Source organism: Acinetobacter sp. WCHAc060025 (assembly GCF_004209355.1).
GTDB lineage: Bacteria > Pseudomonadota > Gammaproteobacteria > Pseudomonadales > Moraxellaceae > Acinetobacter > Acinetobacter wuhouensis.
The window spans coordinates 1-57,671 of the sequence record NZ_SGSX01000002.1 but is presented as its reverse complement, the minus strand read 5'-3'; the positions used below and the strand labels follow the sequence as shown (position 1 = coordinate 57,671).

Genomic DNA, 57,671 nt, shown 5'->3' with positions numbered 1-57,671 from the left:
TTTAGAAGATGCGATTAAAGATTGTCACCTTGTTTTTGGTACGAGTGCGCGTAGTCGTACTATTCCTTGGCCATTGCTTGAAGCACGCCCTGCTGCACAAAAAACGATGCAAGCCGTGATTCAAGAACAACAGGAAACAGCGATTGTCTTTGGACGTGAAGACCGTGGACTGACCAATGAAGAACTGGCATTGGCAAATTATCATGTCACCATTCCTGTCAATAGCGATTATGGCGTTTTGAATGTTGCACAGGCAATTCAAGTCATTTGCTATGAAATGCGTATGGCAACACTAGAATTAGCAGATAAACAAGTCGATACCGAAGCTGTGATGCATGTGACTGATGCTGATGATATGCACTGGGACGAGCCTTTGGTGACCCATGAGCAAATGGAGCAATTCTACCCACATTTTGAAAAAATGTTGGCTGAAATCGAATTTATGGATCCAAAAAATCCAAGATTATTGCCTTTGCGCTTGCGTCGACTTTTTGGACGTATACAATTAGATAAGATGGAATATCATTTATTAAGAGGCGTGTTTAGCCGAGTACAAGCCTTGAATAATGGTACATGGAAAAAGTCAAAAACTGAGGATCAAAACTAATGCTAAAACAGCTTAAAGAAGACATCCAAGCTGTATTTGCGCGTGATCCTGCTGCGCGCAATACCTTTGAAGTACTGACCACCTATCCTGGCATTCATGCACTGATGATGCATAGAGTCGCACACGAACTATGGGTAAAGGATTGTAAAACTTCAGCACGAATCTTGTCTTCTTTCAGTCGTTTTACTACGGGTATTGAAATCCATCCTGGTGCGAAAATCGGTAAACGTTTTTTTATCGACCATGGCATGGGCGTTGTGATTGGTGAAACCGCCGAAATTGGCGATGATGTGACCTTATACCATGGTGTGACTTTAGGTGGCACAACGTGGAATACCGGAAAGCGACATCCAACATTGGCTGATGGTGTTGTCGTTGGCGCGGGTGCAAAGATTCTTGGTCCTTTTATCGTGGGTAAAAATGCCAAAGTCGGTTCAAATGCGGTCGTGACCAAAGCTGTCCCAGAAGGTGCAACAGCTGTTGGTAACCCTGCCCGCTTTATCATTAAAGATAAAGATAGCAAGCCAAGTGCTGTACAAGAAGCACCGTGTCCAGAAAAAGCGATTGACAGTTTAAATCCAAATCCTGAATTTCAGGCTTATGCTGCAACGCAAGAACAAACTGATCCAATGCTCGAAGGCATGCGTGTATTACTTAATCGCCTAGAGCAAAATGAAAAGCGCATGAATGATTTATGTCATCGTTTATCACAGCTTGATCCTAGTTTTCATGTACAACAAAACTTAGAACAACCATTAAGTGATGAAGAAATCAAAATCATTGATGATGTTCGTCGTGAATGTGAAGCGCAAAAGCAACAATCTAAGACCTAAAAGCACAGTTTTTATGGTATGAAGTTATTGCTAAATAACTTCATACTTTTCAACATATAATTATTTTTCTGATCAAAATAAAAAACAATAAAAATCTGAGTATTTTTTCAAATCTGAGTTATCAATTTTCAATCTTTATGTATTATTTTTAATAACATAATGCTTTTAAAGTTGCATGTTCCAGTCCGTTTTCATAGACTGATGCACATGTAAATTTTTTAATATAAATTTAATGGAAGATCCTCATGACGATTAAGCCTTTGGCATACGCATTACTTGCAACTTCTGTACTGACAGCGTGTTCAACAACTCCAACGAAGCATGAAAATAAAATTGCTGCAAATGAACCTTTTATTTACACTGAGCCAGAAATTTCACCACCATTCTACGCACTGAATCCATTTGATTATACTAAGCCACCAGTATTTGAATTAGAATTAAAAAAAGCAGCAGCAGCCCCTGTAAACAAACTTGAAGTAACTGACCCTGCTAACCCAACTAAAAAGCTTATTTTAGATACTAACAAACTGATCATTCCAACTGTAAATAATACTCAGCGCACCATGAAGTATGCTGTGCTTGCAGGTGAAAATGAAATCGACATCACTGCAATTGATGACTTCTTACAAATGGTTGAAGGTAAAGCGCGCCATTACCCACCCCAATTTTCTGATCGCAAAGAAAAAAGTGGTTTTGTATCAAAATTAAAAGAAGTATCTACACAGCTTGACCAATTAGCAGCTGCACCAAATGCATCATTTGATGTTCTTATTCGTGCATTTAAAGCGAGTATTCTAGGTCGTAACTTGGATTTGGGTTCATCATATACCACCAAATCTCTTGATTACGCACAACGTATTCTCAAAATCAATAAAGAAGATCCAGAAGCTAACTTATGGTTTGGCTTCTCTTTATCTGAAGGTGGTGGTCAAAAAGAAGCACTACCATATTTAGATAAAGCAATGAAAGCGGGTGTCCAAGAAGCTTATTTATCTTCTGTGAATAATTATTTAGGTATGGAACAGAAGAAAAATGCAGTGCAAATGCTAAAAAATTATAAAGTAAAATACCCAGAAGAAGCTTCTGTTGTCGATCGCTTGATTCCTGAAGTTGAAAAACAAGGACGCTATAATGTATGGCAAACACTGAAGAATCCAGCTCTCGCGAAGTAATAAGTTAAAATGGCAATTTAGAATTTAAAAAATAGACTGATCATTCAGTCTATTTTTTTTGATTTCAAATTGAATTTAAACAAAATTGTCGTATTATTCAGAAATAGCTTGAACCAGTTAATGATTATGCAAAACTCTAAAAAAAATATTTTGCTCTATGCTTTAGCCTTCAGCCCCCTGTTTTTTTCAGGCTGTCAGGTCGTTAGCGTAAAAAACCAAAAAGTGAATGTCACCATAGCCAATGAACGTGACAGTATTTTAACTCGTTCTAAAATGAGTGAAGCCAGTTTAAATGTCCTTTCAATGACAGGACGTGAAGCCAAGTCTTGTGCTGAAGAACCCGAAAAATGTGTTGCTGATTTAGAAAAAATCCCGCAAATTCAGGATGAGCAACTCCTTTCTACAATTAGTGAAATCTATTTAACCAAAGCGATTTCATTAGGTGACTCATCCAACTGTAAAATTAGTCTATTTGCAAAGCATCAGTCTGAAGAAAAACAAAAAATTAATCAGCAAAATTACGATCAATGTTTAGATCAACAAATGGCGATGCTAGACAAAAGTATCCGTTATAGTTATGCCTATTTATTTAATACTGAACGTCAACCACAAGATCGTATTTTCAATAATAGACAAGTTCAAATCCGAGATTTTTACAATCAGTCTTTGGCAAAAATGATTACCACCTATTCATTACGCCATAAAAATCAAAAAGTTTCGAAACAGATTCAAATTGGTGAAAGTCGCTATAGCATCAACTTTGATGGTTATCCGCAACTGGCTCAGTTAGATATTGAAAATTTACTCTCAAGTTATAATCTCAACTTTTCAGGTTTACGCTCTATCAACCGTCGAGATGGTTTCGGTGCTGAGTTTGTTGCCATTCTACCTGAAACTAAAAAATCCGAAGAAAATAAATATATTGTTGATCCTGAACATTATGCTTATAAAGGTGGTGTGAATCCAAATATCCACCAACCACGCTATTTATCTGTCAGCATTGCAGCTCAACCGCAATCCTCTGAAAGTATACAAAGCATCTTACATGACCCAAATTTTCAGTTGAAAGTTTATGACCCGTATAGTATTGAAAAAGTCAAAGTCGGTGGTAAAGAATATCCTCTTGCTGCTAATTTCTCTGCCCCCTACGGTTTGTGGTTGGCTGAAAATAATCTAGGGATCGCAGCTTATCTCAGCTTAATCGACCGCGATCAGCGTTTAACCATGCCACATTTATACATGCTTGAACCTTATAACCCAAATAAAAAAGTAATAGTATTGGTTCATGGTTTGGCGAGTAGCCCTGAAGCGTGGATTCGTTTAACCAATGATATTATGGGCGATAATGTACTGCGCGAAAACTATCAAGTTTGGCAAGTATTCTATTCAACCAATATGCCGATTTTAGAAAGCCGTTTCCAAATCAATGCCATTATCAATCAAACTTTTAAAACTATTGATCCAAATTCCTCTTCTGCAAAAGACTCTGTTTTGATTGGACATAGTATGGGTGGAATTATTGCACGGCTATTGGTCAGCGATTCTGATTTAACTCAACCTGCATTAAAGATGTTAAATAATCGTAAATACGATAAGTTTAAAAATGATCATATTTTCCAAGCACGTTTACAGATGAAACCTGTACCAAACTTTGACCGTGCTATTTTTATTTCAGCACCACATCGTGGCACAGCATTTGCGGATCGTTGGTTTACCCTAGCTGCTCGTCGGATTATTAAGCTTCCAGGTGCGTTCTTAGGAGCTTTAGCAGATTCGATAGATGACCGTGATTTGAATGCGAAAAACTTCTTAAAAGATGTTGGGCATGGTTTGATTCAAAATGGACCAAGTGATCTGAGCCATAATTCTAAATTCACCCTATTAACCAAAGATGTAATGCCAAAAAAAGGCATGATTTATCATTCAATTATGGGGAATGTTACAGATAGCTCTGATCCAAATGTCATGACGGATGGCATCGTGCCATATACCAGTTCACATTTAGATGGTGCCGTTTCTGAAAAAGTACTGAAAGGTGGACATTCTATTCAAGAAACACCTGAAGCCGTACTCGAACTTCGCCGTATTTTAAGATTACATTTAACGGAACATGGTTTGTATAAACCTTAAATTGTAGTTTGTTAAAAAAGCCAGCTTACTCACAGCTGGCTTTTTTATAAATCTTAAACCATCAAATGTCGTGCTTATATTTTAATAGGCTATACTTTTTTGGGCGTAACATTGATCACCAAGAAAATGCCTGCCAATACGATGAGTGTTGAAACAATCATCCGAAGACTTATACTTTCCCCGACAAATAATGAACCGCCTAAAATTGCCAAACACGGAACACTGAGTTGCACGGTACTTGCTGTAATACTGTCAATTTTACGGACAATCGCATACCACAGGACATACGCTCCACTAGATGCCAAGCCACCAGAAAGCATTGCAAACATGACACCATGTATATCTAGGTTGATATTTTCAATAAAAAATAACCCCATCACAATCACGATCGGTACTGCAAGTACAAAGTTTGTAAAGGTACTCGCCAAAGGGTTGGTGATCTGTTTTCCACTAATGCTATAGCAAGCCCAAGCAATGCCAGAAACAATCATCAGCAATGCAGAATTAAAAGGTGGCGCTTTTGAATTTGGTAATAGTAAAATCACAATCCCAGCCAAAGCAAGAATCAGCCCCAAGAGGCGTTTAAAATTAAGTTTTTCGCCATGAAAAACGCCGTATAACACCATACTCAGCTGTACGATACCAAATAAAAGTAATGCGCCTGTACCCGCTTCGATATGTATATATGCCAATGAAAATGCAAGTACATAAACAGCAAGGAAAAATGCTTGCTTGATGTTCCATTTCAGAGGAACTCTTTCTTTAGAAAGCAGAAATAAAAACAATAACGTGACTGCACCACTCGTTACCCGAACCACACTAAATGACACAGGATCAATTGAAGTATTGACTAAAGCGAGACGGCATAGGACTGAATTTGCAGCAAAAGCCAACATGGCAATACACAAGCGTAACAGCATAGTTGAGCATCCATTTTCAACAATGTAGACCTATGTATATAAAAAAATTACTTATTAAGCTATAGGTAATTTTTTATTAAAACTATCAACATCTCTGATATAGCATTAACTTCATTGCGTTCACCTACACATTTAACAATGCCATTGCGTAATGCTTAAAGATAAAACGACTATAAATAATCATCCTTGAGCTAAATTAAGTCCTTATTCTGTAGGATTAAATAAGGCGATCACATCAGCTTCCGTCATTTTCTTGGTTTCATTGTCGAAACTGTAAAATTGTGGTTTATTGTCGATATAAATCTCTAGATTAAGCTTTAAGTCTTCAGGTGAATCATTCAAAGCAAAAGCATTAATATTGCAATAGCTTTGGTCTTTAGTTCGCCAAAAAAGATTTGTTCCACAAACATTACAAAAGCCGCGTTCCCCCCATTCAGAAGAGTTATAGACCGTTAAATGCACTTGCTGATCAAAGACCAAACTACCTTGCTCTGTATCAATCGTCATAATCACACCACTGGTTTGTCGACGACAAATTGAACAATGGCACACATGTACGTCATGATTTTTTAGCATTACTGAGAAAGTGGTTGCACCACAAACACACTGTCCTTTCATAACTTCATCCTTATCCATTGATTCATTTATATAAAATACTATGTGTGTTATATCTAATTCTAGTTAAATCATACATTTTTTAATCAAGCTTAATTAAAATCGTGAATTTATAATTGTAATTTGAAATAATTAGTTTTAAATTATTAAATACAACAACTTAAATATAATATATGGATAAATATGCGTTATAAAATTATTGATGTTTATAAACTTCAAGATATTCAACGGTATATCGCTAAATGTTTAAAAACGCAATCACCTCAATTCATTGTAATTGAAAGCCATCGTACGCTATGTAAAGAACTCGATATCATTGATGTAGACTTAGAAAAGTCCTTAGCAACATGGGCAACAGGTGAAAAAATAGCTTTAAAAATCATTCATAAATCAGATCATATCGAAAAATTCTACAACATTGATCATTAAATTTTTCTTAGACAAAATAATTGACTGCTCAATTCAAAATTCGTTAAAAAATTTGACACTATCTATTCAAAGCCTTTATTTTATCAATTAAGTTCCTTTTTAGAACTTTAATTAAATTAGAACTTAAAACCTAAGGATAAAAGTATGAAACACCTTAAAGAAATGACTGGACTCGAGTTTTTACAAGCAATGGTAGATGGACATATCCCTAGAGCTTCAATCTCTGAAACCATTCCTATGGATTTAGATGAGATATCTCATGGTCACGCCAGCTTTAAAGTCAAAGCGGATAGCCGTCATTTGAATCCTTTGGGTGGCGTGCATGGTGGTTTCGCTGCGACAGCGCTTGATTCTGCAACGGGCTGTGCTGTACATACCACACTTGAAGCAGGTGTTGGTTATGGCACCATCGATTTGAATGTAAAAATGTGTCGCCCTGTGCCTAAAGACAAAGAATTACTGGCAATTGGTTCAGTAATTAATTTAAGTAAAAACCTTGCAATTTCAGAAGGTAAATTGGTTGATGAAGATGGAAAACTTTATGCGCATGCAACTGCAACCTGTATGATTATTCGTCCATAATTTCGAGTCAGATCAACGTGCTATTCAATTGAATGGCACTTACTCTGCTGATGAGTTAGCACTGGCATTCAGTTGAATTTGCACTTCATAAAAAAGACCACACTATTTTCATAATGCGGTCTATATAACTTACTTAGTGAATGATTATTTTAATAATCATCTATTTCTGACCATTTTGTTACTTTATCAAATAACACTTTGCCAGCACCAGTTGCTTTATACTGGGCAGTTTGATCATTAATCGCTGTAAGCACAATAGAATTGGCACTATTGTTCAAATCCTGAATATTTAATGTCCCAGCATATGGATAACCTACAAGCTCTTCATCCTCATCCATTTTAGCGAAGAATGGAGTTGCCATACTATCAAATGCAACCTTGTAATCACCACCTTCATTACCTGTTGAAGAAAGTTTACCACTGACTTGAAGTTTGGCAGTCGTTGCATCTTGTGGTGACCAGACAAATTTATAGTCTGTTAGATTATAATTTACAGGGATTAATTTATTACTCGAAGATAGCTCCTGAGTAACTACGCTTAACCCAGTTGAAGTGAATGTTACCGCAGTTGCTGACTCGCTGATCACCAATTTACCATTTACTTTGTCACTTTCACCATTAGAATATTTAATGACTAAATCTTTCGCTTCTACATTATCATCCGTAACATCGATAACACCAGAAGCTGCTCCGTCTTCATCAAATAATCCTACACAATCTTTAAATGTAATTACATTGTTTGAAATAGTATAAGAACCTGACTTACATTTAGCTCCTTTCTTTGCTTCATCTGAACCGTAAACTAATGCATCAGCTACACCAGAACCAGTAGCCTCTCCAAACGCAATACTTGTCATTGTATGCACTAAATCTAAACTTTCAAAACTGTTTGTTGTGCCTGTGCCTGTGCCTGTGCCTGTGCCTGTGCCTGTGCCTGTACCTGTGCCTGTGCCTGTGCCTGTGCCTGTGCCTGTGCCTGTGCCTGTGCCTGTGCCTGAAGTAGTATCATCACTATCGCCTCCACATGCACTGAGTAGTAGTGAACTAGCTATAGCAATTCCCAAAATAATTTTTTTCATATTATTCCCCAACAATTTTTCGTTTATTGTTCTATTAAATTATGTTTTTTCAAAGAATATTTCTATACCCCAAATGAGGTATAAAATAACAAAATTTACGAATATAAAAGCCGTAGTATGCTAGGGTGTGTTGACATTCGTTGCTTAAAATAAAAGCGAGATAGTAAAATTAAATCACCAAACCTAATTCACTACTCGCTATGCCTCGTACAATGCTGAATGATCAACACTGGTCTAAGTTAAAATCTATTTTGCGTAATTTTAATATTTATCCCAAACCAAATTTAAGAAATTTTATAGAAGCTATTCTTTTAGAATCAGAACAGGTTGTCCTTGGCGTGACTTACCTGAAGAATTTGGTAAATCCCATTCAATATTTCAAAAGTATAATCGCTAGTCTACCAAAGATAAGATAATGAAAATATTTAAATTATTAGCTAGCGATGCGGATATTGAGTGGCTGTTCATTGATGTGAGTAGCATCGCTACGCAAGATGTAAGAGCACACCAACATTCTGCTGAAATAAAAAATCAAGACATTTCCAAAAGCATTGCTGGAAATAGCTCTAAAATACATTTAGCAGTAGATGTTCATGGTAATCCTATTGAGTTTATAATCTCTGTTGGAACAACTCATGATGTCAAAGTTACTCCAAGATTAGTTAAAAAGTTAGACCTAACTGAAACGGAAATACGCTGTGTTGATAAAGGTTACGACTGCGAAACATTAAGAGATCAGATTCAAAAAGCAAAGACTAAAACAAATACAAAGTTAAATAATGATCATATGGATTGGTATTTATATAAAATCAGACACTTATTTGAAAATGCCTTTTGCCGTTTGAAGCATTTTCGAGGAATTGCTACACGATTTGATAAACTTAAACGAAATTTTAAAAGTGCTGTTGCTTTAGCATGTATCTATATTTAGTTACCATTATGAAATGTCAACAGCCCCTAATTATTAACTGCTAATTTTACCATTAATTCTATAAATTCCTATAATTTACGCCAATCTCAACTTTTAATTATGGTTTCAAGCTGTATAGGAGGATTCCCTAATTTCATATTTAGAATAACTGAAAGAGTATGTGAAAGAATCTTACGAACAATTTGATGTGTTAAATGCCACAGATCTTTTGCCCTTACTTTTTAAATGTTGAATCGGTCAGTCAACTGACCGATAACAGTTTCAATTTTCCTTCGAGCATTCATCAATATTCTGATTGATTCTTTTGGTCTTAGATCAACCATATTTCGTCTATAAGGTGTTTGTAAGTCTAAATATTGATGCCTAAAATATTGTTTTAATTCAGGTCTTATATATCCCTTATCCGCTCCCAATAAACCATAAATGTTTTGTGTAATTTCAGGTGCAACATCTCTTTCATCACAATTTGCTGGAGCAAAAGTATAGTTCGTAATCATCCCTGATAAATTAATCACGATATGCCCTTTAAACCCATAATATTTTTCCTGTTTTGCCGCACAATAACTAAAGCCTGCTGATGCTTTAAAGTTTCTATGCTTTTTTGCTCTCGCATAACGACAGACAGGAATCGGTAAACCATCCATAAAATGAATATTATCAGCACCAAAACGAGAACTTAGTTTTGCTGTAATTTGTTGATTAATATTCCATAAATTTGCACAATGCTTGCAGAAATTAGGATATGAACCTAACTGAGGAAACCACTCAATCCAATTATGCTTGAAATACATCCAGATATTTTTATCTGAATCTAGGCTGAGAAACTCTCCAACAATTTGCATGGTGATAATTTCAATATCACTTAAAGCAGGTGGGAAACCTCTGGTTCTTAAGGGTTTTGTGACAATGAGGAGATATACTTCCTCTATGATTAAGTAAATAGAAATGATAAATTCGTGAATGGACATAACTTAGTTTGTTTTCTTGGTCGAAAATTAAATTGGGTTATGTCCTTTATATTTCAATGAGTTAAAAAGTTGAGATTCGCGTACCAACGATTAAAATGCTTTTTGATAGAAATACTCATAAATATCATTTAAATCTGAATCACGCCCTTTCTTGACATTTCCCAAAAGTACATCGCTCCGCGCCAAAGTTCCATAGTAAACATCACTTTCCAAATTACTGGCAATCTGACCAATCACTTTATAAGATTCAAGTTTCTTTGTTTCAAAGTTATATCTTATAAAGAATATTTTTGTCGGATTTTTTGGCGGTGACTCAGTAGACCGTTCGCGCACCACGAAAGAAAAACCTTTATTATCCATACCGTGGATTTGCCCCATAATATCAAAATATGACAAACCTGTTAAATTCAATACATCTTTATTTTTTATGTATCTGTTTTCATAAGTATTGGTGTCGAATACTACAAAATTTGAGTTTTCAGCAAAATCTGTATTTAAACCATTTCCAGCATGAGCCGCGGTACAAAATAATATAACCATACTACCATCAGGTTTTAACTCGCCATTTTGGCAACTATTCCAATAATTATTAGAATCCAGTAAAAGTCGATTACCCTTTGGAGTCATAATGTAATAATTATCTGAACCAGTACCACCTGAGACAGGTAAGTTATTAATTACTTCGCTTGAAGAAGCAGATTTAAATAGTAAGCTTTTACCTGTATTATCGACAGATAATAAATTATAACCACTCTTCAAAGTTGCGAACAAATTATTTTTTTTGGTCAATACATCATATTTTTTAACTTCGTTTCTATCACTATACTGAATTAGTGAGAATATACTTTGACCATCACCACTCATTTTATTAAAATGATTACGGACATCCATCGTATTACTAGGATCTGGATCAAATAAACTACCCGTTATTCTATTGTAAATTAAAAAGTTTGACCCCAATACAGATTTAGATGGATCAACATTATAATACCCACCATATAATACAATTAAGTTGCCATCGTTACTTAACATATCACTCTGAGCATTCCAATAAAAACTAGTTGAAGGAAGGGGGATTTCTGAAATTTTTGTACTTTCTAATTCATAGATCAATGGTAAATTTCTTGCACCTGAAACTGATCCTCCAGTTGTATCGATATACCCCACAATAATATCTTTTTCTGCATTTGATATAATTGAGTTATTTCCAGTTCCAATATATTTAATTCGCTGGCCTTTATAGAACACAGGCAACGTAGTTTCACTCTTCATAGCCTGCAATGTTTTATCAGATATTATTGGATTCTTTGGTGTTTCTGAATTTGTCGGTGTTACTGGATCCGTTGGCGTATTCGCAGAACCTGAATCATCGCCTCCTCCGCCACACCCACTTAACATTACAAAGGTGAACAGCGGTATTATCATTTTTCGATACGTTTTCATTTTTATTGACCTTATAGATATAATTACCCATAAAGTATTCCCATTCTATTATTTTCAGTCCATTCCCTATTTAGGGAATAAAATCATTGCTCCTGTAAAAAACGTGGTATATTTAATAATAATTTCACCAGTTCTGACTGTCTATTTGTCGAAGTTTTTTTATAAATGGCTTGAAGTTGCTTACGTACAGTATCTAAATTTACCCCATGCTTCTGGGCAATTTTTTTTGGTAAAAAACCATCCAGAAGTAATAAAGCTACTTTTGCTTCGGCCTGTGTCAAATTGAAAGAAACGTGTAACAAATGCAGGTCAATTTCAGATGGATGATTTGGGTCATACAAGGTCAACATTACAGTTGGGCGTATTCCAAACATTTTCATTTCAGCTTCAGAAATCAGTAATGTTGAAAATATATAAAGCGATGAACCTTCTTTTTCAGATATTTTTATACAACCGTCATCCAAATTTGTATTCTTTAATAATCTTTCTTTTTTGAATAATAATTCCAGATAACTCAAACTTTCTTTAAACTTTGTATAATAAGGCTCTGGTAAAAAAATATTTGAATTTTCAATTTTCAATATTTTATTTTTTTCTAAAATATTTTTTGCTGCATGATTGGTATGTATAACAACACCCGATAAATTCAGCAAAATAATCGGTTGAGAAAGTTTATCAATTAATTCAAATCCAATAAGTGATTTTGAAGAATATTCATATAAATTTCTCTGCAATAAAACCACTCGTTTTAAATGCACAAATAAACGATCTAAAAAACTCAGTTCCGTTTCTGTTAAAATACCTCTTTTTTTTGATGTATTTATCCCCATTAATACACATAACTTATCATCCAATAAAAATTCCTTGATAGCAGTGAATCTCATATCGATGGGTAATAAAATATCCTGATATAAAGCTGAATTTTCAACCATTTCATCTGTTATTGTATGATGACACTGATACCAGCCTTTTCTGCCAGGTGCAAAAAAACCTTTTAAGCGTGGATCTTCATTCAATGGGTGTCTGAGATATTGTAACTCGCTGACCGTTAATTCTTCTTCAGAAAGCATTCCTGAGCAATTACTGAATGAATATACATCTCGTTCGAGATCAATTGCCAAAATATGAATTGAGGATGAACCCAAAATTGCATTGATTCTTTTTACAAACGGTTGCCAGCCATTCGAATCCAATGGTATTTTATAAATCAAATCCATCAGTTCATCATAAAACTCATCATAATTATTCATTATATCTATATGATTAAAAGCAATCTTACAAATATAGCAAATTAAAATATTTAAATTTAAAAAATAATTCAATAAAAAACAGGAATAAAACCACATATAACGATTGATAAAATATAAAACACCACATTCAATTTGATTGAATAATCATGAAACAATTATATTTAAATCAAAAAATAATCCAAGTGCAATTGAATAGTAAAACAATCGTACAGCTCAAAGTCTTAAAAAAGCGGGTCCTCTTGAGCATATAAAACCCGCATTCCACTTTAGTCGCCAAACATGCTCCATTTGACTGTTTTATCAAACAAAACTTTGCCATTCATATTGGCTTTATACTGCGCATTCTGAGCATCAATGGTGGTGATTGTAACCGTATTATCACTGGTTTTCAGATCATAAATATTCAAACTGCCTGCATAAGGATAGCCTACAATATTTTCATCGGCGTCAATTTTTAAATAAAATGGCGTACTGTAACTGTCATAGGCTACATTAAAATCCCCACTTTCCCCACCTATAGATACAATTTTACCTGCCACCTGAAGCCGGACATTGGTTGCATCCTGCTTCGACCAGCTGAATTTATAATCACTCAGGGTATAATTTACATTCCTCAGTTTTTTCGCAGAATCCATTTCCTGTGTTGTTACAGTCATGGATGTCGAACTCAGATTTGCTCCTGTTGAATTTTCTTCTATATTTAATAAACCATTTACAAGCTGACCCGTACCATCGGGAAATTTGAGTGTCAGATCTTTAAAGTTATAACCCTTTGTAATATCAATAGAACCTGAAACCGATGCCTTGCCGTCTGCTTCAAATATACCCACACAATTATTCAGGCTGATGATATTTTCCGTTTTAGCATAAGAACCAGAGCTACAGGATGCCCCATCGACCAGTTCATCGGTACCTTCCAGTAATGTATCGAATAAACCACCAAATAGAGCTTCTCTTAATACAATTCCGCTAAAGTGGTCTATCAATACGATAGAAGTCTGATCTGTGCCTGTGCCTGTGCCTGTGCCTGTGCCTGTGCCTGTGCCTGTGCCTGTGCCTGTTTGAGTATTGTCATCGTGACTGCTTCCACAAGCAGTAAATAGCAAAGTACTGCATAAAATCAGGCTTAAGTGTTTTACTTTCATTTTATATCACCAGCATTTTTTGTGCTTCCAGACTAAAAAATGAGTGAAAAAAAATCCATTCCCCATACGAGGAATGGATTTTAAAAATTTTGCGATTTTAACTGTCAATTTTATCAAATTTGCGATCTTTCAAACTTAAATTACCACGTAAAATATCAGACAACATACGCCAATCAGAAATAAAGCTATACAGCGGTTGTTTAAAACTTGCAGGTTTATTCTTTTCAAAAACAAAATGCCCAACCCACGCACATGCATAACCTGAAACTAAACCATACACAAAATATTTTGCTTTACGCTGACGAATCGCCTTAGTAAAAAAGTAAATTCCAACACTACTTCCTGCTGCATGCAGACGACGACTCATGATACTGCGATGTTCAGTTAAATAAAAACGATAGAATTCAGAATAATTTTTGATTGGCATTTGAATTTTAGGGCTTTGTACCAAATCCGATTTTGGTTCTACATGTGCATTCATTGGGGTTTTTCCTGTTTTATTTTTAATCAGCTTAGATTATTTTAAGATACTTTTAAAGCCTAAGGAAATAATCCATCTGTAATTTACATCGCTTTTAGACGAACAATTTTAAAGAAATGATTTTAAACAAACGACTCTAAACAAACAATATCACAGCTATTTCACTTCCCGTTTTGCGCTACAATACATACTTATATATCAACATGCTGTTTAATCGTTGAATCAGCAAGAAAAATAGGATTTTCACATGCTCGAAGTTGAATTGAAGTTTCAGATTGCAGAAGCCCGTCGCAGTGCGTTACTTAAAGCATTAGACCCTAAAAAATCTGAAATTATTCAACTACAAGCGAAATATTATGACACACCTGATCGCCTGCTCTCACAACAAGGGGCTGCCCTGCGTCAACGCTTAGAGGGAACGCATTGGGTACAGACCTTAAAAGCAGCGACCAAAAGCCATTTACAACGCTTTGAAGACAATACTAATCTGGGCGAACTTGCAAAAGCACCAGATTTAAATCTTGATATTTATCAAGATAAACCCGAAGCATTGGCAATTTTAAAAAATGCATTGGGTGATCAATTTGATCACTTGCAACTTCAGTTTGAAACCGATATTCAACGCACTATGCGCGTCATCACCTTTGAAGATGCAGAAATTGAAATTAGCTTAGATATAGGTGAAGTGCGTACTGAAACTGCAACGCAACAAATTCATGAAGTTGAATTTGAGTTAAAAAGTGGTTCGATTCAATCACTACTGACTTTCAGCTTTGAATGGGTGAAGAAATATCAATTGTGGCTTGATGTTCGTAGTAAAGCTGAGTTTGGCAATTTATTGGTGCAAGAGAAAAAAGTCAGCCCTGCTAAACAAGCCAAAGAGATTATTTTCAATAAAAAAGACAGTGCTGATAAAAACTTACGACTATTGGTAGCCAGCCAATTACAACATTTATTACCCAATATTGCGGCCATTTCAGCTCAAGTAGCTGAGCCTGAACATATTCAGCAAGCCCAGATCGCATTACATCACTTACATCTTAGCCTATCGCTCTTTAAAGATTGGACAGACAGTAAAACTGAAAAATGGTCACATCAATTGTCTGCCTTTGAAAGTCATTTTAAAAACCTACAACATTTTGAGCATATGCAACGCACTTTAGGGGCTTTATTGCAAAATCCAAAAACTGCGGAAAGTTTGGATAAAGATATTTTATATGCCAATGAAAAGCTAAATAACCTAGTTAAATCAACGCAAAATGTGCAACATTATTTGGAATTATTAATCTTTAGCTTGGGACAATCTGAAAAAGCACCATTACATGATTTAAAACGGTATGCGCAAAATACCCTGCAAAATCAATATAAACAGCTTCAAGAAAGTTTAAATGATGCCGATCTTTCGGATCTAGAAAGCCTTGAAGCCTTGGCACAACATTTAAATGAATTAAAATTTAGTTTCCCGATTTTAACTAATATTTATGATGTGAAGAATTTGCAAAAATATGGCAAATCCCTGAATGATGCTCAACAAGCTTGTGAACAATATCAAGTGCTTGCCTCTTCTGCTTCGTATTTACAACAAACGGATTTGGAAGCCAGTGACTGGTTTGCACTGGGTTGGCTGACAGCGAAACAAGAAGTCTATGCAGAAAAACTCCTTGAAGCGACAGAGCAATTCCTTGTGAGTCGTAAATTCTTAAAATAATCATGAAAGATGGGAATGATTTAAGCATTAAATCATTCCTTTACAATACTTTGTATCCTTTATGCTAAGTTCAATGTCGCTTGCACGGCTGAATTGTAATCATTCATAAAAAAATGCAATAAAAACTAAATTTTAAGATTAAACTCATTAAAAGAATACATAAATGGAATTCAAGCCATGTTTGAAATGGAGTTAAAATTTCAGGTTCCTGAAGATAAAAAAGACGCTTTGCTTAAAGCCTTTCAACGAAAAAGTTGCATGGTGAAAGCCTTAAACGCAAAGTATTATGATACGGCACAATTCGATTTATCCACACATTCTATTTCACTTCGGCAACGGCTTGAAAATGAGCAATGGTTTCAAACACTTAAACTTCCAACAGAACAACATTTGAAACGTGTAGAGTTTGAAGAAAGTTTAGGGATGAATGAAACAGCATTACAACTCGACAACTATTTAAAATCTAAGCATATTCCTAAATATATAAAATCCATTTTCACACAAACTGATCACCCTTTAGCTATTCAATTCCAAACACAAATTGAACGTAAATTCACCTTATTTAATTTTCAAAATAGTGACATTGAAGTCAGTTATGACTTTGGAAAAATTATTGCACATCAAAATATACTCGATATTAATGAATTAGAATTTGAGCTTAAACAAGGGACGGTGCAAGATCTAATTTCCTTTATTTTACCGCGTATTAAACGCTATGGGCTGTGGTTAGATACTCGGACTAAAGCGCAAAGAGGTACTCTCTTGGCACAAGATATTCAAGAAAATCCTGTGCAATTTCAAACACCACTTTTTCTTAGTGCAAAAGACAGTCGAGAAAAGGCTTTACAGAAGATTTTTAATCATTGTTTACAGCATTTATTACCAAACAGTAGCGCTATCGCTTCGGGTCATTTCAACTCTAAGCATGTGCATCAAGCGCGTGTTGCGATTCGTCGCCTACGTAGCGCTTTAAAAACATTTTCAAATTGGTCACTTCGTATTGATCCAACATGGCAAACTCAATTGGCGGAACTATTTCGACAACTCGGTACGACACGCGATCTTGACGTAATCCGTGAAGAGCTACTTCCGCAACTTGAAGCAGTGGATGCACCTAAATTTAAACTTGCTGAATCTGAAGCGCCTGATCGTCAAAGCCTCACTCAACTCTTTCGCGCCTCTAACTTTAACTATCTTATATTGTCTTTGATTCAGTTTATTTATCAAGATACGACTGAAAATAGCGATGCATCTATACATAAAGCAGCTTTGAAAAAGATCAATAAATTACATCAGAAAATTCAAACGGATGCTGAAAACTATTTAAAACTCGATATCGAAGCACGACATAAAACCCGTAAAAATTTAAAACGCTTGCGTTATAGTATTGAATTTATAACTTCTTTATGTGATGAAAAGGATGTGAAGCAATATATTAAAGCGATCAAACCTGCACAAGAAAGTTTAGGGCTATATAATGACTTGATTGTGGCAGAAGAAATACTTAAAAAATTAGTAAAAACAGATGCTAAAGTTTGGTTTGCACTTGGATGGATTGCTGCTGAGAAGAACCGTTTATTGATTCAATCGCAACAGGATTTGCTAAATTTTGCCAAAGTAAACGCATTGAAATCATAAATGCTGTGACAATGAGTGTCAGAAATGCGTATTCATCATTCTATCGATAAATACGCATTTTAGATGAATCAATTAAAGTTCAATTTGTTGAACAATAATACTTGTTTCGCCACAACTAAATTTAATATTGAATGCGCCAAAACGTAGTCCATAAACTCGCTGATCATCATGCTGATAGGCAGGTCGCGGATCTAAGCCCAAGACTTGTTCCAACTCATCGACATATTTTTGCTGAATCTGTTTATTTTTCAATAAGGCTTGTTTGGAAAATTCAGCCTCTTCTGACCAAATCACCTGTTTCCTGACCGGTTCAGCCTGTGCATAGCCACTTTGTGCATCGACAATTGCATCTGAATAGTGAATATAGGGCTTAATATCTAGAATCGGTGTGCCATCAAGTAGATCACTTCCTGTTAAATAAACACGGATAGAACTCCCCTCTTTTCTGGCTTCTTTCAGTTGTACTACAGATAAACCAATCGGCGCAGGTCGATACATACTTCGTGTCGCAAAAACACCTATTTTCTTATTTCCCCCTAAACGTGGTGGGCGAACTTGCGGACGGAATTTCTCTTTATCTTGTTGATTTTTATTATCATGGAACTGCCAAATCAGCCATAGGTGACTAAATTCTTCGATCCCCTCAAAAGCGTCTAATACATTATACGGCGCATGCATTTCGATATAGGATTCGACTTGTACCAGATTTGGCTGACGTGGAATGCCAAATTTTTCCACAAAAGGAGATCGCATAACACCAATGATGGGAAGACTCAATTCAGTCATATTTTCAGCCATAATCATTTTTTCTGATAAGCTCAATTAAATATATTCAGTTTATAGAGAATGATTTTAGATTAGAATAGTAAGCTGTTCTAATTTGATAATTTATTGAGACCTTTAATGGCTGCTTTCAACGTCGAAAAGATTACTCACGTACACCACTGGAATGACACTTTATTTAGTTTTAAGACCACGCGTGATACTGCATTGCGTTTTAAAAATGGTCAATTTGTCATGATTGGTCTTGAAGTAAATGGCAAGCCTTTAATGCGTGCTTACTCTATTGCAAGTGCTAACTACGAAGAAGAGTTAGAGTTTTTCTCAATTAAAGTGCCAGATGGTCCTTTAACCTCTATTTTGCAAAAAGTAAAAGTTGGCGACGATATTCTTATTTCAAAAAAACCGACTGGTACTTTGGTTCTTGATGATTTGAATCCTGGTAAAAACTTATACCTTCTTTCTTCAGGTACAGGTCTTGCTCCATTCTTGTCTACGATTCGTGATCCTGAAACTTATGAGCGTTTTGAAAAAATCATTGTCGTTCACGGCACACGTTTTATTTCAGAATTGGCTTATCAAGATTTAATCTTAAATGAAATTCCAAACCATGAGTTTTTCTCTGAGTTAGGAGCTAAAGAAAAGTTAGTTTATTACCCAACAGTAACGCGTGAAGAGTTCCATACTCAAGGTCGTGTAACTACTGCGATTGAAACAGGCGCTTTATTTGAAAAAATTGGTTTACCACGTTTCAACCCAGAAACTGACCGTGCAATGTTGTGTGGTAGCCCAGCGTTCTTAGATGATGTTGCAGCACTTCTTGATCAACATGGTCTCAAAGAATCTCCTAAAATGGGTGTTCTCGGTGACTATGTGATTGAACGTGCATTCGTTGAGAAATAATTTTTCTGAATGATGAAGAATAAACCGAGGTGATCTACCTCGGTTTTTTTATTGGTTCTTTTTTTAAAAGTATAAAAATTATTTCTAATACCCCTTAAAAACATATAATAAAACTTAGATTTAATATTAACGAATGCATATAAATATTCTATCAAGCGACCCAACACATCCAATTTCCATTTGATACAGCAGATGTTGCACTCACATTTGTAGCAATATAACAATAACACGCACTTTTACCTTTTCCAGTAATTGTATTCTCAATTGCAGATTTACAAGAACCTTCAGGTGTTCCTTTAAAAGTTTTACCACTAGAATCTGTTCCCCAAGAGAAACTTAAAGTTGGACAAGCTTTTAAATGATTAGGGAATTCTTCTTTTGTCGTTTTAACAATTGCACCAACTTGTGTATTACATTTAAGTTCTTGTGTATTTGAACTTGTAGTATTTGATGAACCTGAAGTCGTTGTTGATCCTTTACTTGTTGAATTAGGAGTTGTTGTCCTATCCCCCGACGAGCTTATAACCGTTGTTGACCCTAGACTCACTGGAGTACTAGTCATGGTTGTCCCTTTACTCGACGAACTTGAAGTCGTTGTTGTCCCTTTTGTATCCGACTCTGATGCTGAATCCTTCAATGCATCCAAGGACTTAGATTCCGAATCTTTCAAAGGATCTAATACAGAGTCAAGATCACTACATCCCTGTAAACTTAAACACGCAAATAAAGTGATTAATAATATTTTTTTCATGTCTATATGCCCTATTTATATTCTTTATTTAAATTATAAATTGCACCATCAAATTTCATGATCAACTGCTCTATATTTTTCGGAGAAATATAAAGATCTATTCTCTCTGGAAGGCTTGAATATAGTGCATAGTATCCGTCATTATTTCTATCGACATGATTAATTTGATAGCTATAAGATTTGCTCGTACTTGGAACTGTACAAATATGATTTTTAAATAAAGTTGTCGTTTTCTTTAATAAAAATGGGTGTTCAAATTCAAAAGATATATTTAAATAATTTTTTTGCGCTTCATCGAATACACAATTGGTCTTCCATTTCCCAGTGTATGATTTCATACTTACACTGTGCTGATCTAAAACCACACGATCATTAAAAATATTTTGTTCTATATTGGGATCATTTGCATATGCAAAACTCCCCAATATTAACAAAGCACCTAAACTCATTAATTTTATTTTCATTTTTTATTACTCTGTCGATGAATATTGAAATGGATTCTAACTTAAGTAGATTTATTGCAAATATCCTCAAATGAGGTATAAAAATTTGTTTTTTCATAAAAATAAATACGGAGCATTTTCTATAACTTTGAAAACATTAAAATTAAAAAATACTAATCACAAAAAATAAACTAATCCTGTTCTATTAAAAGCGCTTCCTTAACCACAACGACACACTCACCAAAGCAATCAATACAGGTACTTCAACCAAAGGACCAATCACCGTGGTAAATGCTACTGGCGAAGCCAAACCAAACGTTGCGATCGCCACTGCAAGTGCCAACTCAAAGTTATTGCCTGCTGCGGTAAATGAAATGGCTGTGGTTTTCGGATAATCATTGCCCATCCATTTGCTCATAAAAAAGCTAATGAAAAACATCATGATAAAATACAGCGTCAGAGGAATAGCAATTCGCAATACATCCAATGGCAATGCCACTACATCCGCACCTTTTAAGCTGAACATCGCCACAATGGTAAACAGCAATGCCAATAAACTCAGCGGACTGATTTTAGGAATAAAACGATTTTGATACCAATCCAAACCCTTTTGTTTCACAAGAATCAAACGGGTTAAAAGCCCAATAAGAATGGAATACCCAGATAAATCAGTACAGCTTGAGTGATCGTCCAAAAACTGACATTGATCACTTGCGCTTCAACACCAAAAAATGGCGGTAAATAAGTTAAAAATAGCCATGCATAACTGCTGAAAAATAGAATTTGGAAAATACTGTTAAATGCCACCAAGGCAGCAACATATTGATTATCACCACAGGCAAGATTATTCCATACCAACACCATTGCAATACAACGTGCCAAGCCGATCAAAATCAGCCCTGTCATATATTCTGGATAGTTCTGCAAAAACAGAATCGCAAGTGCGAACATCAGACACGGTGCAATCAACCAATTTTGCAGTAAAGACAAAACCAAGGTTCGCTTGTCCTGAAAAACTTGGCTTAAATTTTTATAATCTACTTTGGCTAAAGGTGGATACATCATCAAAATCAAACCTATGGCAATCGGTAAATTCACCGTTCCCACGCTCATCTGATTTAGACTTTGCGCTGTTTCGGGTAAAAATAAACCGATCGCAATACCAACAGCCATGGCAATAAAAATCCAAAGCGTAAGATTCCGATCTAAAAAAGAGAGTTTCTGAACTGACATAATTGAACATTCACACAATTAAAGCGATTTTTTCGAGTGCTTTGGCTAATTCCTGTGCATTCAATTGTTCAAAATTCAGTGCAAAAAATGCATCAAAACGACGCTGAATATGTTGCACCGTTGAATGAAACGCCTGTAATTTTTCTGCTTCTGGCAAATCCAAATGTGATGGATCATCCAAACCCCAATGAACTTTTAAGGCATTTCCTAAATAAAGCGGGCAAGATTCATTGGCAGCTTCGCTACATACCGTCACCACAATTTCAGGTGCAAACGCCTCACATGCCTGCATGTTTTTACTGAATAAATTTTCAGTTGGTATATTCAAACTTTGCAAGGTTTTCAAGGTCAGTGGATGCACCTGTCCTGAGGGATGACTGCCTGCGCTACATGCCTCGAAACCAACAGGTGCTTGCGCATTAAACAAGGCTTCCGAAAGAATGCTTCGACAACTATTACCTGTACATAAAAATAAAATTTTCATTTTAATTCAATCCTCTATTCACAACATTTGGAATTTTCAGCACCAGCATTTTCAGCTAAATTAAAACGCTCATCCTGTTCTGCAAGTTTGAGCAAAATCTCTTTGCACCATGGTGCTAAACCATCATGTAACTGATAATAAACCCATTGCCCTTGGCGACGATCTTGCAAAATCTGTGAAGTACGCAGCAGCGCCAAATGTCGTGAAATTTTCGGCTGACTGAGCGCTAAACTTTCAGTCAAATCACAGACACAGCGCTCACCCTGTTTCACAATCATCAGTAAAATATCGAGCCGTGTTTGATCAGCGAGACATTTAAAAAAATCAACTTGATTCATATCTATATATGGATATATGTATTTCCATATATATTAAACTTAAAATGAGTAGATTGACAATATTTTGAGGCTAATCATTTTCAATCCCGAGCTTTTTACTAGGTTGAATCTATTTTTTTTATCACTAGAATAATACCCATAAAGTTTTTATGCCTTTTACGACATGACCATTTCCCACGTTACTGAACTTCTCTCTCCTGCTGGTTCGCTGAAGAATATGCGCTACGCATTTGCTTATGGTGCGGATGCTGTTTATGCAGGTCAGCCACGTTACAGTTTGCGGGTTCGTAACAATGCATTTGATCATGACAATTTAAAAATTGGCATTGCTGAGGCGCATGCTTTGGGCAAAAAGTTTTATGTGGTGGTGAATATTCAACCGCACAATTCCAAGCTTAAAAACTTTATCCGAGATCTTGAACCTGTGGTTGCGATGCAACCTGATGCTTTGATTATGTCTGATCCTGGTCTGATCATGATGGTGCGTGAACATTTCCCTGAAGTGTCAATTCACCTCTCTGTTCAAGCCAATGCAGTCAATTGGGCAACGGTTAAGTTTTGGAAAAATATGGGGCTAACACGTGTGATTTTATCACGTGAATTATCCCTCGAAGAGATCGAAGAAATTAAGCAAAATGTGCCTGATATGGAAATTGAAGTTTTCGTACACGGCGCGCTTTGCATGGCTTATTCCGGTCGTTGCTTACTTTCAGGCTATATGAATAAACGTGATGCCAATCAAGGCGCTTGCACCAATGCTTGTCGCTGGGATTATAAAGTTCACGAAGCAGCAGAAGATGCATCTGGGGATGTCATTCCAGTCCAACAACTGGAGACAGCATCAGGCTGCTGCAACAATAAAGATGCCGACGAGCAACACGCCCAAAAACAACATCAATTTGGCGAACCGGTTTTATTACAACGCAATGAAGAAGACATGTTTGCTGCTGAAGAAGATGAACATGGTACTTACTTCATGAACTCAAAAGACTTACGTGCTGTACAACATGTAGATCGTTTGACTCAAATGGGCATTCATTCTTTGAAAATTGAAGGACGCACCAAATCATACTTCTACTGTGCCAGAACAGCGCAAATTTATCGTAAAGCGATTGATGATGCACTTGCAGGCAAAGGTTTTGATCCTGCACTGATGACACAACTGGAAGGTTTAGCAAATCGTGGTTATACCGAAGGTTTTTTACGTCGCCACGTACATTCTGAATATCAGAATTATGAAACAGGTTCTTCACGCTTTGACCATCAACAGTTTGTTGGTGAAGTTTTAGAACGACATGGCGACTATATCAAGATTGAAGTGAAAAACCGCTTTGTTGTCGGTGACTCATTGGAGCTCATGACAACTTCAGGAAACATCACTTTTGTTTTGAATGAAATTTTGGATAAAAAAGGCAACTCGATCACCGATGCTAAAGGCTCAGGACATATTGTAGATATTCCTATTCCTGCGGATGTAGATATGCAATATGCTTTATTAATTCGCAACTTACCAAACTCTACTGCTGATATTTCTGCATCATCATTGGCTTATCAAGCGATTTAATCAAAGGATAAAACCATGGCTTTAATGATTACAGACCAATGCATCAACTGTGATATGTGTGTTGCAGAATGCCCGAATCAAGCAATTTTTGAAGGTGAAAAAGTCTATGAGATTGATGCAGAGCGCTGTACAGAATGCGTTGGATTTTATGAGCGCCAAACCTGTGTCGATGTCTGTCCGATTGATTGTATTGTCCAAAATCCAGCACATGTAGAGAGCAAGGAACAATTGTTAAATCGTTTTTATTATCTCAGCCTGTTTGGTTAAACATACTACACTTACTTGAGAAATGTCATAAAAATGTAAAACTTGGAATGTATTTTGCTTATCAATAAATACTGTCTAAGTACAAGATAAAAATAACAATAAATAAAATAGAGTTTGGGAATCAGCGCCCTTACTCGAAACAAGGGGAGAATAATAAGATTAAACGGAAAAGCCAAAGTACATTTGGGGGGTACTTTGGCTTTTTTATTTTAATACAATCATCTTTTAAATTACTTTATAAGTGCCTTCTAATTTTTCTCGGCACCATTTTTTTGTACCGACTATGACCTCATCCTGTTTTAATGATGAGAGTAAATAATAATTCAATGCTTCAACGTAATGCTTAGACACGACTTTCAACATTCCCATTTGTAAATAATGTGCAATCGCAACTTTACTTAACAAAGCAATGCCCTGACCTGCTAATACAGCACGAATTGCATGATTTTCCTCATTATAAAAAACCTGACGTTGTCCAACATGGATTTGCATATTTTGTTGGCTATACCATTTTTGCCAATTGATTCTTTTAGGACAATACTCATCTCCCCATGAAAAATGGATCAGTGGGACACGATTCCAATCAATATTTTCACTTTCTATAGAGGGGTGACTGACCGCGATATATTGATCTTCTGCCAATAATTCTACATCTAATTCTTGATAACCACCTTGACCATAACGAATCGCTAAATCATATTGCCCTGACTGCATATTCACTGGGTCATAACTGGCATGTACTCGAAACATCACATCGGGATACAAAGCTTGTAACTCAGGTAAATATGGGATCAACCATTCACTCGCATACGGTGGTGTAGTCGTAATGGTGAATAATCGTTGTTGATTTTGGTTCAACTGTAACAGCGCTTTTTGAATATGTTCAAAACCTGTTTGTACATGTTTAAATAAGAACTCTCCTTCTGCGGTTAATTCTATTTTTCGTGTTTTACGTTCAAATAATTTCAGATTAAGTTGATTTTCTAATTTTTTTATACGATGACTCAACGCTGTAGGCGTAAGATGCAAACGTTCAGCAGCTTTCTTAAAGCTTAGGCTTTCAGCAACATATTGAAAAGCCAATAGTTGCTCCAACGAATAGTGTAAGTCCATATTGCAATCTAAATATAGATGAATCTAATTCACTTATAGCATGTATTTTGATCGTTTGTCACAGCTCCACAATTCAATAAAGATGTAATTCATCTCTTAGATTGAGCAACGATAAATGACCAATATTTTAAGAATAGATTCAAGTGTACGCACAGGCATTGCTGGCAAAGTTCCTCATGGTTCACAAAGTCGTAAATTAACAGAACTTTTTATCCAAACTTGGTCTGAAATAGATTCATCAATACACATCAAACATCGTGATGTCGGAAAGAATCCTCCTCAACTGATTGATGAAGAATGGATCGTCTCTGAATTTGGCTATGCGGAATCTGAAGAAAAAGCCCAACAGCGTTTACAACTCAGTGATGAATTAATCGCTGAATTGAAATGGGCTGACCTGATTGTTTTGGGAATGCCTTTATATAATTTTGGTCCACCAGCCCACTTAAAAGCCTATATAGATAATATCGTCAGAAAAGACAAAACCTATAGTTTTGATCCAAATCGCGAACAAGCATATCAAGGATTACTAGATCATCAAAAACCAATGATTATTTTATCTTCTCGTGGTGGACACGATTTTGATCATCCTGATGCACCATTTAAGAATCATGCAGAACCATCGGTTAAAACAGCCTTTAACTTTATTGGTATTCAACAGTTTCATGAAATTGCGATCGAATATCAGGAATATGGTGGTGAGTTATTTGAACAATCAGCACTAGATGCTGAAAATCTAGTCCGCAAATTAGTACTACAACTTCATCCTACGATCAATACATAGAATCACAGCTTGAATATGCTCCAAAATATATAGACCAACAACTTCATCCAGTTGGTCTATATGGAAAATTAGAAATATTTAACTTTTCGCCGCAGCAACACCTGCTGAACGTGCAAAATATGCTAGGGCTTGTTCAGTATTTCCTTCTGAATTAGGATGATAATTCGGCGAAATCCAACGCACAACTGATTTTGCTAAAAAAGTAAAGGTGGGTAAATTGCCTGTTTGCTTACCGACTTTTTGCAATTCCCACAACATGCGAGGGAAACTGGCTTTGGCGATTTTCTGCATCTCAACTAAATCATCTTGTCGTGCCAAACTACGTCCGATATCGACCATTAAATACATAAAAATAGGAAATACAGCCGTCATCAACACTTGGCGTGAGATATAAAAGCCTAATTTGTTTTGCAATAAATGCTGAAACAAATCAAATGCGACATTACGATGTTCAACCTCTTCTGCCAAATGCCAACGGAACAAATCACTCATCTCAGCATCTGCACCATATTTGTCCCAATTATGACTATGATCCAAGGTCCATTGACCAATCACACCTGTGAAATGCTCAATTGCAGCGACAATCCCGACACGCATAGTCAACCAATAAGACGCTAGCCATTTCGATTTTGATAATTCCAAACCAAAAGGTTTGTCGGATAAAAGCTGTTCAAACAAAGTTTCAGCGGTTTTTAAGCCCTCTTCAAGATTGTAATGCTGTTCTGTCATAAACTTTTGCCCTTGAATATGAGCACGAGCATGTGTCGCTTCTTGCTTAATAAAGGCACGAACATCTTCTTTTAGCTGAGCATCTTTGATCAAAGGTAAAGCTTTATTAAAAACACGGCAAAACCAAAACTCACCTGCGGGCAATAACAAATTTATCGCATTATAGGTATGTGATGAAAATGGATCTTCAGGAATCCAATGAATCAAAGAATCAGAAAAATTAAACGCAACAGCTCTAGGTGTAATTTTTATATGCTCATGCTTCACAAGCTTAATCCTTTTAGATTTCAAAAATATTCTAAACAAGCTTAACCACATTACATTGGCTGAATCATTCACCACACTATCGTAAATGTACAAATTCCATTCTTAGCTTATACATCCATCTATAGTTTAATTTTACGACTAATACGCCATAAAAAGGTGCTGTGGCGAATATAAAAAAGGAACTGAGCTGTTAGCAACTCAATTCCTATAAACCATTTAAAATATTTTCAATCAAATAAGAAGAAAGCCAAAGTCATTCAATACTTTGGCTTCCCTTTCTATTCATTGATGATCACAACTTATTGACCTGAACGAATAATGTAATCGAATGCCGATAATGACGCTTTCGCACCTTCACCTGCTGCAATGATAATTTGCTTATAAGGCACAGTAGTACAGTCACCCGCAGCGAATACACCTTTTACATTAGTTTCGTTGCGATCATTCACCACAATTTCATTACGGTTTGACAATTCAACTGCTGTTTCTTTCAAGAAATCTGTATTTGGCAATAAACCAATTTGTACAAAGATCCCTGCAAGTTCAACAACATGCTCTTCATCAGTTGCACGATCTTTATATTTCAATGCAGTCACTTGTGAACCATCACCAATCACTTCTGTAGAAAGCGCATTCATGATCACAGTGGTATTTGGCAAACTGTTCAATTTGTCTTGTAAAACTTGGTCAGCACGCAGTTTAGTATCAAACTCAACAACAGTGACATGTTCTACAATCCCAGCAAGGTCAATTGCGGCTTCAATACCAGAGTTACCACCACCAATTACAGCAACACGTTTGCCTTTGAATAATGGGCCATCACAGTGTGGGCAGTATGCAACACCACGTGTTTTATACTCTTTCTCACCAGGTACATTCATCTCTCTCCAACGCGCACCTGTTGAAAGGATGACTGTTTTTGATTCAAGCTTTGCACCATTTTCAAGTTCAATTTCCACTAAACCACTGGCAGTTTGATCTGCACCTACAAGGTTTTTCACTTTTTGTAGGTTCATAATGTCCACACCGTACTCACGTACATGTGCTTCCATATCTGCACCAAATTTCGGACCTTGAGTTTTTTGCACTGAAATAAAGTTTTCAATGTCCATGGTATCCATGACCTGACCACCGAAGCGTTCAGAAACAATACCCGTACGAATACCTTTACGTGCAGCATATACCGCTGAAGTTGCACCAGCAGGTCCACCACCGATCACTAAAACATCAAATGCTTCTTTTGCATTCAGTTTTTCAGCATCTTTCGCAGCAACACCACTGTCCAATTTGGCAACAATTTCTTCCAAAGTCATACGACCTTGACCAATATGCTCGCCATTTTGGAATACCATTGGTACAGCCAAGATTTTGCGCTCTTCAACTTCGTCTTGGAAGAATGCACCATCAATCATGGTCGCAGTTGTACTAGGATTGTTGATTGCAATTAAGTTCAATGCTTGAACAACATCAGGACAGTTATGGCAGCTTAAAGACACAAATACATCAAAGTTTGCTTTAAGATTCAAGCCTTTGATTTGCGCTAAAATTTCATCTGAAACTTTCGGCGCATAACCTGACACTTGCAATAATGCAAGAATCAAAGAGGTAAACTCATGCCCCATTGGCAAGCCAGCAAAGAATACACGAGGTTGTTCACCCACTTTAGCGATACCAAAGCTTGGTTTACGTCCATTTTCACCATCAAAACGTGCCGTCACTTGATCTGAAAGTGCAGCAACCTCTGTGACTAATTCTTTAATTTTGTCTGACTTTTCAGTGCCGTTTAAAGAAGCAACAATTTCAATTGGGCTTTCAAGACGTTCTAACAATGTTTTTAATTGAGCAGAAGTATTTGTATCTAACATGCTAACAATCTCCAAGGGAGTAAATTCTTTCGTTGAACCTATAATACGTCGATTTAAAAAATAGATAAAACAGTTTGTTTTTATAAAAACAATCGGTTTTTTAGTTTAATGAAAATATTTTAAATTTCACGCACCCCAATGATTCACAAAACCGTGTTTTATCTAGGTTGTGTATGAATATGGGGACATTCCCAATAAAATCAATAGTGCTCATAGTTACCTCGAAACTTAAAATTAAATTAATTTTCAATAAAAATAATCATTCTGCAACGATCGCTCTACAAAAATTCATGTGCAAATTTTATCTAAAGTTTTAATCTGAAATAACGAAGTTGTTTCTCTAAACCGTGGTGCTTCCCCAAAAGTACAGGCAGTACTTACTTATAAAATTGAATTCGTATTCGACCTAGTCTATCCAATGAGTTATGTCGCATTTGAAAAACTTAAGCAGCATTGGAATCAGCCAACGACTCGAAAAATCGAATTATTACCCGTGCAAGTTTTACCTGAGATTCCAGAACAAGGTTTAGATGTTTATCAATACTTGACTGAACGCTATGGAAGCAAAGAAGCAGATCGTAAATTGGATATGGCAAAGTTTGCTGCTTATAGCCAAGACTTAACTGTCGATATTGAACACATGAAACGTATGCCAAACAGTGGTTTGGCGCATCAGGCAATCTTGGCTTTGGATAATATCTTTGATCAATTTGCCCTAACCCAAGCGTTATTTCATGCTATTTTTGCACATGGCAAGGACATTGCGAATCCTGAGTTACTGAAACAAGTGATTGAAGGAATGGGCTTAGACGGCACAAAAGTATTACGCTCAATTCAACATAAAGAAGTAGCAGATAAACAGGCTGAAATTACGCGCTATGTGCAAAGTTTCGGAAAACACCCAACGCCGTACTATATCGTCGATGGTGAAATTTGGGACAAAACATTTGATACTTTAGAACTGAAAGAATTAATTTTACATCGCAGTAAAGAAGTCGCTTAAATTGCATGTCGTTTCTAAATCAAAAGCGCTCCTCAATAAAAATCCGTACTATAAAAAAAGCACTTTCCCCATTGAAAGTGCTTTTTTAAATCTGCTCGCTCATCCAATCATTAAAAAGCAAAAAACTGCATGAACTTTAAGATTGCAATTGCGTTGCGATTCGCTCAAGGCGTTTCGAAATTCGACTTGCTAGCATATAAACGATTAAACTCAATAAGAAACTAACTGCTGTAATCCCCCATAAGATCTTACCAACCCAATTTGACCAAAAGTTTGCACGATCAACTTGAGCTTCCACACTTTTAGCAATTGGCGAAATAGCTTGATTAAACACTTGATGTTGAATCGTCCACAATTGCTCAGGTTTAAAGCCATATTCTAAGAATTGTGGATCAAATTGTTCCGCTTTAATCAGTTTTTCTGCATATACCGTTGCAACCACTTTATCTACAGGTTTATGCATCAAAGCAGTTTGAGCCAATAAATAACTTTGCACATTCTCAGGTATATCTGATTTTTGTAAATATCGATAAAAATCACTTTGTTGAATATTTTGATCATATTGAACAAAGGCACTGACCTCACTCTCTTCATCATCTTTCAGCTCATACTGCACATAGCTTAACCCGCCCCAAAGCACAATAAATGTGATGAGCCATGCGACAAATTTAAGGATAAAAGACTGAAAGCGTATCAAAAAGAATTTAAATCTTTTTAAAAATCCAACAATCATAAATGCACCAATGAATGAGACTATTAATTTTAAAATTAACCATCCTAACCATGAAAATGCATTCATAAAATAATCAGGTTGATGGACATATTCTCTTAATTTTCCATCAATCATATACGGCAAATGAATTTGCTGAACCTGTTGCGCCACGCCAAATGAATTGAAAACCAATTCCTGCTGAAAAAAAACTGCAACTAAACTCACAACACCGACGGTTGATAAAAGTAACGCAGAAGCTGTTAGATTAAACTTTCTGCGTTTAAGAACTTTTAAACCCTGCTCAATCTGCTGAATATCCGCAGGATATTGATTTTTTTCAGTCAAGCGCTATACCTTTAATTCATGGGCAAAATACATTGGACAGAAATGCCATTAAGCCTTAGGTGTACTGGTGTCCAATACCAATTGCTGCAGATTCGATTGTAAAGCTTTGATTCGTGTAGATGCTTCTTCACGTTTTTGCATGCCTTCTTTTTGAATCTGAATCACATCGTTCACTGTTTTAATGAGGGTATTTTGCACGTGTTCAAGGGTTTCAATATCAATCACTGAACGCTGATTGGCTTTTGCGGTATCAACCGAGTTTTGATGTAATAAATCTGCATTACGTTTTAACAACTCATTGGTTGCATCATCAATAGTATTTGCCAGTTGCACACTATTACGTTGCTCATTCAGTGAAATAGCCAAACTAATTTGGTTTTTCCATGCAGGTAAAGTGATGTTTTTGATCGCATAAAACTTATCCACCAACATCATATTATTAGATTGAATAATACGAATCATCGGCAAAGTTTGCATGGCTGATTGCTGCAAAACTTGTAAATCACTCACTCGTTTTTCAAGATTATTGGCGAGATGATTTAAATCATAAACCCGTTGATTGGTTTTTTGATCTTGCTCTTGAGCAGATAATGTCGCAATTTCTTTCTGAACTTCGTCTTGTTTAATTTTCCCTGCTGCAATGTAAATACCCAACTGACGATATTCCTCTTGCACACCGTTGAACATACGATCAAGTGTATCTACACGTGTTTTCAAACCTGATTGTGAGGTTTCAATTTCTTTCACCAAAGAATCAATTTGCTCTTTGGTGGTATTAAATTGCTGATCAAAACTTTGTTTTGCACCTTTAAACTTATTTAAAATGCTACCAATAAAGCCTGAATTTTTTGATTTATTTAAAATACTCGAGGTATTCAACTGTTGTGCAACTTGAACAACTTCATTCAATTTTTGCCCAGTTACATCGAGATCTTTATTCTTAACGAGATTTAATAATTCATCTGTATAAGATGATGTTTTGGTCGCAATATTCTTACCATACTCAGCCACAGCAGTATGATTAATATTAGCTAAGTCTTTATGGGCATTCAGCACTTCATTAAAGTCTTCACTATTCAACCCAATTTCTTTTAAATTTAGTTGCTCAAACTTCTGCAACTCTAATGGTGATTCTGTTGTTGCCACCTGTGTTGTTACTGGATTGTTTGAATCGCTCATCGTATTACCCTATTTATTTTCTAATGATTTCTTTAATGATTGAATTAATTTATCACGACTTTGATCCAATTCTTCAGTCATATTTGAAGAACTTTGCGCTTGGCTTTGTTTCACATGATATTGCCAAGCAGGAATCAAAACTTGTTGTGCCTCATTAAACCGATCTAATAATGTTAATGAAAGCTGTTGCGTCAGTTGCATTTGTGCCAAAGCAATATCATTACTGGCTTGTAAAGTCTGTAATGTATTAATTTTTTTAGACAAACGCTCGAAAAAATTATCCAAAGGATGCCTATTCTGTACAAAAGCTGGATATTCTTGAGCAAACTCTTGCGCAGCACGAATATATTTTGCCATCTGTTCACGTAAACCCACAGCTTGCTGGAAACGTGATTCTGATTTTTGAATTTCAACTTGTAAGTGTTGACTCAGCCTATTCGCTTCATCAATTAAACGATCTAAATCTTTTAGATATTGATTCTGCCCTACACTAAACTCTAAGTCTAAACCTAACCACTTTTGTAATGCATTAAACTTTTTTTGATTTAGTTTCTTTTTAGAAGCCGATAATTGTTCAATAATCTGTGCAATTGTGTGGCTTAACTTTTGTGTTAACTCAGGATCAATACCATTCAATAATACTGATTGCCCTTGAATCAACTGATCTGCATATAGATTCATACACGTTTGATTATCCAATAAAGGAACCAAATCATTACGTTTTATCGAAACTAACTCTTCAGCACGATAAGAAATCTGATCAATCGGGGTTAATACAGTAAATTGCTTCATATAAATTCAAAATGAAAATTTTTCAATAGGTTAAGGATCGTACCCAAACTATCCTCTTGTATCTAAAACTTATAATACAATTTGAAGCACATGCCTATCTAAATAGCAAAAAATATACATTGCTGATAAAGAAAAAGAAGCCAGTTTCGAGAAACTGGCTTCTTACAAAACAAAGACCGATATTATGCTTTTTTATTCATCTTCATACGGCGGTAACCCGCCAAACCAATAAGCCCCATTACACTCAACCAACCGAATGATCCACCGCCACTCACACGCGGACTGTTCGCAGCAGTACCTGAGTTTTCAAGAGAGATTATACCTTCGTTCGAAGCTGCACCATCCGCATCATAAACATAGTATTTAAATTTGTAGCTGAATGGATCTAGTGTACTTCTTAACTTAACTTGTACTTTGCCACCATAGCACGTGTATTTACTATCCGCACCAGGACACGGGCCACTCTGTTCAGAAGTAATCACGACAGGGTCTAAATTTGCACTTATTCGAATTGGTAACTCAACTCCGTTCGAATTGACATAGAATTTTGGTTTATTAGGCTTATCCGTCAATGCTGCTGAATCACCATCACCATCATCATCTGCATATTTTAATAAATCCACATCTAACGGTTTTGTTGAACCAGCCTCAATATTTAATGTCGCATCTGCTGCTGTTGGTGGAATATTTATAAAAGAGCCAACGATATAAGCCGTTGATGATATGACTGGATCAGCATTTTTCAAAGTTAATGTATAGCTACAGAATTCATTTTCACCTGTAGGCGTAGGGGCATCATCTGTACGCCAAAGTAGGACTTTCTTCAAATTTTCATTCCATTCACAATGGAATCTTGCGTCTTCCTTACCATCAAATTTGTTATTCGATAGCATACCAACACCAAGTGCTTTCACAGTAACCGTGTAGTTATCTGTACTCAGATGTTTAACTTCACGTACAGCTTTACCACTTGCATCTTGGATAATGATTTCAGCAGGTAAATTAGGATCAAATGGATCAAAAAAAATCGTACGATATTTTTGATCAGACTTCGTATATTTTAATAAATTACTATAATTCTCAGACTGTATTTTATAATAAGGAATATAGTCCTGATTGGTTGTCGTATCCGCAATCAGTTTATTATAAATATCTAACTCTTTTTGAAAACTTGCTAAAGCCTTTGTTACAGATGAGTTTGTCGCACTTAGATTATCTGCTGTAAGATTCAATACTTCTGTAGAACCAATCTCGCACGAGTTTGCAGTATCAACACTACCACTTGAGTTTTCAGCAACAGGGCGAGTAACACCACGTTGGTCTATCTGACTACAACCGACGAAACCAATATCTACTAAATCTTTATCAGTTCCTAAATTTTTGGGGAAATACATTGGCATAAAGCCTGTTGATTCACTTGGCTCTTCTCGTTCATACAAAAGCGTAGAGAAACTTATATTACTTACATCAACGGTTTTATCTTTCCCCTCTTTGGTTAATGAACTTGCAAGCTCACATTGATCATTTCCTGCAGCAAGTGTTAAAGCATTATAGGCTAATACTACACCTGAATTCGTCACTTCACTAACGTCTCCATCTGCATATCGACAAGATTTACCATTCTGATTATAAGCCAAAATATTATGCAGAATTCTTTTCGAGCCATTGCTACCATACAACAAAGTTGTCCAAGCACTATTATTTACAATGGTATTACTGTGCAATGTAATAATTGAATTATTACTAAATTCCACTTTACCCAAAGGTGTTATCTGACTAAATTGGATAATGCTACCTTGCGTAGAACTTGCAGTATTATTACTAATTGTGTTCGCTGTAAAGCTAGCAGTCGGTTTCCCACAAAAATTAAATGTACTTAAACTTTCAGCAGAACCATTATTGATAAAACTCACGCCCGAAATTCCAATCTGACGTGGTGTTTTATCTAAATTATCTAAACAAGTCATGCCTAATACACTACCTTGATCCGCAGTATTACCGTCGAATACACCGTAGCTCATCGTCAACGAACTGTTTATATCATTTAAATAAATCGCACCACCATTTTTAGCTTTGGAATTCAGAATGCTAACATTGGTCAATGTAGTTGTACCACCTGCATAGATTGCACCACCCACATTATTATTGGTATCACTTAAACTTGAACCATCTTTTAAAAGCAAATTTTTCAAAGTCAGGCTTGGTTTATTATCATAAATCGTATTAAAAATACGACTTACGCCCTGCCCAGAAATACTTGTTTTTATCTTGGTTGTCGCTGGATAATTATTGGTTAAGACGTCAGGCCGACTATAATCACCCGGTTCTCTACCATTAATAATTACATCTGAATTCGGTCTTAACTCTTTACTTAACTTATACTCACCTGCTTCTAATTGAATTACATTAGGCACAGTTGAATAAATTTGACCCGCACTACAACCACCATAAGCCTGATGCAGTTCAGCTGCTTTTATCGCTTCTCTTAATGAACACTTTGCAGGATTCGTACCATCTTCATCATCAAAAGTATTGACATAAATGGTCTTATCATCAGCCGCCATCAATGACATCGTTGATAATATTGCTAGTGCTAGTAGTCCTTTTTTATAATTTTTCATCACGAATCCCTTATTTATATTTTATGCGTCGATAACCTACTAGACCTATCAATCCGATGATTGATAAAATACCCAAACTACCACCTGATGTTTTTACCTTATAATTTTTAAAATCATCTGGTTTACGTTGGACGATCTGTACTGAAAGCGTAATATAAGGATTGTCTGACTTATTAAAGCTCGTCGTCGTCGTCACAACATTAATTTCAAATATATCCGCTCCATCCCAATTTCCATTTGGTGTATAAGTCACTTCACCATCTTGGCTAATCGTTGTTGTACCTTTTGACGGGGTATAAGTTTGAATAGTTTTAAGACATCCTATTTGCCAAGGTTTGCCATTTTCATCGACATCACGATTAAAAATTTGTTTACATTTTTCAGCACTGACCAATTCACCATCTTTTAATTGATCTACAATCGAGAATTTTGCTGTTTGACCATATAAAATATCCTGTCCAACAAATCCTTCAGTTGAAGTACTCACTTTTAACTCTATAGCACCTCTATCACACACCTCTAAATCATCACCTCTACTTTCACCGCGCTGATCTACAGGTGAGCAACGTAATATTGGTTCTTGAAGTAATGTTCCTTTATTAATAATAGGAGAATCCTTTATAGAAGTATAACTTGGTAAAATTCTAGGCAAGAAATAACCTAAAGTATGTGATGCCACCTCAGAGAATGGACAAAGAATGCCATTATCATTGTAATCGCATTTCCCTTCAGGGGTATTAGCAGAAATAAGTTTGATCGCTCCTAACTCTGTCCCTTTATATCCACCACAACCTACTGAATACAAGTTATTACTGATTTGGTTCGCTTCCCCACCTGCAATCGTTGTACAGTCAGCAGCACCATTTTGAGCAATAATACTGTTAACCACATAGCCTGTTTTGGAAGGCGCATCAATAATCAAGCCCATACTATTTAAAATCATGGTGACATTATTGACTTGCATTGCATCATAAACCTTAACGACATAACCTTTATTGTTAAAGATGGTGCTATTTACAAGACCATAAGTATTTAAACTCCCAATCGCATTTAATTCTGCTTCAGAAAATTTATTTTTGACTTCAAAATTAGAACTACTGTTGTCTGTTACTTCATTATCACGAATCACTGACTGCTTAATAATAAAAGAAGGAATTTCAGCGTATACCACACCACCCTGTACTGCTTTATTGCCTTGCATCAAAGTGTTTGTGATAGAAATAAAGCTTCGGCTGGTATTTGCAACATATCCACCTGAATTGTAAATAGCACCACCTTGTCGTGCTGAACCATTTAAAAGTTGACTATTTTTTAAAGTTAACGACTCTTTATTATAAATTAACCCACCTTGATCTTTACAAATGGATTGAGTACATCCTTTTAATGTAATCTCATCAAAAGTGACATTAATCATGGCTTGAACTTCAGTGCTAGAAGTATCCATCACCTTTTCAATTTCAAATAATCGGTCTTTTCCAGCCATCTTAATAATGGCATTTTGCTTACCAATCACCGAATTTGAATTGGTAATATCTGTTATATATTCCGATCCGAAACTTAGATCTTTTGATATCCGCACTTGATTGTTAAGTATATATTCTGTATTCGCTTTGAGCATAATTTTTGCAGTAGCCTCTTTACCACCACAACCGTTGTAACCTGCTTCTGGCATCCCTTGATTAACGTATTCAATCGCTTCCCTTAATGAACACTGATCATCTGCTTTCACAACATCATCTGTTGTCGTGACAGTAATATTTGCACTGAATGCATGACCAGCAATACATAATAATCCTAAGCCTATGCCCTGTTTGAGCATTATAGTCTCCTTGATTTCTTTTAATTATTTCTTATTAGCCAGCATTAAGCTTTGCCATAAATCCTTTTTGCGTACTTTGTCACAGCTAAAAAAAATTCTCAAGAATTTTTCTTATATATCCTATAGACGACCTTATATGTGGTACGCACACTCAATCTTTATCAAAAAAAGACTATTGTCTATATTCATCAATCAATGCATAGATCTGTCTTAATGTTGCATGAGATAACTTGGTTTTCTCACCTTTCAATAACTTTTCTAATTGCTCGACTGATTGTAGTAGTGTACTGGTTTGATGTGGTCCATGTAATAGCAAATATTCCGTTATTTGTGGGTCAAAATGTACACCCCGACGTTCCAGTACCGAATGTAATAAGGCATGACGATCTGCATAAGACTGCCCACTCGGTACTTTTACACTCACCGCTTGGGTTAAACGAGATTGTAAATCAGGTAATTCTAATTTGAGTTCTATTGGTGCAAAACGTGATGAGAAGACTAATTGTCCACCATCTTCATTATTGTTATTAATCAGGTGAAATACTGCTTTTTGCCAATGTGGCACTCCGCTAATCGCTTCAATATCATCTAGTGCGACTAAATCATAATTCTCTAATGAGGTAATCGCTTCAATCGGTGCATCAAGTAATTCTAATAATGAAACTTTAATTGCGGATTTACCCACTTCCAAATACGAATCACAAATGGCAGATAAAAGATGACTTTTTCCTGTACCAGCACCACCATAAATATAGAAACGATTCATCAACCCTGCATGAAGCTGACGTACAGCATCAATTACAGGTCCCCAACCTGGCCCAGAAAAATCACTGATTCTGGCATCCAGTTGCGGTTCTATATCCAACTGTAATTGACGCATATATTCAAATCATTCCTTATGTGGATTTTGATCAGTTTTGACTGATTCATCAGTATCTTGCGTGTTTTTAATCTCAATATCAAGATCAACTTTATCGCTTTCAACTGAAATTACATCTGAATCACCATGACTATGTATACTCACCAAAGCATTTTCAGACTTATAAAATTGGCTTTCTTGGTATAAATCTTTGAGATGTTTTAATAAAACCACAATGACTGCTGCCACAGGAAGTGCAATCAACATACCGACAAAACCACCTAGCTGTGCACCCGCAAGCACCGCAAACACAACAGCAACTGGTGAAAGCCCAATTTTATCACCCAACAAAAATGGTTGTAAAATATAGCCTTCAATCAATTGTCCGACACCAAATACAGCCAAGACCATAAGTAAATGTTTTGGATCCATACCAAACTGGAAGAAGCACGCAATAATGGCTGCAATAATCCCTACGCCAAAACCTAAGTAAGGAATAATACTACACAGCCCTGCGACCATCCCGATGATTAAACCAACTTCTAGTCCAACCAACTGTAACCCTACTGCATAAACAATGCCCAGTAAGACCATCACAAGGAATTGACCTTTAACAAAAGCACCTAGAACACTATGACATTCAGCAACGATTTTTAAAGTACTGGCTTTATATTTCTGTGGAATAAACTCTCGCATGCCTTCTAACATACGATTCCAATCCAATAAGAAATAGAACGCAATCACAGGAATTAAAACAATCGTTCCACCAATGGAAAGAAAACTTAAACCCGATTGCGCAATTTTTAATGCCATCGTTTGAATACTGTCGGCACTGTAGTTGGTCTGGATATACTCCATCACAACTTTGGAAATTTGGTCGGTATCCAACTCCATGCGTTCAACATTAAAATTATTTGAAACCCACGGGAGAAATGTTGAATTAATCCAATGAATCCCAGCAGGGATACTATCTCGTGCGTAAATCAACTGCTTCCAAACCAAAGGTACAACAAACCACATTGCCCAAGTTAAAACCACACCAATCCCAAGAAAAACGACTGTGATTGATAACCAACGCGGTAGAATTTTGGATAGTCGATCAACAACTGGACTAAATAGATAAGCAACTAAAAATGCTGCGACAAAGGGAATCACTACAGGTTTGAGTAAGTACAAAACCCAAAGCACTAAAGCAATTCCAGCAAGGATAAAAATTCGTTTTAAGGTCCGATCGTGCATGTAATCACGCCTTTTTCAGATTTAATCATTATTGAAAGTAAAATATTTGAATAAAGATAGCATTTTGGTGCAGAAATAACATAAGAATTTCGTATATTCGGGTATAATCTCCGCGCGAATGCGGAGACTTCAAATATGAGCAACTCAACTTCTACCCCAAACACTGGTTTAAGCTATAAAGACGCTGGTGTCGATATTGAAGCGGGCGACGCACTTGTCGATCGAATCAAATCTGTCGCTAAACGTACCACTCGTCCTGAAGTTATGGGCGGATTAGGCGGCTTCGGCGCACTTTGTAAAATTCCTAAAGGTTATGAAGAACCTGTTCTCGTATCTGGCACAGACGGTGTAGGTACAAAATTACGTTTAGCACTTAACCTAAACCGTCATGACACAATCGGTCAAGACTTGGTTGCAATGTGCGTAAATGACCTTCTTGTATGTGGTGCTGAACCATTATTCTTCCTCGACTACTATGCAACAGGTCATTTAAATGTCGATGTTGCTGCAAATGTGGTAACAGGTATTGGTCAAGGTTGTGAGCTTGCAGGCTGTGCATTGGTCGGTGGTGAAACTGCTGAAATGCCAGGCATGTATGAAGGCGAAGACTATGACTTAGCAGGTTTCTGTGTAGGTGTGGTTGAGCAAAGCAAAATTATTGATGGTACTAAAGTCAAAGCAGGTGACGTTTTGATTGGTGTAGCTTCTTCAGGTGCACATTCAAACGGTTACTCTTTACTTCGTAAAATTTTCGATGTTAAAAATGTTGATTTAACTCAAATCGTTGATGGTCGTCCACTTGCTGATGTTGCGATGGAACCAACACGTATTTATGTAAAATCAATTCTTGAATTGATTAAACAAGTTGATGTTCACGCTATGGCACACATCACTGGTGGTGGTCTACCTGGTAACTTACCACGTGTATTGCCAAATGGTGCTCAAGCTGTGATCAATGAGTCTTCTTGGGAATGGCCAGAATTGTTCAAACTTCTTCAAAAAGAAGGCGGTGTTGATCAATTTGAAATGTATCGTGCATTTAACTGTGGCGTAGGCATGGTGATTGCAGTTGATGCTACAGATGCAGACAAAACTGTCGAGTTGTTAAACTCATTGGGTGAAAAATCTTGGAAAATTGGTTCAATCCAAGACAATGCCGAATCTGTTGAAGGCGCTGACGAAAGAATCCGTGTGATTTTTGCCTAAGTCCAAAGCATAGTTAAGTCACATGATAAAAATTGCTGTACTGGTTTCAGGCAGTGGAAGCAACCTACAAGCCCTGATAGATGCCAATCTCTCAGGGTCGATTGTTGGGGTGATTTCCAATAAAGCTGAAGCTTATGCCTTGGAACGGGCAAAAAAAGTAGGAATTGACACTGCGATCATTGAACACAAACAATTTCCAAACCGTGAAGCATTTGATGCCGTAATGCATCAACAATTACTCGATTGGAATGTAGATTTAGTGATTCTTGCAGGCTTTATGCGCATTCTGAGTGCAGATTTTGTCCAAAAATGGCAAGGGAAAATGGTGAATATCCATCCTTCTCTGCTACCACATTACAAAGGTATGCATACCCATCAACGTGTTTTAAACACGGGGGATGTATTGCATGGTTGTACTGTACATTATGTCACTGCGGAATTGGATGCAGGTCAAGCACTGACACAAGGCGTGGTTAAAGTTAATTTACACGATACCGTAGCCACTTTGGCTGAACGTGTACATGCACTTGAACACTTGATTTATCCGCAAGCGGTCGAATGGATCTGTAATAGAACGATTCAACATTTGGATAATGGTCAAGTGTTGTATAAAGGGCAATTACTTGAACAACCAATCCAGTTTTGTAAATTTTAAAATATAGTTGATCAATCAACGCATCTTCGGATGCGTTTTTTAACACTTGGAAAATAAATATATATTTTAGATACATGAAAACAGTTCAAAAATAAAGCAATACTTATGCAAAAATGTTTTAACTCTGAATCATTTGTGTATTTTTAAGTTAATTAAAAAGCTTATTTTCAAATTGAAAAGTATGATATGTCTCAATACATATTAATCTTTTTTATTCTTTATAACTTTCTTATTCCTTATAAAAAGTGGAGAACTTTAAATGTTAAAATCTCTCATCATTCCGACTTGTACTGCTTTAACACTTTCTATGGTGGGCTGTGCAACCATGTCAAATCCCTCTACTGAACGTAATTTAGATGACTTACAAGGTAAGAATTGGATTCTCAGTGAAATTGATGGTGTCAAATTAGTGGCTGATCCTGCACAGTCATCTGTACCATCTATCATGTTTGACAATGAGCGTGTAAGTGGTTCAGATGGTTGTAACAGCTTTATGGGTGGTTATGCTGTTAAAGCTACTGAAATTAAATTTTCACAACTTGCTTCGACTAGAAAAGCATGCCTAAATGCAACCGATATCGCTCACAAGTATTCACAAGCACTTGGCCAAGTCACTCAATATGACGCATCTAAAAAAGAATTAAAATTCTTAGATGCCAATAAAAAAGTGATTTTAAAATTTGATCTTGCTCAATCAAATTAATACTTTTGAAATAAAAATAAGCACTCTATTGAGTGCTTATTTTATGTAATATACTGATGCTTACTTCAAAAAATAAATTAGACCATCGTTATATTTTTTTAATTAAATCCTGAATTAGAGCAACAATTTCAACAGGATGTTCTAAAGGGAACATGTGCCCACCGTTAAATACTGTATATGGTATGCCCAACTTCTTTTTTGCGATCTGAGGAAATTTCTGCTTTAAAAATGGGCTTTCACTTCCTGCAATCATATGAACAGGCATTTCAGGTTTTTTATGTGGCAACCACCAATAAGATGGACCACTTCTAAAAATTTCGACTTCTATGGCTTTAGGAATGGTTAAAGTTACACCACCATTCACAACATCTTCGACTAGCCCATAATCAATATAGGCTTGAAAACAGGCTGGATCAAAAGCTTGATATAATTTTTTAGAATGCAACAAATCAAAAGCTTGCTGACGACTTTCCCAATGATCTCGGCGCTTTAAACTGAGTTTAGCAGGTGTCATTTGATCAACTTTTTTTGGGAAAAAGCGTTTTGCAATGTCAAATGCAAAAGAAGCGAACCCCATGATTAAAGGTGGGTCTAATAAAATCACTTGCTTAAATAAATCAGGTCGCTTAAAACTTGCCAACAATGTAGACACTGCACCCAAAGAATGCCCTATTCCAATCACCTGATGTCCATTGGCTTGTTGTTCAATACTTTGAATGATTTGATCTGCTAAATTTGACCAATCTTTATCGACAGGAAACTCAGGAGATGTCCCTAATGAGCATGATGGATAGATCACATGATAATCATCTGCCAATAAATCAAATAATTTCGTATAAACCTGAGCAGGTAATCCATTGGCATGACCAAAATGGATCAATGTTTTTGATTGTTCTATCGTATCCATGGAATCCTATTTCTTTACTTACTTTACTGCTTCCATTTAAAAAGAAGTAATATGTTTAAATATTACTTCCCTGTTCTATACTGCCTTATATTTTAATAACGTAGTATTTTCAAGTAAATTACTGCATTTTTACATCTTGGTTCATACCGAGTTTTTGGCTCATTGCCTCACCAAGACCATGCCCCATTTCAGAACCTAAACGCCCTAAGACTGAATCAAACGGTCCACGTTCAACTGTATAATTTACAGTTTTCTTCACTTTAAGCTCGCGTTTTAAACTTTCAATATTTCCTGTTTTATCCGCGATACCGAGTTTAATCGCTTGTTCCCCTGTCCAGAATAAACCAGAGAAAATTGCAGGATCTTGTGACTTAAGTTTAGTACCACGACCTTCTTTAACAGCAGTGATAAAGTGACCATGTACATTATCAAGTAAGGCTTGGATATGCGCACGTTGCTCAGGATTAACAGGCTTAGTCATACTGAGAATGTCTTTATTGCTACCTGATGTCATGGTTCGGTCTTCAACACCCAATTTTTGAGCTAAACCACTCACACCATAATTCGGCATAATCACCCCAATCGACCCCACAAGACTCGATGGATTCACCCAAATCTCATCTGCTGCTGATGCGATATAGTAAGCACCTGATGCACCCATATCTCCAATCACCGCATACACTTTCTTTTCAGGGTTCTGTTTTTTGAGGTATTGAATTTCTTGCCAAATATCATCAGACTGGACTGGTGAACCGCCTGGTGAATTGACATTCAATACCACTGCTTTGGCAGATTTTGCTTCAAAAGCTTTTTTCAAAGACTTAATCGTATCTGTACTATTCACACCCTGATTACTAGAATCAATTGTCCCTACAATATTCACAACACCTAAGTGCGAATCACCAACACTAGGTGACTCACTATTGGTCGCCATTGAGCAGCTTTTTTGCATAAAGAAAATCACAAAAAAAACATATAATGCTGTCAAAATTTTAAAGAAAATTCCCCAACGACGACTACGTCGTTGCTCTTCCACTGAAGCCAATACAGCTTTTTCTAGAATTTTCCATTCTTGCCCTGTTGGTTGTTCACCTTGAGGGGAATTTAAATTTGCCTTGTCATTTTGAGGTTTCGGTGGCCAATCGGACATTTATACCATCCAAATTAATTATTCATACCGCATTATATACACTGAATCTATTTAATCATCACGATTTAACTTATAATATTTTGCCAAATCACTACACAATTCCACCTCAGCGTTAATTTTTTGCCCCAGATGACTGATAATCAAAAGACAATAACCACACGACTACTTAATTTTTGTAGTCGACTTCCTATTCCAATTGCGCGTTTTATTGCGCGTTTTTTGGCTGGATTAGTTAATTTATTACAAGTCACTAAAACATCGGAAATTATACGTCTAAATATTGAAATCTGTTTTCCTGACATGGATCAGAAAAGACGAGAAAAAATTACTGAACAAGCCATTCGAAATGAATTGCAATCCTATATGGAGTTTTTCTCTATCTGGGGAGGATCGAATGAAAAAAATATTGCACGCATTCACAATATTCAAGGTGAACAACTTTTTCACGATGCTATCCAAGCAGGTAAAGGCTTAGTTTTAATCGTTCCTCATTTTGGAACATGGGAAGTCATGAATGCATGGTTCGCCCAATATACACAAATGACCATCATGTATGAACCGATCAAAGATGCAGGTGCAGATCAATTTGTCCGCACTGCACGTAGCCGTGAAAATGCTACACTTGTTCCGACTGATGAATCTGGCGTACGTCAAATTTTTAAAGCCTTGAAACGCGGTGGAACCACTGTGATTTTACCTGATCATTCGCCACACCATGAAAGTGAGCTGATTAAGTATTTTGGTATTCCACTATCTTCAAGTAATCTCAGCGCTAAACTCATTCAAAAAACCAAAGCCAAAGCGTTATTTCTTTATGCAATTCGAAATGATAATGATGGTTTTGATATGTTTATTGAACCAATCGATGAACAAATTTACCAAGTTGACGCCAATCAAGGTACGCGTCTTATTTTCAATACTCAAGAGAAGCTGATTCGAAAATATCCTGTACATTATCACTGGAGTTATAAACGCTTTAAAGCTAATCCTGAATTGAAAAAAATCTATGATATACCTAAGCAAGATGCGACAGCATTGATTCATTCAGTCCGCAATAGCTCCCTTATTGAAGATTAACCATTTACGCGTTGAACGAAAATCACTTTCTGTCATCACTCCCTTAGTATTTAAATCAAATTGAATCGAACCTTGCTCAATGGTTGTTTTAAATGGAATTTTAAGTACTTCTAATCGCTTCAATACCAATGGATGTGGATGTCCATAACGATTTGCGTAACCCACTGAAGCAATAGCGAGTTTTGGTTTTAGTTGTTTCAAAAATGCATATGAAGAACTATTGTGACTGCCATGATGTCCCAAGACCAATACATCAACTTTTAAATCTGGATATTGTTGTAATAGGTTAAATTCAGTTTCCCAACCAGCATCCCCCATCAAAAGAAAGTTTTGATATGATTTTGATTGCGGTATTTGAATATAGACCACACATGAAAGTTCATTCTGATGAAATGGTGCTTGGCTTAACAAGTTTTCAGATGGTGAAAGCACGGTAATTTTGACTTGATCATGTTGCCAGTGTTGGCCTTGATGACAATACTCAAAGTTGGCATGCTCAAATCGAGCATCTTTTTCATTAGAATATACTTCTTTAATTTTGAGTACTTTTTCAACCTCAGAAAAAGCACCACTATGATCTTGATCTAAATGGGTTAATATGACCTGATCAAGTTGATCAATACCTTGTCGCATCAAATATGGAATAATAACATTTTTACCTATACTGAACTGCGACTCATCAAAAGAACCTCCAACATCTATCATCATCTTATGATCTGGCAATTTCAAAAATATAGCCTGTCCCTGCCCAACATCAATGATGTTTAATTGAAAAATTGAAGTATTTTTTTGAGGTAAAAATAACGGTACTAAACATATTACTGCCCAAAACTTGGGTAACACTCCTCTAGGAAGAAATAGAATAAGTACCGCAAATGCGATACACACGATTTCTAAAGTATTAAAAGCCCACCAATTCAATTGAAATGCAAATAATTGATCTAATTTTTCAAGTAAAAACAATAAAATGGATAATAGCCCATCAGCCATTTTAAATATCAATATGCCCAAAGGCTCATACAACATACTTACACATGCTGCAAATACTTCAATTGGAACAATTAAAGTGCCAATCATCGGGATCGTGATGAGATTACTGAATGGCGTAATCCATGAAAACTGCTGGAAAATAAACAAAACCAAAGGTAATAGTGCAAGAAAGGTTTTCCACTGCGAATCAAATAATACCCGTAAAAAGAGTTTCGATTTTACTTGCCATGTTTGTACAGCTTCATTCGACTGCTGTTGAATGGTTTGATAGACCCGAATCAAAATAAAACATGCGCCAAAGGACAACCAAAATGCGGCTGAAAGAATGCTAAATGGATCAATGAGTAATAAAACACTGGCTGTCAGCAATAAATGTTTTAAAGCTTGGATTTTCTGTTTCAGTAAAATAATCACACTTAAAATTGAAACAGTAATCAGGGTACGTACAGCAGGTATTTCAAAACCAACAAAAGCAGTATAAAAAATCACACATGCCCAAAAAGGAAAAACCAGTAAATAAGGTCTTGGTATTTTTAAGAATAAACGTGGATAAATATTTTGGATAATTTTATTGAAAATAAAACAAAAAATAACTGCAAAAATTAGAACATGCGGTCCCGAAATCGCCAATAAATGCGAGATCCCCAATTTCTTAAAAAAATCTTGTGTTTGATTAGAAAGTAGACTTTCATCACCTGTAAGTAATGCCAACAACAAACCCTTATTTTGTAATGATGAATTCAAAATCATCGTTCTAAAATTCAATCTTAATGATTCAATTTCCAGTTGGATTTTATTCAATAGTCCATGTTGTTGGCGGACAAAAGCCCCATAGCCCAACTGCTGTACCTGATTTTCATCCAAAGCTTCAAATGATTGCGCTTTTAATTGCCCCGAAATATTCTCTTGAATAAGCCATTTTTCTTTATCAAATACCCCTTCCACAGCAAAACCATGAATAAGCTTTATTTTCCCAGAAACACGATAATATTGTCCAAGCTGAATGGCCTCCAACTGAGATGGATTGACATACATCATGACTTGAATCGGTTGTTGCGCTGTTAATACGGTGACTCGCTGTTGAATAGAGTTTTGTATTGATTGCTGGTTTTTTGAATTTTTTTGCCCAAATCGCTGTGAATTTACCTGATTACTTTCTGAAGTTTTATCTTTGATCTTATTGATATGTGAAATATAGATAATTTGTTCAGTGTGTTTTTGCGCAACCTCTCGTAAACTTAAGCGTTTTTCTAATGCACTATCCCCATAGTACATGCCAAGTAAATAACTGCTTAAACCCAATGCAATGGCATAGAGCATCTTATAAGCAAATACATGCGCATACTTGAACTTTAAATACTTACCCAGTATAAGCGCACTGACTAAGCTGACATTTAAGCAAATATAGACACTTAAATTTTGCGGTATTTGATGTCCCATGAATGAAATACCAAATATCCATCCAAATAAAAGCACATATATATACATAGAAAATCATTCAGTTTTATTGTTATCAAATTTGTTTTTATCAATTGTAGTGAATTTTGCTCTGATAAAAATTTACGGCTAAGCTCAATCAATCGAACTTAGCCGTTTAATTATACAGTTTTTATAAACTCATGTTTTAAATTTAAACACTAACTTTATTCATCGACCCAAACACCATCTTGCATATGCAAAATGCGGTCAGCAGATTTCGCCAACTGCTCATCATGGGTTACGATCAACATCGCCATATTGAACTCATCTCGTAAATCACGTAACAATTCAAAAATAGATTTTGCTGTTTTACGGTCTAGATTCCCTGTTGGCTCATCTGCAAGCATGAGTTTTGGCTGAGTCACTAAGGCACGTGCCAAAGCCACACGTTGACGTTCACCGCCAGATAACTCACCTGGTTGATGGGTCAAACGATGTGACAAACCGACACGATCAAGCAAATATTCTGCACGCTCTTTGACTTTCTTAAATTCAGCGTCTTTACGCAACATCAAAGGCATTGCAACATTTTCAAGCGCAGTAAACTCTGGCAACAAATGATGGAATTGATAGACAAAACCTAAATGCTCATTGCGAAGGAAACCACGTTCAGATTCACCTAAGGTATCAAAACGTTTACCATTTAAATTGACAATACCCTGAGATGGTAAATCTAAACCACCCAAGATGTGCAATAAGGTACTTTTACCCGAACCACTCGAACCAACGATCGATACAAACTCACCCTGATGAACTTGCAATGATAGACCTTTGATCACGTCAACATGCGACTTACCATCGGTAAATGATTTACATACGCCTTGCGCTTCTAAAACAATCGGGGTGGCTAAAGCACTATTCATAACGAAGCGCCTCCGCAGGTTGAATTTTTGCCGCACGCATTGCAGGATAAATCGTCGCTAAGAAACTGAGTAATAATGATAATCCAACGATCACGACCACATCTTGCCATCTTAAATACGAAGGTAGGTAGTTAATAAAATATGCATCGAATAGGTGTAATCCAAATGCTGAGTTTAACCACCCGATAAAGTTACTAATGCCCAGTGCTGAAATAATTCCCAATACAGCCCCTGCAATAGTTCCGACTACACCAATCACTGTTCCTTGTACCATAAAGATTTTTGTAATCGTGGCTGGAGATGCACCTAAAGTTCTCAGAATCGCAATGTCTGATTTTTTATCAGTTACGACCATCACCAAGGAAGAAACAATATTAAATGCAGCAACCAATACAATCAGGAATAATAAAAGACTTACCATTGCCTTTTCCATTTGAATTGCACTGAATAAATTCCCATGGGTATAAGTCCAATCCGAAGCATAAAAGTTGCTTGGTAATTCTCGGACAATTTCATTTGAAATTTGTGGTGCAAGGAAAATATCATCCAACTTCATGCGTACACCCTGTGCGCCATCTGGAAGGCGTAGCAAAGTTGAAGCATCATTGAGTGCGATATAACCCAAACTAGAGTCAACTTCTGCACCAATACTGAAAATACCCACAATTTTAAATCGTTTAAAACGCGGGACAACTCCAGCTGGAGATGGTGTCGCTTCTGGTAATACCAAAGTTACATTGTCATTCAACCGCAATCCGAGTGCGTCTGTCATTTGTTTACCTAAAACAATGCCATATTCACCTTTTTTGAGTTGATCTATGCTACCTTCAACCATGTGATTTTGAACGATTGATACTTTCTTTTCGTACTGTGGTTCAATCCCAGTGACCATGATTCCAGCAACCTGACCTTGCGCTGTAAGCATGCCTTGTAACTGGGTAAATGGAGCAACGCCAGTGACATGCTCATGTTGTTCAATTTTCTTTGCAAGAACTGGCCAGTCTGTTAAAATTTGTGTTGAAGAAACAGTAGCTTGAGGTATCATACCTAAGACACGGTTCTTTAGCTCTCGGTCGAAACCATTCATAACAGAAAGCACTGTAATGAGTACAGCAACGCCTAAGGTTAGACCGATCATGGAAACCAGAGCAATAAAAGAAATAAAGTGATTACTACGCCGTGCGCGAGTGTATCTCAACCCTATATACAGCGAGATTGGTTTAAACATACCATTCTAGTCCGAGGTGTTTTATGGAAGCGTTACAGCAACAAAATGAAGCAAGTGAACGTCGTGTGATGTCACGAATCGATGCTGCATTAAGAATCAACTATCAAATCATTTCTGAAGAAGTTGCGCTGAACGACCCATACGATCCTAATTTTGTATTACCGCGCTATTTTCTACTACTTGCAGAATTAGATCAATTTGATCATGCACTTCACTACGAATTAGAACAATTAAATGAAAAAGATCAACAAATTGCTCGAATCTTATCCTTATTCAACCAAAAATTAAACCTCATTACGGGTTCTCTTTACGATTCAATTGTACAAACCATGTTACCAACCCCGCAAAATGTGAATTTTTCGGAGAATGGTTTTAGCTTTAATAATCCGCAATTACTGAAACAAGGTAGTTTTATACACGTGACATTAAGTCATCCTGAAAATTTCTTCCATATTGCGGCGACAGCACAAATCGCCTATTGCGAACTAGATGCAAATGAACAATATCGAGTCGGAGCATATTTCATTACGTTGCATCCTCAAGACAAAGTAAAACTTGCAGAATGCATTCAACAACATCTGTTAAGCAGTAATTGATCTCGAAAGTATAATACCCATGAGTACAACAGTACTGGCTTTTGCAATGATTTCTCTGGGCATGGCACTCACCCCTGGCCCAAATATGATTTACCTCATATCAAGATCATTGTGCCAAGGTAAAACAGCAGGTTTTATTTCTTTAGCAGGAACCGCACTGGGTTTTATTTTCTATATGTTATGTGCCGCTCTCGGAATCACAGCCTTGCTGATGACCATCCCGCTTGCCTATGATGTATTAAAAATTGCAGGCGCACTTTACCTGATCTATCTAGGATGGAAAGCCATTCGCTCTCCACACTCTCCTTTTGAAATGGTGAATGTGCAAAGCTATTCAAACTCTAAGCTATTGTTAATGGGTTTTCTGACCAATTTACTCAATCCCAAAATTGCCATGATGTATTTGGCACTCCTTCCCCAATTTATTCGTCCTCATGAAAATTATGTATTGCTACAAACCATTTCATTAGGCTTAGTTCAAATCATCATCAGCTTAATTGTAAACTCAATATTTATTTTAACAGCAAGTTCATTTACTCAGTTTCTCAATCGCCATACTTTATGGCTAAAACTTCAAAAATGGTTCATGGGCACAGTTTTCTTTGGATTAGCCACTCAAATTATGCTTAGTTCAAGAAGATAAAAAGATATTTGCAAGTAAAAAAAGCTCAAAGTGAAGTGTTCACTCTGAGCTGATCAAGGTAATTCAAAATCCAAACGAAACGATGGTTTAGTTCATTCATTATTTGGTTAATTTATGAATTCGGCTTGCATAACCTGAATGTGCAGAATGATCAAGTTTGGTTAAAATACCATCATCACCTAAAATCTTGCGTGTACCCTTTTGCATCCATTGTGGCATCAAACCATAAGCCCCATGTACTGTTTGTAAAAAATCAGGCACGGCAATAAATAATCGTGGCTTAATCAAAGTACTCACAACAGCATTTGCCACTTGTTGAGGTGCGACTGAAGGAATGGTTTTAGATGCTTGATCCGTGCCTGATGTCAATTCCGTTAAAACTTTACTCGGTAAAATTGCGGTGAATTGAATATTAGAGTCACGGAACTCACCTGCTACAGCTTCAGTTAAACCAATTACAGCAAACTTTGTTCCTGAATAGACCGCTGAACCAGGTAAAGCAAAGCGTCCTGCAAGCGAAGCAATATTGACAATATGACCTGTACCCTGTTTGATCAATTCAGGCAATGCCAACTGCATGCCGATAATCACACCACGGAAATTAATATCAATTTGTGCATCTGCCAAAGCTGGGTCTTCATCCAAAAATGCTCCCATTGGCATAATCCCTGCATTATTCACCAAAGCATAGAGACTGCCGAAATGTTGAATGGTATTTTGAATAAACTGAGTAAATGAGTCGCGATCACGGACATCCACTCTAAATGCTTTCGCACCGATTCTTTTTGCTTCTTTTTCAGCAAGTTCAAGATCTACATCACCAATGCTGACTAAAGCACCTTGGGCAATCAAAGCTTCTGCCGTTGCTAAACCAATACCACGCGCAGCACCTGTAATCGCAACCACTTTGCCTTTTAATTTTTGTTTTTTAAACATCACTCATTCCTTTTACTTTTTTTAAAAATTTGTTTATCAAAATATTCTTTTATCAAGATCTAAATTGAGATAGCCAAATCGTGATTTACACGACATGTTCAGACTTTTTCTGAGTCTGAGATTCAGGCAAATAATCAATTAAGTATTCTTTTAACTCAAAATGCTTCATCTTTTCGCGCAGCTTAAATGTCGTCCACGGCCAAACCGTACTATTGCGTCCATTACGGTCAATAAAGTAACTCTGACAACCACCTTTATTCCACACAGTTGATTGAAGTGCTGCCTGAACTTTTTCATTAAACACTTTGGTAATTTTTGGATTAGGTTCAATTGTTTTAATACCCAAATGAATCGCTTGCTTTAATGCATCCATAATATAATCAAGTTGCGCTTCAATGATAATGAAAGCAGAAGAACTAACTGCCACATTCGGGCCAAACATCAAGAAACCATTCGGGCAATTCTCAACTATTGTCCCCATATAACCCTCTGGACTACCCTGCCATACATCCGACATTTTCTGTCCAAAACGGTTATAAACACGATTGGCAATCGGTGGTTCTGCAATTTCAAAACCTGTTCCAAGAATAATCACATCGACTTCACAATTTTCCCCATTTGAAGCAATCAACGTATTGCCTTTCACTTCGGCTAATCCACTGGCAATCACCGCTACATTTTTTTGTGCAAGCGCAGGATACCAGTTGTTTGATTGGAGAATACGTTTACAGCCAATAATGAAGTTCGGTGTCAATTTGTCACGTAAGATAGGATCTTTAATATGAAAATTTAAATGCCATTTAGCGAGTTTTTGGAATTGTTTCATTGCTACTGGACTTTGAATACCACCATTAATGGTTTCAAAAATTCCATAAACTGAACCTCGCATGAGTTGTTGCGTCATTGGCAATAACTTAAACATGGCACGTACAGGCGCAAGCAGTGGCATATCAGACTTTGGTAGAACCCACTGTGCGGTACGTTGGAATACGGTGAGTTGTTGTACTTTAGGCTGAATCTGTGGCACGAATTGCAGTGCAGAAGCACCCGTCCCAATCACTGCAACACGTTTGCCTATTAAATCAAGATCATGGCGCCATTGTGATGAATGGAAAATTTCGCCTTTGAAGTCTTCAATGCCTTTGACATTGGGTAATACCGGCTCGTGCATTGGACCACAAGCTAAAATTGCAAATTGTGATCTTAATTCACCTTGATTGGTCTGAATGATCCAACATTGTTCTGCATCCGACCATTTTGCTTCTAGAGCTTCTTGGTTCAAATGCACATGCGGCATGACTTTATATTTATCGACCACATCGAATAAATACTGTTTAATTTCTTTTTGTTGCGCGAATACACGTGACCATGATGGGTTTTGCTCAAAAGAATAGGAATACAACGCAGAAGGTACATCGCATGCACAACCTGGATAAGTGTTTTCACGCCAAACCCCGCCCATTTCCGAAGCTTTTTCTAAAAGAATAAAATCTTCAATGCCCGCTTCTTTTAATTTAATCGCAGCGCCTAAACCTGCGAATCCACCACCAACAATGATGATTTTATAAAAATTATGCGCTTTACTGTTATTTTTGTGTTGATCCATGATAAAAATCGCTTAGAATATGAACAATAGGAATACAATGTCAAAAACGGAATGACTTGTCAATTTCCATTGTTTGACAGTTTCAAATTTAATTTGGTATTTTTTGCCTATGAATGAAAAAGTAAATTTAAGTCGCGCAGAACGTCAACGCTTACAATTACAAGCGGATATTTTAGAAGCTGCTTTTCTTGAGTTTTCTGAACGTGGTTATCATCAGACTGCAATTGCCGATATTGCCAAACGTGTCGGTGTTGGTCATGGGACCTTCTACCGCCATTTTGAAAATAAACGCGATATTTTACAGCATGTCATTTCTGATACTTTACAAAAAATTATGGCTTTGCTGACAGGTGAAAATGCACCTCAAGCCGTGAATAATATTGAAGAATATCGTGAACAATGTCAGCGTATTTCTGAGCGATTAAGGCATTTTGCAGAAGATAATCCTTTAACATTAAAATTGTTATTGTTAGAAGCCACTTCGATTGATGTTGAAATGACCAAATTTGTTCAAGGCATCATGCATATGGCAGGTGTATTAACAGCTAACTATTTACAACATGGTGTGGAACTCGGATTCTTTCGAGAAAACCTTGATTGCGAAAATACAGGGCATAACATTGTGGGTATGATTATGAATGGGGCACTACGTTTCCTCGCAAATCCTGAGGATACTGAGAGTTTAAAGAAATATGGTGACTCTATTATTGATTTGATTATCAGCGGAATGATAAGAACTTAGTTTTAAATTAATTTTCAAACTTGAATCAATAAGCCTTGTTTGGATAATGTCTGTGCTTGATAATTTTTTCTACACATATTTAAAATAAAAAAGGGAAGCCGAAGCTTCCCACGGGGTACTGACACTTTTATCATTATCATTTAGATCAAGCTTTTATCCTTAACCTAACAGTGCCTTTGCTTGATCACACTGGCTTAGAAAGTCTTTCTTAAACTAATCCAATATTGATGATCATCTCGGTCTTTCATTTGCTCTGGCGTATTTCCGATTGGAAATGCAACTTCTGCATTGGCTTGAATATTCCATGCATTTGTCCAATTTACGCCCAAACCTGCACTGCTGATCTGAACTTGATTGTCACCTGTCACACCTGCCCATTTTTTCGCATTTAAAGTCACTTCTGCGGTATCCACAAAGACTTTTCCTGTGATTTGATTCTTAGCATCTGCAAATAAGCTTTGGCGTAACTCAGCTGTTGCTAAGTAGCCTGTAGACCCTGCAAATTGACTAGACTCATAACCACGGACGTTAAATGGACCTCCACCTAAGTACTGTTCCGCGCTGTCTAGGTTATATGGGCTGTATTGTCCATAAATTCCTAAATAGCCTTGTGTGCCATTTTTACCCAGATTTTGTAAACGTGACAGATTTAAACTGGCAGTATAATAATCCCCTGCTGTTTTGACTGTTTGCGCATCGAGTGCTGATGCATCATCATTTTTAAATTTTACGTGTCCAAAACTGGTTGAAGCACCGTATTGAGTTAAGCCTCCACCTAAGAATTGATCAAACTGCGAACCATCGAGTCGTGCTGTAACGACATCAATATCGCGGTGTTTATAGTATTGGTTGAGTTTAATGTCATCTTCAAGCTGCTTGTGATCATATTGCAGAGTGAGTAGAACTTCCGCATTATTGGTCAATAAAGCTGGCTGACTGATAAAGACACTGGTCTGTGCCGCACTACCTTCTGCACCAAGTACTTTGAGTTCTTTACCCAGTTCATAATCTAGGTATGAGTAACTTGCACCTGCACGAGTCCCCATGCCTGTAAATGTGAAAGCATAGCCTACACGTCCATAGTTCATGCGCTCACCTGCAGTCATCAGGTCTAAGCTAAGTTCATCTCCTAAACCTACAAGGTTATAAGCAGCGATCCCTGCTGTGCCTCGAACACGACTGGTGTATTTGTTCCCAAAGTTATCCGCGCCAATATAACCACCTAACATGGATGAATTGTTGACTTCAACATTGAGCTGGCTACTGCCAACGGTTGCACCAGGTGCAAGTACATTTCGTGTCGTCACGCCTTTTAAACGATTCAACAATTTAAGTTGTTGTTGCATTTCATTACTATCAATGCGTTCACCTTGCTTAAGTGGTGCAACGGTTTTTTCAATCAACCAGTTTTGAGTGCGACTTTGATTGTCGATTTGGGTTTTGTCGTAATACGCTTCAAGGACATTGATTTGTACAACACCTTGGCTCAAATTTTGTTGTGGTAAATAGGCACGGCTGTACTCATAACCTTGTTGCTGATAATAGGCTGTGATTCGTTGCGTCACCTGCCAAAGTTGATTTAAGTTCAGCTGTGTTCCTTCTGCATCTGCAACTAAACGATGTAGCTGTTCAGAACTAAAACGACTATTGCCTGTGATTTCAATCTTTTGTACAGGGATTTGTACATCACTGCTGTTCGGTGCTGTAGTATTTGTTGCACTTTCAACTTCAACCGCTGTTTGTGGTTCTAAGGTCTGCCCTTGTTGCTGTTGTTGAAGTAGTTGTCCTGCATTGGGTGCATTGATCATAGGTACAGGTGCAGCTTGCCCTGTTGTAGCAATAAACATTAGACATGTGATTGTTGTTGCCAATAGTTTGTGTTGATATTTCATGTCTTAGTGCTCCCCTACCAAAGTTTGTATGCCTGATGTGTTTACACCGCCTTGGCGTACTTCGATTTCGGCTATATTTCTTGAACTATTCGCTTTTGGTAAATAACTTGGTCGTTTGAATTGAATTGCTTGTAGATACGCTGCTGGTGTCAGCATATAAATATCTGCTTGAGTTGAAGCTGTAGTATCTACAAGGCTATAGTTCTGAGCATCAGTTCCACTAAGGCTTAAACCTGTAATTGCAACTGTTTTGCCTTGCCCTATTGCAGTACTATCAAATTGCCCTGTTGCAGTTGCTACCGTCAGTTGATCACCTGCATACAGTCCATTAAATTGCGCATCGCCGAGATTTAGACTTGCGTCTGTCAATCCATCGTAAATACGGTTATTTGCAGTAATACCTGTGATCGCATTGATATTGGCTTTGCTAATATTGGCAGTCGTTTGAGCAGTTGTATTTACCAATTCATAATTACGGACATCTGCACCACTTAAACTAATATTGTTGATCACAACATTTTTAGCAGTACCAACATTTTTATCGTTGAATTGTCCTGTTGCTGTTGCAACAGTCAGCTCATCGCCTGCAATCATGCCATCAAATTGTGCTGTATTGGTATTAAGTGTTGCATCACGTGTTGCATCGTAGACACGATCATTGGCTGTAATACCATTCACTTGAGTAATCTTCGCTTTGGCAATACTCAATGAACCATCGACAAATTTAAGCTCGTAGTTTTTGTCTGTGCCTGATGCTGTATTGGTATAGTTGCCCGCATTTTTTCCTGTTACTGATGCGGTTACACCTGTCAGTACAGCTTCTGTTTCACCATTCACTAAACCACTTGCTGTAAAACCAGATGCAGTTTGGTCTTTGCCGTTGTAAACCGTGTTTAAACCATTGGCTGTCACAGTAGCTTGGGCTTTAATTATATCGGCTATGTCTGTTGCAGTATTTGACGCAAGTACGTAGTTAC

51 protein-coding genes and 3 pseudogenes (1 of these 54 running past the window's edge) are annotated in these 57,671 nt (G+C 36.6%); 21 read left to right on the top strand and 33 right to left on the bottom strand.

The genetic code is table 11. The annotated features are described in order from the left end of the window. The 4 genes from EXE09_RS01870 to EXE09_RS01855 form a co-directional block, all read left to right on the top strand. Positions 1-607: the 3' portion of an RNA methyltransferase gene (locus EXE09_RS01870; RefSeq protein ID WP_130113135.1), read on the top strand. The gene continues 227 nt to the left of window position 1, outside the view; only the last 607 of its 834 coding nucleotides appear in the window; its start codon lies off the left edge, out of view; it ends in the stop codon at positions 605-607. Continuing rightward, on the top strand, positions 607-1,440 hold the full coding sequence (gene cysE / locus EXE09_RS01865) for a serine O-acetyltransferase (protein ID WP_068974346.1): 834 nt from the start codon (positions 607-609) through the stop codon (positions 1,438-1,440). The genes EXE09_RS01870 and cysE overlap by 1 nt, the downstream gene beginning before the upstream one ends. A gap of 245 nt (positions 1,441-1,685) precedes the next feature. Next, on the top strand, positions 1,686-2,612 hold the full coding sequence (locus EXE09_RS01860) for an ABUW_2363 family tetratricopeptide repeat lipoprotein (RefSeq protein WP_068974347.1): 927 nt from the start codon (positions 1,686-1,688) through the stop codon (positions 2,610-2,612). A 120-nt stretch (positions 2,613-2,732) separates the two neighbouring features. After that, the gene (locus EXE09_RS01855) at positions 2,733-4,742 is read left to right on the top strand and encodes a lipase family alpha/beta hydrolase (protein WP_086322781.1); all 2,010 of its coding nucleotides are present in this window, start codon (positions 2,733-2,735) and stop codon (positions 4,740-4,742) included. An 89-nt stretch (positions 4,743-4,831) separates the two neighbouring features. On the opposite strand, the gene EXE09_RS01850 is transcribed toward EXE09_RS01855, so the two are convergent. After that, the gene (locus EXE09_RS01850) at positions 4,832-5,662 is read right to left on the bottom strand and encodes a DMT family transporter (protein ID WP_130116145.1); all 831 of its coding nucleotides are present in this window, start codon (positions 5,660-5,662) and stop codon (positions 4,832-4,834) included. A gap of 204 nt (positions 5,663-5,866) precedes the next feature. Beyond that, positions 5,867-6,280, bottom strand: coding sequence for a GFA family protein (locus EXE09_RS01845; RefSeq protein WP_087552776.1), 414 nt, complete (start codon positions 6,278-6,280; stop codon positions 5,867-5,869). 180 nt (positions 6,281-6,460) lie between these two features. On the opposite strand from EXE09_RS01845, the gene EXE09_RS01840 reads away from it, so the two are divergent. Together EXE09_RS01840 and EXE09_RS01835 are read left to right on the top strand one after the other, a co-directional pair. After that, on the top strand, positions 6,461-6,706 hold the full coding sequence (locus EXE09_RS01840; RefSeq protein ID WP_130116144.1) for a hypothetical protein: 246 nt from the start codon (positions 6,461-6,463) through the stop codon (positions 6,704-6,706). 144 nt (positions 6,707-6,850) lie between these two features. Continuing rightward, positions 6,851-7,288, top strand: a complete 438-nt coding sequence (locus EXE09_RS01835; RefSeq protein ID WP_130116143.1) for a PaaI family thioesterase — start codon at positions 6,851-6,853, stop codon at positions 7,286-7,288. Positions 7,289-7,437: 149 nt separating this feature from the next. On the opposite strand, the gene EXE09_RS01830 is transcribed toward EXE09_RS01835, so the two are convergent. Next, positions 7,438-8,367 (bottom strand): hypothetical protein, encoded by a 930-nt coding sequence (locus EXE09_RS01830; RefSeq protein WP_130116142.1) that lies wholly within the window; start codon positions 8,365-8,367, stop codon positions 7,438-7,440. A 200-nt stretch (positions 8,368-8,567) separates the two neighbouring features. Here EXE09_RS01830 and EXE09_RS01825 point away from each other — a divergent pair. Next, positions 8,568-9,298 (top strand): annotated as a pseudogene (locus tag EXE09_RS01825) (IS5 family transposase). Positions 9,299-9,384: 86 nt separating this feature from the next. On the opposite strand, the pseudogene EXE09_RS01820 reads toward EXE09_RS01825, so the two are convergent. From EXE09_RS01820 to EXE09_RS01800, 5 genes and pseudogenes are all read right to left on the bottom strand, one after another. Next, positions 9,385-10,266: pseudogene (locus EXE09_RS01820) on the bottom strand (IS982 family transposase). A 90-nt stretch (positions 10,267-10,356) separates the two neighbouring features. After that, positions 10,357-11,709, bottom strand: a complete 1,353-nt coding sequence (locus tag EXE09_RS01815) for a hypothetical protein (RefSeq protein ID WP_130116141.1) — start codon at positions 11,707-11,709, stop codon at positions 10,357-10,359. A gap of 83 nt (positions 11,710-11,792) precedes the next feature. After that, a complete protein-coding gene (locus EXE09_RS01810) occupies positions 11,793-12,959 on the bottom strand; it encodes a helix-turn-helix transcriptional regulator (protein ID WP_130116140.1) in 1,167 nt (388 codons plus the stop codon). 266 nt (positions 12,960-13,225) lie between these two features. Next, the gene (locus EXE09_RS01805; protein ID WP_130116139.1) at positions 13,226-14,104 is read right to left on the bottom strand and encodes a hypothetical protein; all 879 of its coding nucleotides are present in this window, start codon (positions 14,102-14,104) and stop codon (positions 13,226-13,228) included. A 97-nt stretch (positions 14,105-14,201) separates the two neighbouring features. Beyond that, a complete protein-coding gene (locus EXE09_RS01800; RefSeq protein ID WP_068972793.1) occupies positions 14,202-14,585 on the bottom strand; it encodes a DUF962 domain-containing protein in 384 nt (127 codons plus the stop codon). Between the two features lie 247 nt (positions 14,586-14,832). Here EXE09_RS01800 and EXE09_RS01795 point away from each other — a divergent pair, with 247 nt between their 5' ends. Then, entirely contained in the window at positions 14,833-16,293 is a 1,461-nt protein-coding gene (locus EXE09_RS01795; RefSeq protein ID WP_130116138.1) for a CYTH domain-containing protein, read from the top strand. A 177-nt stretch (positions 16,294-16,470) separates the two neighbouring features. Then, a complete protein-coding gene (locus EXE09_RS01790; RefSeq protein WP_130116137.1) occupies positions 16,471-17,931 on the top strand; it encodes a CHAD domain-containing protein in 1,461 nt (486 codons plus the stop codon). 72 nt (positions 17,932-18,003) lie between these two features. Here the strand turns inward: EXE09_RS01790 and tsaA are convergent, their stop codons facing one another. Then, the gene (gene tsaA / locus EXE09_RS01785; RefSeq protein ID WP_130116136.1) at positions 18,004-18,717 is read right to left on the bottom strand and encodes a tRNA (N6-threonylcarbamoyladenosine(37)-N6)-methyltransferase TrmO; all 714 of its coding nucleotides are present in this window, start codon (positions 18,715-18,717) and stop codon (positions 18,004-18,006) included. A 117-nt stretch (positions 18,718-18,834) separates the two neighbouring features. On the opposite strand from tsaA, the gene EXE09_RS01780 reads away from it, so the two are divergent. After that, positions 18,835-19,614 (top strand): ferredoxin--NADP reductase, encoded by a 780-nt coding sequence (locus EXE09_RS01780; protein ID WP_068972790.1) that lies wholly within the window; start codon positions 18,835-18,837, stop codon positions 19,612-19,614. 151 nt (positions 19,615-19,765) lie between these two features. On the opposite strand, the gene EXE09_RS01775 is transcribed toward EXE09_RS01780, so the two are convergent. The 5 genes and pseudogenes from EXE09_RS01775 to EXE09_RS01755 form a co-directional block, all read right to left on the bottom strand. Beyond that, complete coding sequence (locus EXE09_RS01775; protein ID WP_130116135.1) at positions 19,766-20,260, bottom strand: hypothetical protein; 495 nt, start codon at positions 20,258-20,260, stop codon at positions 19,766-19,768. Positions 20,261-20,376: 116 nt separating this feature from the next. Beyond that, positions 20,377-20,829 carry a hypothetical protein gene (locus EXE09_RS01770; RefSeq protein WP_130116134.1) on the bottom strand — a complete coding sequence of 151 codons (453 nt, stop codon included), beginning with the start codon at positions 20,827-20,829 and terminating at the stop codon, positions 20,377-20,379. A gap of 184 nt (positions 20,830-21,013) precedes the next feature. Then, a pseudogene (gene arsB, locus EXE09_RS01765) lies at positions 21,014-21,870 on the bottom strand (ACR3 family arsenite efflux transporter). Positions 21,871-22,051: 181 nt separating this feature from the next. Continuing rightward, the gene (locus EXE09_RS01760) at positions 22,052-22,525 is read right to left on the bottom strand and encodes an arsenate reductase ArsC (protein WP_130113031.1); all 474 of its coding nucleotides are present in this window, start codon (positions 22,523-22,525) and stop codon (positions 22,052-22,054) included. 14 nt (positions 22,526-22,539) lie between these two features. Beyond that, a complete protein-coding gene (locus tag EXE09_RS01755) occupies positions 22,540-22,863 on the bottom strand; it encodes an ArsR/SmtB family transcription factor (protein ID WP_130116133.1) in 324 nt (107 codons plus the stop codon). Positions 22,864-23,026: 163 nt separating this feature from the next. On the opposite strand from EXE09_RS01755, the gene yegQ reads away from it, so the two are divergent. Beyond that, positions 23,027-24,427 (top strand): tRNA 5-hydroxyuridine modification protein YegQ, encoded by a 1,401-nt coding sequence (yegQ, locus tag EXE09_RS01750; protein ID WP_130116132.1) that lies wholly within the window; start codon positions 23,027-23,029, stop codon positions 24,425-24,427. A 15-nt stretch (positions 24,428-24,442) separates the two neighbouring features. Then, entirely contained in the window at positions 24,443-24,694 is a 252-nt protein-coding gene (locus tag EXE09_RS01745; protein WP_068972784.1) for a YfhL family 4Fe-4S dicluster ferredoxin, read from the top strand. A gap of 225 nt (positions 24,695-24,919) precedes the next feature. Here the strand turns inward: EXE09_RS01745 and EXE09_RS01740 are convergent, their stop codons facing one another. After that, positions 24,920-25,807: a LysR family transcriptional regulator gene (locus EXE09_RS01740; RefSeq protein ID WP_130116131.1), complete on the bottom strand. Its 888-nt coding sequence runs from the start codon at positions 25,805-25,807 to the stop codon at positions 24,920-24,922. Positions 25,808-25,922: 115 nt separating this feature from the next. On the opposite strand from EXE09_RS01740, the gene EXE09_RS01735 reads away from it, so the two are divergent. Continuing rightward, positions 25,923-26,591, top strand: coding sequence for an FMN-dependent NADH-azoreductase (locus EXE09_RS01735; protein WP_130116130.1), 669 nt, complete (start codon positions 25,923-25,925; stop codon positions 26,589-26,591). 78 nt (positions 26,592-26,669) lie between these two features. On the opposite strand, the gene EXE09_RS01730 is transcribed toward EXE09_RS01735, so the two are convergent. Beyond that, positions 26,670-27,638 carry a metal-dependent hydrolase gene (locus EXE09_RS01730; RefSeq protein ID WP_130116278.1) on the bottom strand — a complete coding sequence of 323 codons (969 nt, stop codon included), beginning with the start codon at positions 27,636-27,638 and terminating at the stop codon, positions 26,670-26,672. 248 nt (positions 27,639-27,886) lie between these two features. Then, positions 27,887-29,452 (bottom strand): alkyl hydroperoxide reductase subunit F, encoded by a 1,566-nt coding sequence (gene ahpF / locus EXE09_RS01725; protein ID WP_130116129.1) that lies wholly within the window; start codon positions 29,450-29,452, stop codon positions 27,887-27,889. Positions 29,453-29,840: 388 nt separating this feature from the next. On the opposite strand from ahpF, the gene EXE09_RS01720 reads away from it, so the two are divergent. Further along, a complete protein-coding gene (locus EXE09_RS01720) occupies positions 29,841-30,455 on the top strand; it encodes a DsbA family protein (RefSeq protein ID WP_228257145.1) in 615 nt (204 codons plus the stop codon). Between the two features lie 136 nt (positions 30,456-30,591). On the opposite strand, the gene EXE09_RS01715 is transcribed toward EXE09_RS01720, so the two are convergent. The 7 genes from EXE09_RS01715 to cxpE form a co-directional block, all read right to left on the bottom strand. Further along, a complete protein-coding gene (locus EXE09_RS01715) occupies positions 30,592-31,512 on the bottom strand; it encodes a hypothetical protein (protein ID WP_130116127.1) in 921 nt (306 codons plus the stop codon). A 48-nt stretch (positions 31,513-31,560) separates the two neighbouring features. Further along, positions 31,561-32,691 carry a toxic anion resistance protein gene (locus tag EXE09_RS01710; RefSeq protein ID WP_130116126.1) on the bottom strand — a complete coding sequence of 377 codons (1,131 nt, stop codon included), beginning with the start codon at positions 32,689-32,691 and terminating at the stop codon, positions 31,561-31,563. A gap of 9 nt (positions 32,692-32,700) precedes the next feature. Further along, positions 32,701-33,483 (bottom strand): tellurium resistance protein, encoded by a 783-nt coding sequence (locus EXE09_RS01705; protein ID WP_130116125.1) that lies wholly within the window; start codon positions 33,481-33,483, stop codon positions 32,701-32,703. A 182-nt stretch (positions 33,484-33,665) separates the two neighbouring features. After that, positions 33,666-36,104 carry a CSLREA domain-containing protein gene (locus tag EXE09_RS01700; protein ID WP_130116124.1) on the bottom strand — a complete coding sequence of 813 codons (2,439 nt, stop codon included), beginning with the start codon at positions 36,102-36,104 and terminating at the stop codon, positions 33,666-33,668. 10 nt (positions 36,105-36,114) lie between these two features. Beyond that, complete coding sequence (gene rbtA / locus EXE09_RS01695) at positions 36,115-37,923, bottom strand: rhombotarget A (RefSeq protein WP_130116123.1); 1,809 nt, start codon at positions 37,921-37,923, stop codon at positions 36,115-36,117. 172 nt (positions 37,924-38,095) lie between these two features. Then, positions 38,096-38,803 (bottom strand): DnaA regulatory inactivator Hda, encoded by a 708-nt coding sequence (hda, locus tag EXE09_RS01690; protein ID WP_068972774.1) that lies wholly within the window; start codon positions 38,801-38,803, stop codon positions 38,096-38,098. A 9-nt stretch (positions 38,804-38,812) separates the two neighbouring features. Beyond that, positions 38,813-40,021 carry a chloramphenicol efflux transporter CxpE gene (gene cxpE / locus EXE09_RS01685; RefSeq protein WP_068972773.1) on the bottom strand — a complete coding sequence of 403 codons (1,209 nt, stop codon included), beginning with the start codon at positions 40,019-40,021 and terminating at the stop codon, positions 38,813-38,815. 135 nt (positions 40,022-40,156) lie between these two features. Here cxpE and purM point away from each other — a divergent pair, with 135 nt between their 5' ends. The 3 genes from purM to EXE09_RS01670 all read left to right on the top strand — a co-directional run bounded on the left by purM (position 40,157) and on the right by EXE09_RS01670 (position 42,585). Further along, a complete protein-coding gene (purM, locus tag EXE09_RS01680; RefSeq protein WP_087553478.1) occupies positions 40,157-41,227 on the top strand; it encodes a phosphoribosylformylglycinamidine cyclo-ligase in 1,071 nt (356 codons plus the stop codon). Positions 41,228-41,249: 22 nt separating this feature from the next. After that, positions 41,250-41,882: a phosphoribosylglycinamide formyltransferase gene (gene purN, locus EXE09_RS01675; RefSeq protein WP_130116122.1), complete on the top strand. Its 633-nt coding sequence runs from the start codon at positions 41,250-41,252 to the stop codon at positions 41,880-41,882. Positions 41,883-42,141: 259 nt separating this feature from the next. Then, complete coding sequence (locus EXE09_RS01670) at positions 42,142-42,585, top strand: META domain-containing protein (protein WP_130113018.1); 444 nt, start codon at positions 42,142-42,144, stop codon at positions 42,583-42,585. Positions 42,586-42,673: 88 nt separating this feature from the next. Here the strand turns inward: EXE09_RS01670 and EXE09_RS01665 are convergent, their stop codons facing one another. Together EXE09_RS01665 and sppA are read right to left on the bottom strand one after the other, a co-directional pair. Next, positions 42,674-43,492 (bottom strand): alpha/beta fold hydrolase, encoded by an 819-nt coding sequence (locus EXE09_RS01665; protein ID WP_130116121.1) that lies wholly within the window; start codon positions 43,490-43,492, stop codon positions 42,674-42,676. A 118-nt stretch (positions 43,493-43,610) separates the two neighbouring features. Further along, complete coding sequence (gene sppA / locus EXE09_RS01660; protein ID WP_130116120.1) at positions 43,611-44,642, bottom strand: signal peptide peptidase SppA; 1,032 nt, start codon at positions 44,640-44,642, stop codon at positions 43,611-43,613. Positions 44,643-44,771: 129 nt separating this feature from the next. On the opposite strand from sppA, the gene EXE09_RS01655 reads away from it, so the two are divergent. Then, positions 44,772-45,719, top strand: coding sequence for a lysophospholipid acyltransferase family protein (locus EXE09_RS01655; RefSeq protein ID WP_130116119.1), 948 nt, complete (start codon positions 44,772-44,774; stop codon positions 45,717-45,719). On the opposite strand, the gene EXE09_RS01650 is transcribed toward EXE09_RS01655, so the two are convergent. The 3 genes from EXE09_RS01650 to EXE09_RS01640 all read right to left on the bottom strand — a co-directional run bounded on the left by EXE09_RS01650 (position 45,687) and on the right by EXE09_RS01640 (position 50,279). Further along, complete coding sequence (locus tag EXE09_RS01650; RefSeq protein WP_228257131.1) at positions 45,687-48,149, bottom strand: DNA internalization-related competence protein ComEC/Rec2; 2,463 nt, start codon at positions 48,147-48,149, stop codon at positions 45,687-45,689. The genes EXE09_RS01655 and EXE09_RS01650 overlap by 33 nt on opposite strands. Before the next feature lie 203 nt (positions 48,150-48,352). Beyond that, positions 48,353-49,051 (bottom strand): lipoprotein-releasing ABC transporter ATP-binding protein LolD, encoded by a 699-nt coding sequence (lolD, locus tag EXE09_RS01645; RefSeq protein ID WP_068972765.1) that lies wholly within the window; start codon positions 49,049-49,051, stop codon positions 48,353-48,355. Next, positions 49,044-50,279: a lipoprotein-releasing ABC transporter permease subunit gene (locus EXE09_RS01640; RefSeq protein WP_130116117.1), complete on the bottom strand. Its 1,236-nt coding sequence runs from the start codon at positions 50,277-50,279 to the stop codon at positions 49,044-49,046. Before EXE09_RS01640 ends, lolD begins: the two co-directional genes overlap by 8 nt. 23 nt (positions 50,280-50,302) lie before the next feature. Here EXE09_RS01640 and EXE09_RS01635 point away from each other — a divergent pair, with 23 nt between their 5' ends. Further along, entirely contained in the window at positions 50,303-50,875 is a 573-nt protein-coding gene (locus EXE09_RS01635) for a PilZ domain-containing protein (protein WP_068972763.1), read from the top strand. A gap of 19 nt (positions 50,876-50,894) precedes the next feature. Continuing rightward, positions 50,895-51,518, top strand: a complete 624-nt coding sequence (locus tag EXE09_RS01630) for a LysE family translocator (protein WP_130116116.1) — start codon at positions 50,895-50,897, stop codon at positions 51,516-51,518. 99 nt (positions 51,519-51,617) lie between these two features. On the opposite strand, the gene EXE09_RS01625 is transcribed toward EXE09_RS01630, so the two are convergent. Beyond that, on the bottom strand, positions 51,618-52,454 hold the full coding sequence (locus EXE09_RS01625) for an SDR family oxidoreductase (RefSeq protein WP_130116115.1): 837 nt from the start codon (positions 52,452-52,454) through the stop codon (positions 51,618-51,620). 85 nt (positions 52,455-52,539) lie between these two features. Then, positions 52,540-54,060, bottom strand: a complete 1,521-nt coding sequence (locus tag EXE09_RS01620; protein ID WP_130116114.1) for a flavin-containing monooxygenase — start codon at positions 54,058-54,060, stop codon at positions 52,540-52,542. A gap of 109 nt (positions 54,061-54,169) precedes the next feature. Here EXE09_RS01620 and EXE09_RS01615 point away from each other — a divergent pair, with 109 nt between their 5' ends. Continuing rightward, entirely contained in the window at positions 54,170-54,802 is a 633-nt protein-coding gene (locus EXE09_RS01615; RefSeq protein WP_130116113.1) for a TetR/AcrR family transcriptional regulator, read from the top strand. A 194-nt stretch (positions 54,803-54,996) separates the two neighbouring features. Here EXE09_RS01615 and EXE09_RS01610 read toward each other — a convergent pair whose 3' ends face one another. Both EXE09_RS01610 and EXE09_RS01605 read right to left on the bottom strand, forming a co-directional pair. Then, positions 54,997-56,694: a ShlB/FhaC/HecB family hemolysin secretion/activation protein gene (locus EXE09_RS01610; RefSeq protein ID WP_130116112.1), complete on the bottom strand. Its 1,698-nt coding sequence runs from the start codon at positions 56,692-56,694 to the stop codon at positions 54,997-54,999. A 3-nt stretch (positions 56,695-56,697) separates the two neighbouring features. Then, a partial coding sequence (locus EXE09_RS01605; RefSeq protein ID WP_228257130.1) for a YDG domain-containing protein occupies positions 56,698-57,671 on the bottom strand: 974 nt, incomplete at its 5' end.

Excerpts from the sequence above, each read along its gene's own strand:
- cysE (WP_068974346.1), top strand. The coding sequence starts at position 607 with ATGCTAAAACAGCTTAAAGAAGACATCCAAGCTGTATTTGCGCGTGAT.
- EXE09_RS01860 (WP_068974347.1), top strand. The coding sequence starts at position 1,686 with ATGACGATTAAGCCTTTGGCATACGCATTACTTGCAACTTCTGTACTG.
- EXE09_RS01855 (WP_086322781.1), top strand. The coding sequence starts at position 2,733 with ATGATTATGCAAAACTCTAAAAAAAATATTTTGCTCTATGCTTTAGCC.
- EXE09_RS01850 (WP_130116145.1), bottom strand. The coding sequence starts at position 5,662 with ATGCTGTTACGCTTGTGTATTGCCATGTTGGCTTTTGCTGCAAATTCA.
- EXE09_RS01845 (WP_087552776.1), bottom strand. The coding sequence starts at position 6,280 with ATGAAAGGACAGTGTGTTTGTGGTGCAACCACTTTCTCAGTAATGCTA.
- EXE09_RS01840 (WP_130116144.1), top strand. The coding sequence starts at position 6,461 with ATGCGTTATAAAATTATTGATGTTTATAAACTTCAAGATATTCAACGG.
- EXE09_RS01835 (WP_130116143.1), top strand. The coding sequence starts at position 6,851 with ATGAAACACCTTAAAGAAATGACTGGACTCGAGTTTTTACAAGCAATG.
- EXE09_RS01830 (WP_130116142.1), bottom strand. The coding sequence starts at position 8,367 with ATGAAAAAAATTATTTTGGGAATTGCTATAGCTAGTTCACTACTACTC.
- EXE09_RS01815 (WP_130116141.1), bottom strand. The coding sequence starts at position 11,709 with ATGAAAACGTATCGAAAAATGATAATACCGCTGTTCACCTTTGTAATG.
- EXE09_RS01810 (WP_130116140.1), bottom strand. The coding sequence starts at position 12,959 with ATGAATAATTATGATGAGTTTTATGATGAACTGATGGATTTGATTTAT.
- EXE09_RS01805 (WP_130116139.1), bottom strand. The coding sequence starts at position 14,104 with ATGAAAGTAAAACACTTAAGCCTGATTTTATGCAGTACTTTGCTATTT.
- EXE09_RS01800 (WP_068972793.1), bottom strand. The coding sequence starts at position 14,585 with ATGAATGCACATGTAGAACCAAAATCGGATTTGGTACAAAGCCCTAAA.
- EXE09_RS01795 (WP_130116138.1), top strand. The coding sequence starts at position 14,833 with ATGCTCGAAGTTGAATTGAAGTTTCAGATTGCAGAAGCCCGTCGCAGT.
- EXE09_RS01790 (WP_130116137.1), top strand. The coding sequence starts at position 16,471 with ATGTTTGAAATGGAGTTAAAATTTCAGGTTCCTGAAGATAAAAAAGAC.
- tsaA (WP_130116136.1), bottom strand. The coding sequence starts at position 18,717 with ATGACTGAATTGAGTCTTCCCATCATTGGTGTTATGCGATCTCCTTTT.
- EXE09_RS01780 (WP_068972790.1), top strand. The coding sequence starts at position 18,835 with ATGGCTGCTTTCAACGTCGAAAAGATTACTCACGTACACCACTGGAAT.
- EXE09_RS01770 (WP_130116134.1), bottom strand. The coding sequence starts at position 20,829 with ATGAAAATAAAATTAATGAGTTTAGGTGCTTTGTTAATATTGGGGAGT.
- EXE09_RS01760 (WP_130113031.1), bottom strand. The coding sequence starts at position 22,525 with ATGAAAATTTTATTTTTATGTACAGGTAATAGTTGTCGAAGCATTCTT.
- EXE09_RS01755 (WP_130116133.1), bottom strand. The coding sequence starts at position 22,863 with ATGAATCAAGTTGATTTTTTTAAATGTCTCGCTGATCAAACACGGCTC.
- yegQ (WP_130116132.1), top strand. The coding sequence starts at position 23,027 with ATGACCATTTCCCACGTTACTGAACTTCTCTCTCCTGCTGGTTCGCTG.
- EXE09_RS01745 (WP_068972784.1), top strand. The coding sequence starts at position 24,443 with ATGGCTTTAATGATTACAGACCAATGCATCAACTGTGATATGTGTGTT.
- EXE09_RS01740 (WP_130116131.1), bottom strand. The coding sequence starts at position 25,807 with ATGGACTTACACTATTCGTTGGAGCAACTATTGGCTTTTCAATATGTT.
- EXE09_RS01735 (WP_130116130.1), top strand. The coding sequence starts at position 25,923 with ATGACCAATATTTTAAGAATAGATTCAAGTGTACGCACAGGCATTGCT.
- EXE09_RS01730 (WP_130116278.1), bottom strand. The coding sequence starts at position 27,638 with ATGTGGTTAAGCTTGTTTAGAATATTTTTGAAATCTAAAAGGATTAAG.
- ahpF (WP_130116129.1), bottom strand. The coding sequence starts at position 29,452 with ATGTTAGATACAAATACTTCTGCTCAATTAAAAACATTGTTAGAACGT.
- EXE09_RS01710 (WP_130116126.1), bottom strand. The coding sequence starts at position 32,691 with ATGAGCGATTCAAACAATCCAGTAACAACACAGGTGGCAACAACAGAA.
- EXE09_RS01705 (WP_130116125.1), bottom strand. The coding sequence starts at position 33,483 with ATGAAGCAATTTACTGTATTAACCCCGATTGATCAGATTTCTTATCGT.
- EXE09_RS01700 (WP_130116124.1), bottom strand. The coding sequence starts at position 36,104 with ATGAAAAATTATAAAAAAGGACTACTAGCACTAGCAATATTATCAACG.
- rbtA (WP_130116123.1), bottom strand. The coding sequence starts at position 37,923 with ATGCTCAAACAGGGCATAGGCTTAGGATTATTATGTATTGCTGGTCAT.
- hda (WP_068972774.1), bottom strand. The coding sequence starts at position 38,803 with ATGCGTCAATTACAGTTGGATATAGAACCGCAACTGGATGCCAGAATC.
- cxpE (WP_068972773.1), bottom strand. The coding sequence starts at position 40,021 with ATGCACGATCGGACCTTAAAACGAATTTTTATCCTTGCTGGAATTGCT.
- purM (WP_087553478.1), top strand. The coding sequence starts at position 40,157 with ATGAGCAACTCAACTTCTACCCCAAACACTGGTTTAAGCTATAAAGAC.
- purN (WP_130116122.1), top strand. The coding sequence starts at position 41,250 with ATGATAAAAATTGCTGTACTGGTTTCAGGCAGTGGAAGCAACCTACAA.
- EXE09_RS01670 (WP_130113018.1), top strand. The coding sequence starts at position 42,142 with ATGTTAAAATCTCTCATCATTCCGACTTGTACTGCTTTAACACTTTCT.
- EXE09_RS01665 (WP_130116121.1), bottom strand. The coding sequence starts at position 43,492 with ATGGATACGATAGAACAATCAAAAACATTGATCCATTTTGGTCATGCC.
- sppA (WP_130116120.1), bottom strand. The coding sequence starts at position 44,642 with ATGTCCGATTGGCCACCGAAACCTCAAAATGACAAGGCAAATTTAAAT.
- EXE09_RS01655 (WP_130116119.1), top strand. The coding sequence starts at position 44,772 with ATGACTGATAATCAAAAGACAATAACCACACGACTACTTAATTTTTGT.
- EXE09_RS01650 (WP_228257131.1), bottom strand. The coding sequence starts at position 48,149 with ATGGGACATCAAATACCGCAAAATTTAAGTGTCTATATTTGCTTAAAT.
- lolD (WP_068972765.1), bottom strand. The coding sequence starts at position 49,051 with ATGAATAGTGCTTTAGCCACCCCGATTGTTTTAGAAGCGCAAGGCGTA.
- EXE09_RS01640 (WP_130116117.1), bottom strand. The coding sequence starts at position 50,279 with ATGTTTAAACCAATCTCGCTGTATATAGGGTTGAGATACACTCGCGCA.
- EXE09_RS01635 (WP_068972763.1), top strand. The coding sequence starts at position 50,303 with ATGGAAGCGTTACAGCAACAAAATGAAGCAAGTGAACGTCGTGTGATG.
- EXE09_RS01630 (WP_130116116.1), top strand. The coding sequence starts at position 50,895 with ATGAGTACAACAGTACTGGCTTTTGCAATGATTTCTCTGGGCATGGCA.
- EXE09_RS01625 (WP_130116115.1), bottom strand. The coding sequence starts at position 52,454 with ATGTTTAAAAAACAAAAATTAAAAGGCAAAGTGGTTGCGATTACAGGT.
- EXE09_RS01620 (WP_130116114.1), bottom strand. The coding sequence starts at position 54,060 with ATGGATCAACACAAAAATAACAGTAAAGCGCATAATTTTTATAAAATC.
- EXE09_RS01615 (WP_130116113.1), top strand. The coding sequence starts at position 54,170 with ATGAATGAAAAAGTAAATTTAAGTCGCGCAGAACGTCAACGCTTACAA.
- EXE09_RS01610 (WP_130116112.1), bottom strand. The coding sequence starts at position 56,694 with ATGAAATATCAACACAAACTATTGGCAACAACAATCACATGTCTAATG.